Raw genomic sequence first — 49,822 nt, 5'->3', positions numbered from 1 at the left:
GCCCCTCGACCCGGACCAGGGCAAGCCCTGGACTCGGGGTGGAAGAACTGCGCGATGCGCAGTTCTTCCAACAGGCCGGTGCAAGACCAGGAAGGCGCGTTGCACGCTGGCGACGGGCACGTTGCCTGTTGAATCGTCAGCGCCGCGGTCTCGATGGGCGGGGTCGTCGCTGGTTTTGACCTGGCCTGTTCGATGAACTGCGCGTTGCGCAGTTCATCGACCCCGGGTCCAGCCCCTGGCTGGTCCGGGTGCAGGGGCGGACAGCCCCTGCTGGGGCCTGGGGCAAAGCCCCAGCGCGGCGGCGTCGACCCGACACAGCTCGGGAAGGTCGAGGGACCTTCGCGCACGGAGCGCAACATCGACCGGGAGGTCCCGGGACCTTCGCGAACGGAGCGCAACATCGATCCGGGAAGCCCCGGGACCTTCGCGAACGGAGCGCAACATCGATCCGGGAAGCCCCGGGACCTGCGTGAACGGGTTCCCACACCGATCGGGAAGCCCCGGCACCTGCGGGAACGGGGTCGAAGACCGATGACGGAGGTCGCGGGACCTGCCCGCGCGGCGGAGAAGGGGTGAAAGACGCTGCGATGAACTGCGCATCGCGCAGTTCATCGTCCCGGGTCCAGCCCCTGGCTGGTCCGGGTGCAGGGGCGGACAGCCCCTGCTGGGGCCTGGGGCAACGCCCCAGCGCGGCGGCGTCAACATGAGACCAATGCTCAGCGCCTGGCCGTGCAATACGCGTGAGCTTAGGAGCCACGAATGGCTTCACGCCCCGTGCATCTCGTATTCGACCGACCGCCGCCCGAGCACCCGCCCAGATCTGTCGACGACCTGCACCTGCCAGCGCAAGTGCACCGTCTCGTAAAGGGAGAGCAGCACGCCCCACACCGTGTGCTTTCGCACGACGCGTGGATCGGCCCGCACGCGGAACGAGGGCGCGGTGTCATCGTTCGCCCCGAGCTCGACCGAACTGCTGGCGAGGATCTCGTCGTCGGCGTCGACGAGGTCGAGCCAAACCTCCGCGGGCGCGACCTGCCGGATCTCCTCGAGTTGAACCTGTACGAGGACGCTGAGGCCTCTTCCCAGGCTCACCTCGATGACACTCGGGGTTGCCTCGTCCTGCTCCGCGTCCTCCGGCCACCGTGACGACCTAGAAACCTTGCTCCGGCTGTGCGCCTGAGCCTTCGTCGCGAAGTACGTCTTCGGATCGCGCATGATCATCCACCCGGCCCCGTCGGGCCTCGGAAGGACCGCCCAGCCCTGCGCTGGGTGCGGATCCCCCTCACTCGTCTCCATGTGTTGACGACCCGGCTTGTTTAAAAAAATCGAGCGGGTGCTGCGAGAAAGGTGGGATGGTGTGGGCACATGGGGCTGCGTGGGCACCCTGTTGCCGGGCGCGTCGATGGCATGTGCTTCCCGGATGATCAACCCATCGGGCTCGCGTCGGGCCAGAGAAAGGTGGCAAGGAACGCCCGAAGGTCCTCCGTCGGCAAGCTCGGATCGAGAGGGAGGGCGCCAATCCCGCCCCAGATCGGAATGTCCTTTCCCTCGGCGTAGGTCACGGTTCTGGAACCTGGGTACAGGACGAACGCCCCGACGGCTTCCCGAATGGCATCGCGGTACGTGTGCATCTTGTAGAGATCCTCGCGCGCCACGGTTCGATCCCAATCGGATGGATCCTGGTCCTCCAGTTCGTCCAGGCGGTCGCCCTCGAACTTGAGTTTTGCATCGAAGATCAGCGCCTCCCAACCGCTCGATCGCTCTACGCGCACCACGATGTCGGGTCGAAGTGTCACCGAATAGGAACCCGATCGCCGCCGATAACTCGGGTTGTAGACCAATTCGACCTGGCCGTCCTGATAGCGGAGCTTCGCCGACCACGGGACCCTCCGTCTTTCTTCCTCGGTCACCGCCAGGTTTGCGCTTCCGGGCTTGCCGAGGAGCACGTCGAGAACGCGCTTCACCTCGAAGAAACACCACAATTCGTACAGGAGCGCTCCATCCTTCAGGTCGAGCAATGCTTGCCAACGATGTCGATCCTCGGCGAGCGCCGAGGAGAGCGAGAGCCGCAGGAAGTGCCCGAGGAATTCACGGTAACCTTCCCGGCGCTGAAGAACCGAGGATTGCAGCGGGACCATCTGCAACGGGCCGACCTCGCGCAGGAAGTCGAAGGAAAGCATCCAGTCGAGCTCCTCTCGCATGACGCGCACGTCGGTCCGGAGGTCGGGGTTCATGGTCTCGCGCCCTTCGAAGGCTCTCACGAGCTCCGAGGCAAACTGGAGCACGTGCAGCACGAGTCGATTCTCGTGTGTATCGAAGCTCTCCATTCGCGCGGACACGAGAACCTCCGCGGGAAACGTCGACCCGGGCAGCCGACGCCCGAGTCCCGTGCGCGAAAGGCTCGACCCAGCCGGAATGGGGACGAGACGTTCCGGATGGCTGGCCACGCCGAGGAGGCCCGAAGGGCCAAGGCTCGACGCGCGTGCAACCGGAGACCATTTCGGCTCGGCCTCCATGCACCGATGCGGAACACGTGCGATCTGGAGAAAGTGCCCGAGGAGCCCGTCTCCACGGTCGACACGCCGCATGATGTGCCGGAGGTACGCAAGCGCGTGGTAACGCACATCCGCGGACGCCGCGAGGTCGTCACGCGCGAAGGGCAGCGCGGTTGGCGACCCGTAATCGAAAGCGAGATCGGCCACGTCGGCGACCACGCCATCGAGCATCCTGGAAAACGCCGTCTCCGTCAGCTTGGCGTGCTGGACGCGAAAACGTAGCCCGCCCATCTCGGCGAGACCGACGTAGTTCTGGAAGTAGAGCGTTCCGAGCCGTCCCTCGCTGAGAGGCTGCACTTGGAGCACCGGCTCGTGGGGGACCAGCGCCGTTTCGGACCGGATGACGTACCGCCGCTGATCGTGGATCGCGAACACACCGGAAGCGTCCTGCTCGACCGCCCGGCCGCTCTTCGCCTCGCAGATCCGAATGCTCGACGCGTCCAGGGCCATCGCCGTCATTCGATGAAGGAAACGAAGCCCTGGGATCGCAGCTTTCGCAACATGCGGGCGAGCTTCTTGGCCGAGCGGGGCATGACAGGCTTCTGCGCCTCGGCACCACCGGGCGGCGCGACGGCGCCATTTTGCCGAAGCGCCCGCTCGATCCTGTCGAATTCCAGGTCGCCGTAGGGAACGTCCGAATCTTTTCCGAAGAGCGTGAAGAGCAAGATGCGGAAGAGGGGCCCGAGCAGCTTCTGTTTCGAACCGTGGAGCTTCGGCAAGAGCTTCTGGAGCACCTGGAGATCGAGTGCGTCCTCCACCGCGCCGGGTCCGATGGCCGCCATCGCGTGTTCGATGTAGAGCGCCATTTCATTCGCGACCCGGTAGCCGAAGTGCAGGTTTTCCTCGGCGAGCATATGGTTCAGCGCCACCAGTGTGTCGCGAACCTTCTGTGGAGCCCTCAGGAAATGCTCTTGCCGAGCGACCGTGGTCGCGCCAAGGGGCACGCGTCCGTCGCGCAACACGAAGCCGGAAGAGGCGCCATCTTGACCGTAACCTGGCAGATCCACCTCGTTGAACTCGATCACGTTGGCACGGTCGAGGACCTTCGGCGAGAACATGTGTGTCGTCTCGTCGATGTTGACCGTGCCCGTGATGTACACGTTGGCCGGCACTTCGAGTTTCGGGGGCACCATCTGCACGCCGTCGAAGTGGAGCGAGCAGGCCGCGATTTCATCACGCGTCGCCTTGCACGAGGCGCAGCGTTCCGGCTGCTTTCCGGTCTCCGGTTTGGCCATCGGCAAGCATCGAGGCTGGTCGTGCAGGTGGAGCGCTTCCTGCCGAAGCTCGTTCTCCTGGAGGGTGCGGGATTCCATCGCGGAGAGCAGATCGGCGAAGTAGTGCTCGACGCGCGCCAGGTTCATCTCGTCGAGGATCACGAAGTGGGGCTCGGTCCGGTCGCGGTGCGCCCGGAGAAGGAGGCTCAGGAAAGGCCGCAAGGCGTACGCCTCGGTCAGCACGTTGTAAAAGCCGAGCACCTCTTTCCCGTCGAGCCAATCGGGGCGGACCGAAATGAACTCGTGGCGGCGGACCTCCTCGGATCCAGCCCATTCCGCGACCGCCTGAGCGAGCTTCGTTTTTCCGGTTCCACTGATGCCGGACAGGATGACGAAAGGCTTGGTTCTGAAGGAAAGGAGGTACGTCGTGACGAGCTCCGCGGGAAAGTGGAGCCCCCGGGAGCGAAGGTGGTCGTAGATGCTCGCGCGTGTTGCGTCGGGCTCCGGGGGGAACAGCGTCGCGTAGAGGGACGGAGAAATTTCGGCGACCGTCGTCACCCAGCTCTCTTGTCTGGGGATCTCACGCTCCTCGATATCGAACCAGCGCACGGCCAGACAATTGGCGAATTCGCCCCGGTCGGCTCGAAATTCGGCAGGCCCGAGCACCGTACCACGCCCCACGATCTTCGATTGCCCTCGATTGGCGACGATGATGTCGCCGGGCTTGATGTCACGCGTGAAGGCCCAGACTTGACGGACGTTCGCATGGGCTTCGCTTTCGGTGTAACCGAAAACCTTGGCGAGCTGCGCCGAGAGCTCCTCTTTTGATGCGTAGGCCCGAGGATCACCGGCCTCCCCCCACCCGATGGCGATGAGTCCGACGCCGAGGTTTTCGTTCCAGAACTGGGCATTCCGGCCCGGAGCAACCTTCCAGTAGCGGCGCGTCGTCGTCGATCCCTCGAAGACTCCGGCCTCGTCGTCGTCCTCCTCGGGATCGTCGATCCCCCGCATACTCGTGTCGTAGACCGGGTTCGGAAGGGAAGGGCGGTTCAGCGTCTCGCGCAAGTAAGCAAGGACTCCAGGAGAATGACTGGAGAAAAATGGCGTCTGCCCGGCTGTTCTGGCCGCCGCGTCGAGGAATCGCATGTACGCGTCCTCGATGCGAGGGCGCACTTCCCCGAGAAGGGACGCATGAAACTGGCATTTTACGACGCCAGGGAGCGCCTTGAAGGGGCCCAACCATTCCACCCGCGGGTCCAAAAACGCACGCAGCTCCAGCGTCAGATCCGCTTCGGGAAGACCGAGCCAGATTCGTCCTTGGTAGATGCCCAGGCCGAGGCAACGCCCGACGTTGAAGTGAATCTTCTTGGAGATTCGCAACGTCACGCCCCAGCGAGCTTCGCCGCGGTCGTGGGCCCGCTCGATGGCATCGGCGAGGAACGTCAAACACGCCGTTCGCACCGCGGGATCCGGCAGAAGCAGCTCGAATCGTTCACGCGCGAACGCGGCATCCTTTCGCTGCTCGACCCGCACATCGGCTGCCTTTCCGCGCTGACGTTCGTTTCCGATCCGTACGCGATCGCTCCCACCCCCTTCGAGAAGCGTTGTCTGGATGTCACGCGCCAAGCGGCGAACGACCCCGGGACTACCAGCCAGGGTATCCCAAATGGGCCGCCCGTCCCCCCCGACACCAGCGTCTTCCGATGAACCGTCTTCGAGGCTCCGGAAATCATCGAGCCGCCACTCGATCTCCTCGGTGGAGCGATCCAGCAGCCGAGCGAGCTTTCCGATCTCCGCAGCACGAGCCTGCGGGGCGGAAACTTTGTTCTCGAAGTAAAGACCAAGCGCGAGGATGGTTTCCTCTCGCTTCCATGCACTGCTCCGCCCCTGGACGAGTTGCAGGACGCGCGCCCACTGCTCGTCCGTGATCTTGAATATCGTCCCCGATGCTTGCCGGATGATGTGCATCTTCGACAGCACCGGATCCACCATGCATTGCGATCGCAGCAGCGGGTAGAGGTACATCCTCCGCGTGAACCGCAGGCGGAGTCGAGGCTTTTCCTGGGTATCGTCGTCCTTGCCGGCGCCCACCCAGTACGAAGCGAACCTCGGGTCCTCCGGCATTTTCGTGGGAGCGGACGTCACCTTGCCGAACGCATACCCTCCGCTCCTCGGCCCGGACAGCCACAGGAGGACCTCGTCTCCGACCTGCACCTGATCGGCATACTGGTTCGCGGTCCAGGTGATCTCGTCGAAATCGATCCCCGCCTGAAGGATATTGTAGCGTGACGGATTGGCTTGGAGCGCCCAGTAGGCCATGCGGAGCTCATCCTACCGATCCCGAAGGCGAACGTCACGTATGTGAACTAGCGGCCGACCCACGAAATCCTCTACCATCCCCCCTGCTTGCGCATCCTCTTCGATCCCGACTTCGATCACGGCACCTGGCCCGGTCCTCGCGGCGCCGCCGATGCCATCGCCGGAGCCGCCTGGCTCGGCCCCGAGGGGTTCCTCGCGCTTCTCGAAACCCACCTCGGTCTCGCCACGCCACACGCCTCCCTCGCCGATCGCGCGGCCGAGCTCGTTCCGCGCCTCTTTCGCGAAGACCACTTTTACGGAGCCTCGGCCAAGACCGACCCCTGGGCCACGGCCCACCGGCTGCTCGCGTGGCGGGATCATCTCTGGGAGCACGGCTGGCGTGGCGAGCGGCTCGGGCAGCGGCGCCTCGGAGAGCTCGCCGAGGTGACCCTGGGCCTCCCGCCGGGCCCCGCCGAGCGCATCGAACGCGTCTCCGGCTGGCTCGAGGGGCGATCCGTCGATGTCGAAGAGGTGCGGCTCCTCGTCCCCAAGGCGACACTCTCCGCTGCGTGGCAGCGGGTCCTCGCGCCGCTCGAAAGGGCAGGGGTACGTATCGTCTCGGAGCCCCTCTCCGACGCCCAGGCCGCCGGAAACCTCGCCGCGGTGCGGGGAGAAGGCGCCCAGATCACGCCCGGCGATCCGAGCCTCCAGCTCGTCCGCTGCCATGGGCCACGCGAGGGCGCACGGATGCTCGCCGCCGCGCTCGCCGCCGATCCGGGACTCGGGCAGACGCTTTTCATCGGGCCGGATGGAATCCTCGACGAAGCCCTGGCCGAGTTCGGCTTGCCCACGCTCGGCGCGAGCTCGGCGCACGACGCCGGCGCGCTCGCCGCCCTTCTCCCGCTGACGCTTCAGCTCGCCTGGGGCCCGGTCGATCCTCAGCTCGCGCTCGATTGGCTCACGCTGCCGGATCATCCCCTCGACCGGACCGTGGCGGCGCGCCTGGCCGCGACGCTCGAGGTCTGGCCCGCCGTGGGAAATCCCCTCTGGCGCGCAGTCTCGAACGAGGTGCCCGGCGGCGAATCCTTTCGGGCGATCCTCGACACCGTCTTCGTGCCCATTGCCGATCGCCACGCCCAGATCCGCGTCCACGACCTCTTGCCTCGCGTCGAGCTCCTCGAACGCTGGGCGAGCCTTCATGCCGCGACGAGCCCGGCGCACGCGCTCGTCGTGGCGCAGGCCGAAGCATTGCGTGGCCGGTTCGAGCTCGCCGAGCTGCGCCGGCTCTCGCCGCCGAGGCTCGACGCGGTGCTTGCGAGCGTCGTCGGCAACGGCGCGGCGATGCGCAGGCCCGCGCTGTCGGGGTATGCGGGCGTGGGCCTGCCCGGAGGCGTGGCCGGCCCGGCGCGGCGTATCGTCTGGTGGAACTTCCACGACGCCGGCTCGCGACGTTCCCACGTCTCCCTCCGGGCCTCGGAGCGACAGGCCCTCGCGTCGATCGGTGTGTTTTTGCCCTCGCTCGGCGACGAAACACGCGCCGCGGCGGCGCGGGCGCGGAGGCCTCTCCACCAGGCCGAAGAGACGTTGATCCTCGTTGCGCCGCACCAGGACGAGATCGGGGAGGCGAGGCCCCTGCACCCGCTCTGGGACGAGATCGCGGGCCGGCTCCACGACGGACGGTATCGAAGGCACCTGCATTTCGAGGCGCCAACGCTGGGCAAACCCGCCGCACGAACGACGGTCGTCGTGACCCGAGCCGAGCGTCCGTCCCGCGAGCATCACGCCTCGCGGCCCCCTTCGCCGCGGCCCGCGGAGTCGCCTTCGAGCCTCCAGAAGCTCCTCGGATGCTCGTTCTGCTACGCGCTCGACTACATGGGCCGGATCCGTCCCCGCACCTCGCCCCGCCTCGTGGTCGAGAGCCGCTTGCATGGCCTGCTCGCGCACGAGGTGCTGGCGGCGGCGTCTCGCGAGGGCGTTTTTCCGAGCGAATCGGAAGGCGACGCGCGGCAAGCCACGCTCGCGATCCTGGACCGCCTGCTCCCGACCCATGCGGCGTTGCTTCTCCTGCACGGCCACCAGCAGGAGCTCTTGCTCCTGCGAGACGCCGTCGGCGGCGCGGCCGCTCTTCTCGCCCGCGTGATGCATGCCGAGGGGCTGCGGATCCACACCGTGGAGCAGGAGATCCGCGCGGAGCTCGGCCCGGGGGTCCTTCGCGGCACGCCCGATCTCGTGCTCGAAGATCCTCGGAAACGCCTGGTGCTCCTGGATTTCAAGTGGTCGGGCGAGGCCTACCGCCGCGGAGAGTTACGCGGCGCCACGTCGCTCCAGCTCGCGGCGTATGCGATGCTCCTCGGCCGCGCGGGCCACGAGATCCGCTCGCTCGGTTATCTCATCCTGCGCAGCCAGCGGCTCCTCGTGCGCGGCGCCGCGATCGCGTTCGCCGAGCAGATCCGGCCCGAGCTGCTCGACGAAACCTGGACCGCGACGGAGCACGCCTGGGCCCGTCGCACTGCGGAGCTGTCCCGCGGCGAGATCCAGGCCGACGGCGTCGCGACCGAACGGCATACGCCGCTCCGCGAGGCACGTGTCGATCGCGGTCACCTCCTCCTGCCGGCCCCGTGCACGTACTGCAAGCTCGACCTGCTCTGCGGGCGGGAGAACCGCGCATGACGAAGGGGCGCATCGACATCGTCTCGGCGAGCGCCGGCAGCGGCAAGACCACGCGCCTCGCGCGCGAGCTCGAGCACGCGGTCACGGAGCTCGGCATCGCGCCCGATCGTATCGTCGCGACGACCTTCACGCGCAAGGCCGCCGCGGAGCTCGTGGGTCGAGGCCGCGACTTCCTGCTCCGCAAAGGACGCCCGGACGACGCCGAGCTCTTCCGCGCCGCGCGCATCGGCACGGTGAACGCCGTGGCCGGCATGCTGGTCTCCGAGTTCGCCTTCGAGGCCGGGGTCTCCCCCGAGCTCATCGTGCTCGACGAAACGCGCGCCGAGGAGACGTTCCGTCGCAGCTTCGGGGACGTCGTCTCGCGTGACGACCTGGCCGAGCTCGCGCGTTTGTCCGGGTGCTTCGACGAATTTCCGTGGCCATCGATCGTCCGGCAGATCGCCGACGATGCCCGAATGAACCGCATCTCGCTCGACGCCCTCGACGGCGACCGGGAGCGAAGTGTCCGCGGGTTCTTCGAGCTCTTCGACGAGCCCACGGAGCGGGGCGACGTCCTCGATGCTCGACTCGAGGCGGCCCTCGACACGGCCATCACGCGCCTGCGCGAGAAAATCACGCAGGGCGCCGATCCCACGAAAAAGTCCGCCGAGACGCTCGCCGCCTACGAGCGCGCCAAGGATCACCTCCGGGCGCAACGCTCCTTGCCGTGGCCCTCCTGGGTCGAGCTCGCCCACCTCGCCGCGGCGAGCAAGTCGGATGCGGCCTGCGAAGAGGTCCGCCGCGCGGCCGGCGTGCTCCTCCGGCATCCGACGTTCCGCGAGGACAACGAGCTCGCGATTCGCCTCTGCTTCGACCTCGCGCGGCGCTCGCTCGCCGCCTACCAGCGGTTCAAGTCGGCCCGCCGCGCGATCGATTTCATCGACCAGGAGACGATCGCGCTCGCGCTGCTCGATCGCGAGGACGTGAAGGAGGTCCTCGCCGAGGAGGTGTCCCTCGTCCTCGTCGACGAGTTCCAGGACAGTAGCCCCCTCGAACTCGCCCTGTTCCTCGCCCTCGCCCGCATCGCGCCGCGCAGCGTGTGGGTCGGCGATCAGAAGCAGGCCATTTACGGGTTTCGCGGCGCCGATCCCTCCCTCATGGAGGCCGTGATCGCCGAGGTCCTCCACGGAAAGGAGCCCGAGACGCTCTCCGTGGGCCGGAGAAGCCGGGCGCCGCTGGTGCACCTCACGAACGCGCTCTTCGTGCCGCCTTTCGGGGAGGCGGGCCTCTCGGCTGCGCGCGTCGCCCTCGAACCGGCGATCCCCGAGGATGCCGAGCGGCTCGGGCCTTGTGTCGAGCGGTGGCGGCTCGACCTCCCGAGCGGCTCGGGCGCAGCCGCCGAGCTGGCTCTCTCCATGCGCCACCTCCTCGACGACCCGTCGGTGTACGTGCGCGGCGAGGAGGGCGCTCCGCGGCGGGTTCGTCCGGGGGACATCGCCGTCCTCTGCCGGCGCCGCGAGACCTGCCTCGCGGTCGCGACCGCTCTCGGCAAGGTCGACATCGCTGCCGAGGTCGCGCTCGGTGGCCTGCTCGGCACGCCGGAGGGCCGCGCGGCCTCGGCAGGCCTCGGGCTCTGGGTTCATCCCGACGACATGCTCGCCCGGGCGGAGCTCGCGCGTTTGACCGAGCCCGGCGCCGCATCCATCGACATCCTTCTGCGAGGCGACGATCCGGATCGATGGCGCGACGTGGATCCCATCGCGCGCTTGCTCGGGGCGCGCGACGTTTCCCCGTTCGCGGGGGCGCTCGAGGCCTTCGACGCCGTCGCGCGTGCCCTTCGCCTCGACGACCTCGTGGCGCGCTGGGGCCGCGGCAAGCAGGGCCTTGCCAACCTCGACGCGCTTCGCGCCCATGCCGTCACGTTCGTGCGACTCGCGCGCCACCGCGGCGGCGCGGCTTCCCCGGCGGCGCTCGTCGCGTATCTCGAAGGACTCGCCGAGAGCCTGGAAGACGCCCAGGCCACGCCCGGTGGGGGCCATGCCGTCTCCATCACGACGTGGCATGCCGCGAAAGGCCTGGAATGGCCCATCGTCGTTCTTTACGAGCTCGACGGCACGTTCTCGCGCAGCGCGCTCGGCGTGCACGTCGACGATCGCCGCGGGCGCGGACCGCTCCTGCAAGCGCCCCTCGCGGGACGCACGATCCGATACTGGCCGTCTCCGCTTCGCTTCCAGCGCTCGCCGCTGACCGAGCGCCTCCGCGCCCATCCGATCGCAGCCGAGGCCTCCGAAAACGCCGTCCGCGAGGAGCTGCGCCTGCTCTACGTCGGCTTCACCCGGGCCCGGGATCGTCTGGTGCTCGCGAGCAGCCGGGATCTCTCGGAGGGCACGCTCCGCCTGTTCACCCGCGGCGGCGGCGCGCCCCTTGCCGAACCGATGCCCGCCCGTTCGCGGGAAGGCGTCTCCCTCGTCTCGGTCGATTGGGGTGGACGGCAAACGAGCGTCGCCGTGCGCCGTCCTGCGCCCCGTGCGTCGCTCGTCTCCTCGCAGGCCGACCCGGCCCACGCGGAGATCCTCGATCGCCCGTCGCCCCGCACGTATGCCCCCGCCTTGCTGGCCCCGTCGAACCTCGAAGGGCAGGGGAGTGTCCTCGACATCGAGCGGATCGGCCCACGCGTATCGGCCCGCGCGACCGTCGATCCCGCGGCGCTCGGGAGCGCGGTCCACGCGTTCCTCGCGTCCGATCGCCCCGGCCTCGACGAGGACGATCGCGCCGAGCTCGCGGCTCGCCTCCTCGACGCGTGGGGCGTCGCCGAGGCCCTCCCGGTCGAGGACGTGCTCGCCCTGGGTCGCCGGTTCTCCGATTGGCTCGGCACGCGCTGGCCCGGTGCGATCCTGCGCCGCGAGTGGCCCGTGGAGCACCGGCTCGCCGCGGGGACGCTCGTGCGGGGCAAGCTCGATTTGCTGGTGATGGCGGGCGAGACACTCGTCGTCATCGACCACAAGGTCGTGCTCGCGGGCGAGCTCGACGCCCTGGAGGAGATCCGAGGCGCCCACGGACAGCTCCGAGCCTACGCCGATGCGCTCCTCGCGGCCGGTGCAGCATCCGTGCAGGTGAGGGTGCACTTGCCGCTCGCCGGCCTCGTGGCGCGGCTCGGCTGATCACGGCACCTCGACCACCCGCCTCGCCAGAAATCGCAACTCGAGCTCCTCCGGCAAGCACGGCTGGAACTTCGACAGCGGCTCCCGCGCGCACGACGCCGCGAACCTCACGGCATCCGCCTCCGTCACCGCCCCCGGCGCCCGGAGCGCGCGGATCGCCTCCCGCACCGCCGCCCCCGATCGCGCCGCACCCCCGCGCACCTTGATCGCCATGTTCCCCGGCACCACCAGCGATCCCAACCGCTCCTCCAGGAGCTTCGCGAGCAGGTTGTTCGCTCGTCCCCCGAGGAACGTGTGCCACACGATCTCCCCGGCCGACTCCATCACCGGCATCGCCTCGTCCGCGAGAAACACATTCGCCGCCCGCTCAGCCCGCATCGCTTCCCGCGCGCGCTTCGTCCACCACGGATCCTCGGCCTCGTCGAGGAGCGTCCGCCGAAGCTCCTCGCAGATCCGCCGTGCGATGAGCCGCGGCGGCCCCATCCAGTTCAGGTGCCGCCCCTCCGGCGCCGGCGCCACCTCGCAGAGCCCCTTTTTCCAGTCGATATGCGTGATCTGCCAGGCCTTGCCTCCCAGCACGAACGAGCTCGCGGGCGGCAGCGATTGCACGAAAAACGCATCCACCGTCCCCACCTCGCGCGGCCCCCAGAAGACCTGGAGCAAGGCCTGTGCCTCGAAGATCGCATACAGCGCCTGGAAGTTTCGCCGCGCATACAGCGCCTCGCCCCTCGGCCCCAGGATCAGGCGCCCATCCGCGGCCACCACGATCCCCTCCGAGAGCATCCGCCCGAGGAGCATCTCCCGCTCCCGCTCCGTCACCTCCGAAAAACACACAGCCCCCGCGACCCACGCCCACCAATCCGCGATCGGCACGCCGCCTTCCTGCAGGCAAAGCGCCAGGATCTGCTGCGCCAGCACGTGAAACGCCGCCCGCTCCGGCCGCACGGGCTCCACGTATCCGCTCTTCCAGAGCCGCAAGAGCGCCGCCGACAGCGCGAGCTCGCTCTCCTTCGTACACAAGAACGTCGCCCGTTGCTTCGTCCCCGCTCGCCGCCCCGCGCGCCCGATCCTTTGCAGAAAACTGGCCACGCTCGGCGGCGCGTCCACCTGGTAGACCACGTCCAGATCGCCGACGTCGATGCCGAGCTCCATCGTCGACGTCGCCACGATCACGCAATCGCTCCCCGATTCGAACGCCTGCTCCGCCCGCCGCCGCTCGTCCGCCGAGAGCGACGAATGCATCAGGAACGTCGTCACGCCCGCCCCTTGCAGCGCCTCGCCGAGCTGCTCCACGCGCCGCCGGCTGTCCACGAACGCGAGCCGCTTCTTCCCAGGGTCGAGCCCCGCAATCACCTTCGCCGCATTGGGCACGCTCGCCACCCAGTCGAGATGGACCTCCGCCGCGGAGGGCGGCTTCGGCGGATCGACGAGCCGCCCCTTGCGACGGCTCGTACCGCCGAGCCACGCGAGGATCTCCAGCGGATTGCCCACCGTCGCCGAAAGACCGATGCGCTGGAGATCCCTCCCTGCATGCCTCTGCAATCGCTCGAGCAGCGAGACGAGGTGCGCGCCGCGGTCGTCCCCCGCGAACGCATGCACCTCGTCGATCACCACCGCCTGGAGCGCCCGAAAGAGCCGCTCGCTCGGCACCCGGCTCGATACGAGCATCACCTCCAGCGACTCGGGCGTCGTCATCAAGATGTCGGCCGGATCCTGCGTGAATCGCCCCCGCTCGTTTGCGCCGATGTCGCCGTGCCATTTGAACACGCGTCGCGACAGCATCCCGGCGAGCTTCGTGAGCCGCGGCTCCTGGTTGTTCAGAAGCGCCTTGATCGGGCTCAGGTAAAGCACGCTCGGCGCGCCCCAACCCTCGCCGTGCATCCGCGAGAGCAGCGGCAAGAACGCCGCCTCCGTCTTTCCGCCCGCCGTCGGCGCGAGCACCACGCAGTTGTCGCCGTCCAGGATCGCGTGCGCCGTCAGCTCCTGCACCGGCCGGAGCCCTGAAAAGCCGAGCGTGTGGACGATGTGGTAACGGACCGCCGCGCCGAGGCGCTCGAAGGCGCTCTCGTTCGCGTCAGCCATCGTCCTCGCCCCGCAGATTCAGCACGATGTCGTCCGGGCTCCGCGCGATCCCCGCGGCCGTGGCTTCCTCCGCCGTCATCTCGGCCGCCGCGATCCGCGGGTCGAGGTGCTCCCGCGGCTCGAAGTCCTCGAATTGATCCACCCGATCGAGCAATCGATCCACGAGCTTTTTCAAGAACAGCCGCGGCGCGATCCCCGTCCGCTGCCCGAGCTTGCCGGCCACGTTTCGCGCGAAGGCCCGGAGCACGTCGTCCGTCACCTTCGCCCGGATCCGCTCGGGGTGGTCGGCCGGGTAAAGCTCTCGCACGCGCTTGCCCACCTCCACGAGCCGCTCCTCGTTGAACGGCAAGAGACGCACCTGCACCGCGCGCGGGTTGTCGAAGCGGCTGTCTTCGTCGAAATCGGTATGCAGCCGCGCGGCGAGCGGCGGGAGGCGCTGCACGCCCTGCGGTCCATCGTAAAACGCGGGCGTCCCCGTGATCACGAGGTACAGCCCCGGATAATCGCCCCGCCCGATCGCGTCGAGGAGCTGCCGCAAGGCATTCAGGCTTTTCTCGCGGCTGTCGCCGCGCACCCGTTGAATGGTCTCCACCTCGTCGAGCACGAGCACGAGCCCCGGCCGCCCCGTCTGCTTCAGGAGCAGCAACAAGCCCCGCAAAAACGCGAGCGCTCCCGTGTGATCGAGGTCGGCCTTCAGGTTCGCCTTCCGCTTGACCGTCGCCGCCACGTGCGGCTGCCCCATCAGCCACGCGACGAGCCCCTCGAACGTCGCTTCGTCCTCTTCGAGCCGCGCTCGATGCGCCGCGCGCAGCGCCGACGAGAACGCCGGTTGATCCTCGGCCACCACGCGCAGTCGTTCTTCGAGAAGGAGCGCCACGCGCTCGTGCATCCGCGCCGGATCCGCGCCGAGGCCCGGCTCGGTGGCGAGCGCTTCCTCCTCTAGATCAAAAAACCAGCGCTCGACGAGCTGCCGGAATGCCCCGCGATCACGCTCCTTCGTCCGCAGGTGCTCGAGCGCGCGTCGGTACACCGTCTCCAGCCGGTAGAGCGGCGTATCCACCTCGCTCACCTGCACCTCGGTGACGGCCATGTCGAGCGCGAGCGCCCTCGCCGCGAAGTACCGCGAGAAGAACGTCTTTCCCGTCCCGTAATCGCCCCGCACCGCCTTCACGCGGCTCCGGCCTGCCGCGCACTCGGAGAGCTCCTCGCCGATGGTCTTCTCGAATCGATCGAGACCCACCGCGAGCCATTCGAGCCCCTTGTCCGGCACCGTGCCCGTTCGCAGCGCGTGGAGGATGTCCTTGCGGCGCGCCTTCGAAGGAAGCTCGAGCTCAGCCATGGCCGTCCTCCAGGAAGATCACGCGGAGCCGCTCGGCGTCGAGCGTGATGATCTGCCCCTTCGAATCCATCTCGACGACCGGCTCCTGATCCACGTTGAGCACCCGTTCGAGCTTCGACAGGAACCCCGGCACCCGCACGCCCTTGCCCGCCGTGTCGATACCGAGCGCCACCGCAAAGGGATCCCGCGCCATGCGGCCGCCTCGCCGCACGAGCAGCTCGATGGCCTTCTGGCAATGCGGCCGATCCGGCTCGGGGATCTGCTTGATCTGCTCCTTGTAGAGCGGCGATCGGAAAAGCGCGACGACGAGCTCCGGCGGCGCCTCCGGGGGTGGAGGCTCGAAGGGCAGGGAAACCTGCGCCGTCTTCTTCGTGGGGGCCGGCGGCGGCGTCGCGACCTCGCGCGGGGGCGGAGGCGGTGCCGGGGCTTTGACCTCGCGCTCGACGCGGCTCACCTCCCGGGTCCAGAACGCCGGCGGTTCGAGCGGGGAGACGTCGACGTCGAGCCCCTCCAGCGTGGGCAAGAGCCCCCGCGGCGCGAGCAGCACCGCCGGCGCGACGACCTCCCCGAGGCTCGCGCCCCCGTGCTCGCCCGCGTGCAGCACCGGCGTGTACCGGATCGCCTCGTGGACGGCGACGGCCACGCGATCCACCCCCTTCACCCCGGCGAGCGCCCCCACGGGCAGCTCGATCTCGTCCGGCGCCGCGGCCTCCTCGGCCCGCAGGAAGCGATGCCGTGCGCCGCGATCCATCCCCTCCGGATCCTTGCCGCCCGTGCGCACCGCGGCCCCGACGAAGCGCTGCCAGTTCACGTTCCCGTGATCACTCACGAGCAGCACCAGCCGTCCCGTATCCTCGGCCGCCTTGAGCAGCTCCTTGAGGGGCAGGATGTGCTCCACGGAGAGCGTCACCCGGAGCTGCACCGAGCCCTTGAGCTGGTCATCGATGGCGTTCACCACCACGGCCACGATTCGCTCGTCCCCCCGCACCCGCCGGTTCGCGTCATCGGAGAGCCCCCCGCCTTCGCCGAGCACGTCGCCTCGCAAGAGCACGACCGGGTTCTCGTTCATCTGCCGGATCGTCGCGTGCTTTGCCAGCCGCTCGCCGTCCCGCGTGGTGTCCAGCGGCTCGCCCGGCAAGAGGGCTCGACCGGCGAACAGCGCGCTCCGGGACAGGCGCGTGATCGTGGGCACGTGCGCGAGGACGGCCGCGCGTGGCCCGCGCGAAACAGGCACGAACGAGGTGCGGGCGATCGAACCCCAGAGCTCCGCCAGGTTCGCCCAGCTCATCCCGTCCATGCAGAGCACGAGCAGCTTGAGCTCCTCGCTTCGCGCGAGGACCACGAGCCCCATCCTCGCGAGGACCTCCTCGATGGGCAGGACCTGCTGATGGCGCCCCTCGACGCGCACCATCCCGGAGAGCGCCCCGCGATCGCCCCGCGGGCCGAGGACACGCGCATACGCCGCGGCGAACCGTGCATCGAGCGCGTCGCGAACGCGGTCCACCGCGGCGATGAGCCCGAAGAGACCTTTCCCGAGCGGGCCGGCCCCATCGTCGCGCGCCACTTGCCTCGCCCAATCCACCCAGCCGCCTGCCCCGGCCTGGAAGGTCGAAAGCCGGACGACCTCCGCGTGCGGCGCCTCGACGGGGCCGCTTTGCGCCACTGGCTCCCCCAGGAACGCGGCGAGCCGCGTGGCCATCTCGACCTGGTCCCTGAGCCGCGGTTCTCCCCGGGCCCCGTCGTGCGCGAGCAGATCGGCCGCGGTCCGGTCCACCACGTCCATCACGCCCGGCTTGTCGGGCGCGGCGACGGCCGCGTCGATGGCCTCGAGGAACACCTTGCACCGGTGCGCGAACACGAACGGCAGCCGATCCGATCCGAGCGCGAGGGGCCGCAAATGCTCCAGCGCGAGCAGCGTCTCCGCTTCCCCGACGATCGCGCGCCGCAGCGGATCGTGCGCCTGCCCCTCCAGCTTCGGCCAGAAAAGCGGCACCAGGTACCCGAGATCTACGAGCGCCTTCGCGAGCCCCGGCGCCCCCTCCTTGGCCTGTTGCAGCGGCAGAAGCGGGTGCCCCGCGACCTGCCGCACGCGCATCTCGAGGACCGTCATGAGCAGCGCGAACGACTGGCTCGTCCGATCTCCCAGCGCCGCGCGCGCGGCTTCCCCCACGACGGCCATCGCCGCGAGCTCCACGGCCGCATCGTCGAGCCAGGCCGCGACGATCCACCGCGCGCTCGCCCCGAGCCGCCGGTCGAGCACCTGCCCGAGCTCCTCGCGCGCCCCCTTGACCTCCGCGAGCACCGCCGCGAGGGATTTTCCGCGCCTTTCCCGGTCGAGCAGCACCGCCGCGAACGCTTGCGCTTCCGTCGGGACGGCCTCGAGCCCCAATCGGTTCCGCAAGAGGACGAGCCAGGCGTCGTCGAGATCGATGCTCGGCGCCTCGCCCTGCGCGTACGTCCGTGTGCCCTCCCGCTGCGCCACGAGCCGGAGCTTGCTCCCGCGCATGCGCGGCGTGCAGCTCTTGGCCCCGAAGCGCCGCGGCAGAAGCGACTCGATCTGCGGCCAGAACAGCCGCCCTCCGGCCAGGCTCGCCTCGATGTCCCGCGGCAGCCGCCGCGAGAACGAGACCACGTACGCCGTCGGCTCCTCCTCTTTGGCCAGCTTCTGCCGCAGATCGAGCTCGCCTGACGTCGCCACGATCCGGAAGCGCGTGGATTCTCCGCCCACCACGACGTCGACCGTCGCCCCGTCGTCCGCCTTGTCCGCGAGCCGCGCGAAGAGCGCCGATCGCCGCGCCCGACGCGGCTTCTGGTGCAGGAGATCGAGCTCTTTTTTGATGTGCTCGCGCGTGAGCGCGGGCGCCTCGGGCACCTCGCTCGCCGTCACGGAGTCTCGTCTCCGTCGACGATTTCGATGGTGACGCGCAGGCGTTTTCCGGCGGACAGGCGCTCGCGCAACACGAGGAGGAGTTGATCGGCGTCGGCCGGAGTTTTCAGGAGGACGGGGGCGTCGATTGTCGTGGGACGATCCTCACCCCCAACGCCTCTCCTTGAAGGGAGAGAGGCGACGGGCGCCGTTTCGTTGCGGGGAGGGTTGAACATCTGCGGCGGCGGTTGCGGCGGCTGGGGTTGCACCGGAGGAGCGGCGAACAGAAGCCGCGTGATCCGCGCCCCCTCCTGCTCCAGCGCCGGCCGCAGCGCCACCACGTTCTCGTTCTGCACGAGCGCCATGAGCACCTTGTCCATCGCGGCCGCGACGTCGCTCCGACGTGCCGGATCCACCGAAAGGTTCTGCCCCCCGGCGATCGGCGCCTTCAGGCTCTCGTTCCGCAGCGTCTCCAGGAGCGCCTCGATTCGCCGCGACCCCGTCATGTGCGTGATCGCCGTCGTCCGCGCCGCGTCCCAGGGCAGCCGCCCGAGCGCCTCGACGACCCGCGCCGACTCGTCCCCGGCCGAAAGCACCGCCGTCACGAGATCCCGGATCGCCCCGAGCGTCGCGCCCCGCGGCGTCGACTCCACCGGCTCCTTGCAGCCCGCAAGCCTCTGCCACTCCTCCAGGAACACGAGCGCTTCCGCCACCCGGCTCGTCTCGATCTCGGCCGCTGCCTTCCTTGCCTTCGCCGCGAGATCGTCCACCCGCTGCGGCGTCAGCGCCTTGCCCAGGGTCACCCCCAAAAGCTCCGCCGCCCGCAGCGCCGCTTGCCACGTCTCCTGTCCCGGCAGCTCCACCGGCACGAGCGCGAGATCATTGGCGAGCTTGCCAATCAGCCCCTCCACCACGTGCCCGTGCGCCATGAGCCGCAGCGGCTTCGCGGCGGCCTTCGCGTAGGCGAGGACCAGAAAATCCTCCACCTCCCGCGCGAGGTCCATCAATCCCTCTGGATCGATTGCCGCGCGCACGGCCCCCACGGAAAGCGTCCCCTTGTTCTGGGCGAGGTTCTTCGCCATCGCATCGAGGATCCCGCCTGCGTACGTCGCCTCCTCCTCGATGACCCGCACGACGCTCAGGTGCTCGGCCGCCGCAATGGCGCGCAGATCGTCGATCTGCGCCCGGTCGAAGCGCGCCCTCCGTTCGGGCGTGTCGAGCAGCCGGCCCACGAGATCGAGCACCCCCTCGATCCGTGCTCGCGTGGGCACCTTCGTGAAGACCGGATGCCGCGGTGCCCGCGCTTCGAGCGCCTGCTTCACGATGGCCTCGAGGGATTGCTCGAAAAGTCCGTCCGCCGGCACCGACAGCCGCGTCTCGTGCCGCAGCAGATACGCCCGATGCTCCGGGGCGAGCCCCGGTGCGAGATGCGCATCGAACGTGTGCGTCACGCCATATGCGCTGGCCAGCGCATTCTCGATCTGCGCCCGCTTGTGCGCCTGCTGCTGCTCCAGCGTCCCGCGCACACGCCCGAGCTCGTCCAGGCTGATCCATGGCACACGCGCGGCGAGATCCTTGTCCTGGAGCGGCAAGAGCCCGTCGAGAATGCAGAGGTCCGCGAGCACCTGCCGCGTGTCCTCGTCGATGAACGCCGGCAGCCAGACCACCGTCGGCAATCCGCGCTCCGCATCCTGCCCCGAAAGGCCGTCGAGGAAATCACGAAGACGCTCCTCGTCATGCCGCGGGCTGTGACCGACCTCGTCGAAGGGGTAATCGACGAGCACCCGAAGATCCTCGCCCTCCGCGGGCTGGAACGCATGCTCGTTCACGAGCCGGATGTTGTCGTAGACGAACCCGATGCGCCATTTTCGCCCGCGCCACTCGATCACCCGGCTGCCCGTCTGATCCTCCAGTTTCACGCCCATGCGCTCGAAGAGGATCTGCCGTACGCGGATGCGCCTGCGCTGCTCGTTGTCGAGATCGCGGCAATAGTCGAGGATGCGGCGCACGTCGATGACGTCGAGGATGCAGCGCACGGCGGGGTTCGCCGCCCCCTCGACGTGCACGGCAGGCGTCACGCCCGAGAGCTCGCGCACGAGGTTCGCGGCCATGGCCGGCTCCTGGTTCGGCACCTTCGACTTGAGCGTGCCGCTGTTCAGGTACACCAGGCTCTGCGCCGTCAGGTTCTTGAGGACGGGCGTATTGGGCACGAGCCCCTGGAGCAGCACCGTCTTTGCAATCCGCGTCTGCGTGCGGCATACCGCCTCGGGGCACCCCGAGCAGCCGAGGCGGGCATCGAATTCCTCACGGAGGAGCTGGCACTTCTCGGGGCTCGCCGTCTTGTTCTTCTTGCGGATGTGCGGGAGCAGGTCGTTCTCGTAAATGCGCCGGGCCTGCTCGTAGAGCTTCTGGATCGCCGGGAGATCACTCGCCTGACCGTGCGCCACGACGTCGAAGAGGTCGCCGACGGGCACGACCTTGCCGAGCTCGAAATCGGGCAGGTATCGCACGAGCAGATTGGTGAGCTCGCGGAGCGCCGTCCGGTCCCGCTGGAGCGTCGCCGAGAGGGCCACCATGACCTCGACGAGCGCGGGGGAGAACGGATAGACGCGCCGAAAATCGTCCACGTCGCCCTGGTTGCCATTGAGCTGCCGGAAGTCGGACGAAAAGGCGCGCTTGTACGCCTCGAAGGCCCGGTCGATCTCCGCCTTCGCCTCGGGCCCCGCGCTCCGGAGGACGCGCTTTTCGATGATGCGCGGCAGATCCTTGTCTTCGAGCGAGATCGTCTCGAAGCGGTCCTTCCAGAACGAGAGCTGATCGCGGAAGATCACCTCGTCCCGGCCGACCGTCAATTTGCCGACCATCTCCGAGAGATCCCGCTGCCGGGCCGCGAACGTCAAGAAGGGCAGGGCCGGCGGGTAATCGCCATGCTCGACGAGCGTGGAGACCTTGGGCGTTTCGAGGGCGAGTTTTTTCGGGTCCTGGAAGGTCGAAAGCCAGAGGACGAGCTCGTCGAGGAACAGGATCACGCCCTCGTAGCCGAGCCGCGCGAGGTGCTCGGCGAGGATCTGCAGGCCCGGCCCGAGCTTCACGAGGTCGGCGCCCGCCGCCATTCCTTCGAGCCACGGCGTCTTCGCGAGCTCGCCGGCGAGCGCGCGCGCCTCCGCCGATCCGGGCAGCTCCATGGCCGCCTCGAACCGCGCGCGGTCCCAGCCCCCGAGCTCGCCCCAGTCGTCGCCGCCACTCTTGTTCGAGGGGAACGCCGCGAAGAACTTCTCGTCGCCGAGGTCTTCGAGCAGGCGTTTGGCGCTCGCGAAGAGCTTCTGCACCTCGAAGAGGGCCGGCGCCGGGGCGTCGGGGTGCAGTCGGGCGAGCTCCTCGACGGCCGCGCCGAGGACGATCTCCTCCAGGGTGCGGGCCTGGCGGCTGATGCACTGGACGTGGAGGCGGAAGAGCTTCTTGCCGATGACGCCGGGGGAGAACTGCTTTCGCTGGGCCTCGAGCTCGGGGTGGAGCGCGTAGACGGCCTTCTCGTCGGCGACGAGCAGGCTGAGCACGTTCATGAAATGGGACTTGCCGCAACCGAAGCTGCCGTGAATCCAGGTGAAGACGCTGCGCCGGTCCTCGATGCCGCGGCGGACGTTGTCGAGGGCGCGGTCGAGGTTCCGCGCGATGGAAGGGGTGACCTGGTAGTCGACGAGGGTGCGCTGGATACGTTCGGCCGTGGCAGCGCGGTCGATCTGGTGGACGAAGTCGACGGTCTTGACGTCGTCGGGGAGCTGGAAATAGCGGCGAAGCGGGGTGGGAGGCATGGTCGGGCAAAACGCTGGGCGTTCGGGGGCGGGAGTGTACGCGGGGGGACAGGGCAGGGGGAAGAAGTTTGTTGGGGTCGGGTCGCGTGGAGGCTGGGTGCCGCTTGGCCCGGGGAAGCGGTCGATGGTAGCGTGCCCACGTGACGCCCGAAGACCGCCAGTTTCTCAAGGCAGCTTTCCAGGCCGTGGTGGATGCTCCGCTTTACGTGAACGACACGCGGTACGTCGCGCTCGGTGAGGCGGCGCGGGGCGAGGATCCGGTCGAGCGGCTCGCGCGCGAAATAGAGTTTTCCGCCGGGGAAAGCCTGCAATTCGTCACTGGCTTTCGGGGGACGGGGAAGACCACGGAGCTGAAGCGGCTCGGGCTGAGGCTCCACGACGAGGGCTACGACGTCGCTTACGTGGACATGGACGCGACCCTCCGCGTCGGAAACAACCAATTTCTGACCCGCGACCAGTTCTTCGACGCGCTCCTCCTTGGCTTCAACCAGCCCATTCGTCACAACAGGCTCGAATATGATTGGGCCGGGATTCGACTCGCTGACGACCCCGGCTTCTCCACACAGGAGACCGTCCTCATCGTCGATTCGCTGGAGCACGTACGCACCACGTCCACGAAGGAACTCGCGCACGCCGCGATCGCCGACCTCTTGGTCCAGTACGCGAGTGAGCTCCGCATCCGGGGTTTGCATGTGGTGTGCACCGTCCCGCCGGATCTCAAGCTCGATGCGAAGATGGCGGCAGCCATCCGCCTCGCCGGGATCATCCAGTCGGTTCCCGCCGTCCGTGTGCGCAGCGAGCGAGGATTCCCGTCGTGGCCGGGGATCGAGGCGCTGGAGGCCCTCCTCGGCGCTCGATTCGATACGATGCGCCTCCTTGGCTCCCGTGATCTCGTCCTCAAAGTCATCACGCACTCCGGAGGCAATCCACGCGATCTGCTCCGCCTCGTCGGAGAGATCATCCGCCGCGCCCGGACGCTGCCTGTCAGCGCGGAGGTCGTGGAGAACGCGATCGGTTTTTTCCAAAGCGAATTCATGGTCTCCGCCGGGAGCTCGATCGTGCCCCTCGCTCGGATCGCGGAGACCCACGAGCTCGCGCTCGCAGGGCCCGAGAGCATCGCCGATGTCGCGCGCTGGTCCGACGCGCACCTCGTCCTCGAGTATCGCGACGGACGCGAATGGTACGACGTCCATCCGCTCGTCAGGAACACGGTCCTCGAGAGGGCTCGCGCCCTGGCCAAGGCGGCCGACTCCGTGCCGCCGCCCGATCCGGCGAGCTCCCGGCCTTCCCATGCCATTGCCGCCCACGCAGCCTCGGTCGTTCTCACACCCGAGATGTGCCTCACGATCATCGTCGAGAACTACCGTGCCCTCAGTCACGTCCGCTGGACCTTGCCGCGCGGCGTCTCCGCGCTCGTCGGGCCCAATGGCTCGGGCAAGACGACACTCCTCGACATCCCCGAGCTCCTCAGGCACGCCCTTCAGTATGACGTGACCCGGGCCATCGACGCGCGCGGAGGCCCTGGCAATCTTCGGAATGCCCGCGCCGACCGCAATGCCCCCGTCATCCTCGGCGCAGCGCTCGACGATCTCGTATGGCGGCTCGACCTTTCCCCGAAAGGGGCCTTCACGACCCCTCTCCACGGGGAACGAGCGACCGTGGGCGAGGCGACTGTCTTCGACCGAACCGCGCCGATTCCCGGGCTTGCCCTGCGCCCCGACGACGCCCGGCCCCTGCTCGCACGGTTCGCCGAGCTGCCCGAAGGAGGTGGCCTGCAGCCGCTCGTCAACCTCCTCGCGGGCTACCGGCTCTATCAAACGTATGATCTGGCGAATATCCGGGTGAACGGCTCGCAGGTATCCTCCGACGAGCACCTGCACCCCGACGGCCGCAACGTGTTCTCCGTCCTCCGCAACTGGCGCGACCGCATGGAGACACGTCCTCGCTGGGAGTTCGTCATCGAGAGCTTGAAGGCCGCTTTTCCCGACACGTTCGACGACCTGGATTTCGAGATGGCCGGTCAGACGGTCTCGGGGCGCATCGTGGCGCCACAACCCGACCTCCGCATATCGACCTATTTCGCGGCGACCGGCTGGCTCGTTGCATTGCTTCACCTCACCGCCGTCGCCTCCACCGATCCCGCCGGCGCCGTCGCGATCGACGAGGTCGAAAACGGCCTGCACCCGTACGCCATCCGGCAAATCATCGAGGCGATGCGGAGCTGGGCTGCACAGACCGGCATTTCCATCGTCCTCGCCACGCACTCTCCTGTGGTGATCGATCAATTCAAGGACGAGCCCAGTCACCTCTTCGTGATGGAGCCAGGCCGCCCGGAAGCGCCGCTCCAGCTCGACAAGCTCCACGATCCGGAGTGGCTCGCCCACTTCTCCCTCGGCGATCTCTACGCCCACGACGAGTTCGGCGCACAGAACAAGGACGGCGAGCAACGCGAATGAAGCGGGTCGTCTTGATCGTCACCGGCAAGACCGAAGTGGCCCTCGACCAGTCCTTGGCGCAGCTCTTCCCGAAGGAGAAGGTGACGTTCGTCGTGCGTCCGCCGAAGGACAGCTTCACCTCGAATGCGCTCCTCGAAACGCCGCTTCGAGGCACGGAGGAGAAACCCACGGCGGCGGAGAAGCTCGCGCAAGCGCTGGTGGCCGAAGTCGACCCTGGCCGTCGCGACGAGCCTCCCCCCGATTACGTGGTGCTCGTCGATGACCTCGAGCTCGACAACCTACCGTGGCCCGAGCGGGCCATCCAATACGTGCGGACCGCCCTCGAGACCCACCTCGAGCGTCGTTATCCCGCCCAGGACGCGCGGGAGAGGGCCCTCGGGCGTGTGCGCGACCGCTGCTCGTTCCACCTCCTCAGCCCCATGGTCGAGGCCTATTTCCTCGCCGAACCTGCCGCCCTCACGCGCGCTGGCGCGACGCGCGCTTCGACGTTCGATGCGACGACGAACAACACGGAGTCGTCGTTCCAGGTCAGCGACCCCGCGTTCCTCGCCCCCCCGAACCGCGTCAACAAGCATGCGTTACCTCCCTGGGCGTCGGCGGATCGGGCGCGGCACCCGAAGCGGTACGTCCAGTTTCTCTGCGATCCCACGGGGACCAAGGCGCAGGCCTACAAGGAAACGGGAGGCGGACGAAACGCGCTCTCGAAGCTCGACTGGCCCGCCGTTCTGGCGACGTCCACGCATGCCCAGTTCGTACGCTCCCTGATCCACGACCTCGCCGATGCCCTCGAGGAGCCCGCCGTCGCCCAGCGGTTCGCCGGCGCCACGCACCCGTTGACGTGGCCTCCCCGCAAGGGGCACCTGCTGCGGAACGTGTAACGGCCTCCTGGCCCACCCTTTGCTCCCGCTCCCGTCCGAGGCGCTCGTCGCCCCCCAGAAAGGGAGGTTCTCATGGGTGAGGTCATTCGCAAGCGTGCCCCGGTAAAGGACATTTTCGCGGACACCCGCACGACGTACGACCGCGCTGTCGTGCGGGGCGGGACGTTTCAGGCGCTCGCCGAGCAGCGGCTCGGGCCTGTGCTCGCCGTGGTGAGCAACGTGGAGGCCCAGATCGCCGAGGTCGAGGCCAAGGCGGGACCGGCGCTCGCGGCGCTTTCGGCGGAGAACGGCAAGGCCGACAAGTTGCTCGGCAAGGTGTCGGACGACATCTGGAACGCGCTCGGGCGGCCGGCGGTGGATCCGCACCTGAGCCTGCTTTTCCCCGGGGGAATCGCGCTCTACACGGACGGGGACGTCGCCACGCAGCCGCGGCGGATGGAGCTTCTGGTTTCGCTGCTCCGGAGGCAGGTGCATCCGCGTCTGCCCGGGGACGTGCGGGAGGCGGCCGCAAACACCGTCGAGGAAGCGGCAGCATTGCTGCGGGCGAAGGTGGAGCCGGCCATGGCCGCAAAGACGCAGCTCGAGATGCTCGGGCGGGTGCGGACCGCGCTCGGGCGGGCCGCGCAGATGGAGCTCGCGAATTTGAAGCGGCTTTACAAGGGTCACGGGCTGCGCGAGGTCGACATCCACGAGGTGATTCCGACGCGGAGCCGGGCGTCGGGCAAGAAGGGGGCGGAGCCGGCGGAGCCGGTGGGGTGAAGTCGAGCTGAGACGTACGCTTTCGCGGGGGTGAGACCTTCTCACCCCCGAAACCCCCTCTCGCTGGAGAGGGGGTTTTTTGTTTCCATTGCCGATTTCCTGCTCGTTTTGGGGGTTCCACACGTGTCAGGTGGTGGTCCTGTGCCGGCACGGTGCCTGGCACGTGTGTCCGTCGCGGGGGCTGTTCGGGTCGGGCAGATGATACGTGTGGCAGCGGGCGAATTCGTGCTCGTCGTTGCATGGATACACGTGGCAGGCCGTCCCGGCGCTCGGAAAGGGCGGGTGACACGCGTCACCGGTGCCACGCGGGTGTGGCTCGCGGAGGTGACACGTGTGGAAGTTGGTGATCCCGCTCCGCGGGAGCGGGTGACACGCAGGACAGGCGCGCGGGGAGGGCGGGGAGGGCGGGTGATGGGTGGGGAGGGCGAACGCACGCCTCTCCTTCGCTTCGTTACCCTGCATCCCCCGCGACGGACACCATCCTCGGCCGCTTCTTCCGCTCGACGAGTTTTCCCTCCTCGACGAGCGCATCCACGGCCTTCTTGATTGCCGCCGCGCTCATCGACAGCGACTCCGCGAGCCCGGCCACGGCCACGCCGGCCCCGCCATCCGCCGCCCGAACGGCCTCCAGAATCGCGGAGGCGGACGCGGGGGCGGAAGCGGACGCGGACGCGGAAGCGGAGGCGGAGGCGGACGCGGACGCAGGCTTGCGGCCACGCGTCTGCGTGCGCGCGGGCCTGCGGTAGGTTCTCGCTTCGTCGAGGGACATCTCGATCTTGCGCGCCTCTTCGGACACGTAGGCCTCGAATTGGCTCGCGGTCTCGCCGTCCTCGTCGTGCCATTGGCGGACCCAGGGGAGCAGGTCGACCATGGTTTGCAGGAGGGGGGCGAGCTTGTGACGGGCCGCGGCATCGCGGGCGAGGGCGTCGTCGGTCGCGGCGGCGGGGCCGAGGGATTCTTCGCGGTCCTTGCGGGTGGCGCGGGGGAGGACGTCGCCGCCGTGGAGGCCCATTTCCTCCTGCCAGAGCTCGATTGAGGCCTGGAGCTTTTGCAGGTGGTCCCAGCCGGCCCAGCCGAACACGAGGCCGGCCTTTCCGGAGGCGCCGGCGGGCGGGGTGGCGGTGGGGTAGGCGATGAATCGTTCCTTGGGGACGTCGAGCTTGCCGCGGTGGCGCCAGACGGTGGCGGCGTTTTCGAAGTCTTTCTGGTCGTACTTGGGGGGAGGTTCGATGGAAACGGTTTCGCCGGCGTCCTCGCGCCGTTGAAGGTCCCAGACGCGCTCCCACGCGCGGCGGGTTTCGATGCCCTCGTCGGTGTAGACCTGGCAGGTGGCGGAGGAGACGGATTCCTTTTGGAGGAGGTCGGCCAGGAGGGATTCGAGGTCGAAGGTGCTGGAATGGGTGAGGACTTCGGCGACGGCGCGGACTTTGGGATCGTGGTTCAGCTCGGCGGCGAGGGTGCGGATGGGGAGGGGGCGGGGGTCGCGGGAGCGGAAGAAGGATTCGGTGCGGTCGAGGAGCCAGGACTCACATGCCTCGCAGACGGCACCGTCCCAATCGAAGGGTTCCCAGCGACGCTTGTATTCGAGGCGCTCAAGTAATTGGAGCTCCTTGTGTTGACGAATGCACCGTACGCGTTCCCTGATCAACTCTGCTCGTGCCGGATAACGTGTGACCGCGTCTTCGAGGGTGCTTGGCGTTCGCCCAAAGCGTTCGAACCATTCGGTATTCTCGCCTTGCTTCAGCCGCTCCGCGACGAGGATCTCTACTGGCCTACATGCCGGCAAAAGTTCCTCGATATCATCAACTCCGATGTTACTCGGCGGGACGGGAAAACTTAAAATTCGGTAGACAACCCAATCCAGCTCCTCTTGAAGAGCGCAAGCGATATTGCGACATAGCTCATGTGCGCGTTGCATTGAGGCAAGACGGCTACGCAGCGCGCTTGCGGTCGGCTCACTTGATAAAAGCGACGCAAGTGCTCGCTGCGGTGCCAACTCGGCCGCCTTGTTGGCTTGTTCGATGAGTGCCTTGGCCCAGGGCAGAGGGGCCGTTCCGGGAGGCACTGGCATATTGAGGAGCGCAGTTCCGCTAAATTCGAAGTTATTCTTCCACTCCTCGGTACCCATGATTGAAAATCCGCCGGCAACACGCGCACCACCACCCTCGCCCTTTTTAGTACAGGCTTGCTTCATCCAGAAGCATGCTGTCGAGCTGTTAAGATAACCCAGGAGCACCAGATGCTCTGCCTCGGTTGCGCCTTCAGGCAGCTTGATGATGGGGGCCGTCTGCTTGAATACCTTGCCGCCGCGGTCGAGGACGAAGTGGTTGTGGGTGGACACGAAGGCGAAGCTAATGGAGAGCGGGGTCCGCAGCTTGTCGGCATAAAGCTCCTGCAGCTCATACCATGTCAACCCGCGTTGCACCATAGGCACGCCGAAACGCTTTCGCTTGTTGATGATATGCTTGTAAGGCCAAAGATGCGCGAGCCCGCCGGGCACAGCCTCCAAGGGCAGGCGGTTCAAGTCCCCATCATAGGGAAAGAGCACGTAGTCTGATTCCGCGATTGCCCAGTCTCGAACCAGATCCCCCTCGATGAGCTGCCGGGTAAACTGCTCCGGAATTCGCAAGTATGCACGTCTCGCCCGGAGATAAACGTCATCCTCCCCCGTGACAGCACTGATGCCGATGCTCTGGACAAGGTCTCCGAGCTTCTTTTCCGCCCGCTCCTCCAGGAGATCCTTCAAATCCGCCGCCCCACCCCCTCCAATACTCCACGGATGTTTCGCGAGCTTCTCCCGCTCTACCTCCGCCACGGTGATGAACTCGTTCTCGAACCTCACCTCCCGATGATGGTCCGCAATCGCCGACCAAACTTTCCCCTCCGCGGGCACATCCGGCGTCGTTGGCTCCCCGCGGCTGCCCATCACCACGCGCACCTTCGCATCAATCGGCCGCTGCATCCGCCCGAATAGGATCACAGTCGGCGTCCCATGGCCCGGAATATAAGCATTCGAGGTATCGATGACCTCCGTCAAATCGAGTTCCTTCAGCACCTGCTCGACGAGCGCGCTGCCAAACTCCCGCTTCATGAACGAGTTCGCCGTGATCTGCCCCGTCCAAGCCCCCTCGTTCCCCAACTGAAAGATCCGCTCCGCAAACGGAGCCGAAAGCGCATACTTCCCCGACGCCGCCTTGTACCGCTTCCGAATCAACTCCCGCTTCTGCGCATCCTTTTCCGTGATGTACGGCGGATTCGCCACCACCACATCGAACCGCGTCTTCTTCAGCAGCACATCCGCCGCCGTATCGAACAGCGAAAACACCGGCCCCCGCTCGAACCCCGCGACCTCCTGCCCCTGCCGCGCAAACAGATCCCCAAACCCCACCTGCATCTCGGACAGGCCCGCCAGCAGCGAATCCCCCACGTAGACCTGCAAGGGTAGGCGCTCGGGCACCTCCTCCAGCCTCGTGATGCCGGCCTTGTCGAGGTAACTCAAGAGCAACCGGAACCGTGACATCGCCGAGGCGTACGGATTCAGATCGACCCCATACACCTGCGACAGCGCCTTCCGCGCCGTCTCCGCCACCGGCTTCCCAGGCTCCGCCCGCAGCCGCGCCTCGAACAGACGATCGTACGCACCCAGCAGCAAGTGCCCCGATCCACACGCCGGATCCAGCACCGTCACCGCCACCCCGCGCTCACGGATCGCCGGATCGAGCGTGTTGTCGAGCAGGAACCGCTCCACGAAATCGGGCGTCTGCAGCAGCGCATACCGCTTCCGCACCCCCTCGTTCAGGTCCTGATACAGATCCCCGAGGTACCGCGTCGACGCCCCCTCGTGCTCCGCTTCCCCCGAAGGACGCCCGAACGAATACCGCAGCGCACCCTTCTCCTCCGCACGAAGCTCGTCCAGAAGCTCGCCAATCGCCCGCGACGTCGGACCGAGCCGCCACAGCGGCGCATACCCCGGCCCGAACACCTCACGCCCGCCCGGCAAAAGGGAAATCGCGTCGAAGACGTGCAGCAGGTAATCACGATCGCCCAGGTACTTGAACGACGCGCGGAACATCGCCTGCCGCTCCGTCGCGCCGGGGCCGGCCAGCCGATGCGGCAGATACCCGCGATCCTCCAGCGTGCGCGCAAAGACCGCGCAAAGGACCCAGCTCGCCGCGACCTGATCACAAAAGGCCTCGCGGTACGTCTCGAAGGGTTCGCCCGTGCGACCTTGCTTGCGATCGGCGGCGTGCGCTTCGCGAAGCGAAGGGTCGACCCGAGGGTCGGCGGCGCGCTGGCGGAGATCCTCGGCGAGACGGCGGTGGAGCTTGGCCATCGCGCGGACGAAGGATTCGGGCTCGGTGAGGGGCGGGAGGGAGGAAAGTTTGTGCATGGCGGACGAACGGCGGGGAGCCTAACCGAAGGGCGGGCAGCGAGGCAAGAGGGGGATGGAGGCGCGGGCGCTCGCTCCCGCAATGTGTGATTGCGGCGAATACGAAGTGCATCCGGTAGCGTGAAGGCCCGTGGGCAAAGCTACGGGCGCGCCTTCCCGCGGCGGCATGAATTATTTTTAGGTTGCTTCAAAAGATTGGCGTCCATTATGAAGGTGCGCGTCGTCCATGAGGCGGGGCCGATCTTCGGGGACGACGCGAGAGCGAACAGAGAGCATGAAGGGTCTCGATTCTTCCGGAGATTCCGGGAATGAGAGGACGTCGCGCCCATCCCGCGAGCCCGTGGACCGCGAATCGCTGGAGGTGAAGCTCGACGCGCTGATCGAGGAGATGCGCGTGGAGCTGGCCGCCGAGCTCGCCCAAGCCGCGGAATCGAAGGGGCCTTCGGTGCACGTGAAGGGGATCCTGCCCCCCACGAGCCAAGCAACGGAAGAAGTCGCGCCGCCGAGGGTCATCGTGGGGAGCGGCGTGGACCCACGCGCCGAGCCGACGCTCGTGGGCCGGCGCTCGGCCGACGGGGCCGAATGGATCTTCGACGGGGTGGAGGAAGAAGCTCCGCTGCCCGGGATCCACGCGCCGCTGACGAGGAGTGACGCGCCGGTCGAGCGTGTCGTGGTGGTCGAGGCGAAACCGCGGCGGTGGGCGCCGGTGGTCGCCCTCGCGGGGGCCGTGGTGGGAGTGGCATTGACGTGGATGCTGCTGGGGAAGGGAGCGGCGCCGCTCGTGCTCTTGCATGTACCACGGCCCGTGATCCCCGCGGCGGCGCCATCGCCGGAGGGGATGGCGAAAGCCGCGGAGACAGGGGAAACGAGCACAAAGGCGGACAAGCCCGTGACATGGGAGAAGCAGGGCCCGCCGGCGGCGGCTTCGCAGTCCAAGCGGCCGTCGTGGAAACCGACACGCCCGAGGGGCGAACCGAAGCCTCGCGCGACGGGGCTGGAGACGGGAATCGAGTTTTGACCATGCGACGAACGTTCGTGATGGGCCTCTTCGGGTTCGCCCTTTTGATGCCCTGCCAAAGCTTCGCCGACCCGGCGCTGCCGTCACCGCCCGACGTGGCCACGGACCGCGCGCGAAAGCTGTCCGAGGAGGGGATCGCGCTTTATGGCGCCGAGCAATTCGCCGAGGCGCACGCGGCGTTCGTCGCGGCGTGGAGCTTGAAGAAGCATCACCAGATCGCCGGGATGCTCGGCGATTGCGAGATGCGTCTCGGGAAGTACAGGGACGCGGCCGAGCACCTCACGTATTACGTGCGGGAATACCCCAAGGACCGGCCGGCCGAGAAGCTTACGCGGGCGCGGGTGATGCTGGAGGAGGCGAAGAGCCATGTCGGCACGTTGACCATTCGGGTGGACGAGCCGGGCGCGGACGTTTTCGTGGATGGCAAGCCGGTCGGGCCGTCACCACTCGTGGACCCGGTGTTCGTCGATCCCGGGACACGGCTCATCGAAGTGCAGCGAAGCCGGGGCAAGAGGATGCAAACGGTGGAGGTGAGCGCGGGGAGCACCCATACCGTGCGGCTTTTGCTGGCGCCGGCGAGGGGGGCGGTTCCGCCGCCGGGGCCTACGTCGAAGGGGTTGCCCTGGGCGGCGATCACGACCGGGGCGGGCGCGGCGGTGAGCCTCGGGGTGGGAATCGGGCTCCTGGCGAAGGCGGGCTCGGTGGATGCGGAGGCGGCTGCGTATCGGCGCGAGCATGGCATCGAGAGCGAGACGTACTGCGCGGAGAGGCCGGGGCTCGACGCGTGCAAAGAGCTCCATGGGATCGCGGTGCAGCAAATCCCGTACTTCTGGAGTGGCGTCGGCGCGCTCGCGCTGGCCGGCGCCGGGGTCGGGGTCACGACGTACTTGCTCTGGCGGTCTCCGGGGAAGGCGACGGCGCCACGGGTGGGGCTCCGCATGACTCCCGGACCGTATCTACAGGTTCAGGGCTCTTTCTGAAGGTCGAGAGAAAACCATGAAGTGGATCAAGTGGAGCGCTTCGATGGTCCTGCCGGCTTTCGTGCTGGTGTTTCATCCGCTCGGATGCGGCGTTCTCTACACCTGCGAAGACGACGGCACGTGCATCGAGGTGCCGGAGGGCTTCACGGGGTATCACTTCCTGCGCGAGATCCAGGACGCGAGGACGACGGCGGACAGATGCGGCGACGGAGCGGAACCGACGCCATATTACATGAATCCGCCTTCGAATGAACCGCAGAAGTGTCGCGAATGCGCCTGCGATTTGCAAAACGTCGTACGTGGCTGTTCGCTGCCGGAGCTCGAATGCCGGGATGGATCGAGCTGCGATGCGGGGATCAAGCTCAAGACCCATGTATCCGTGGGGGAGTGCGCGGTATCGATGTGGAACCGGGACAGCGATGACAGAAAGATCAGCTTTCCCAGCGGGGTCGCTCATTGCAGCGTCGTCGGGGAGGTGGGAGCCCCTGAGGTCGGCGTCATCGAGCAGGCCATCGACTTGCCGACATGGGGAGCGAGGTTCGACATCTGCAAGGTTCCCCCCCAGGAGGCGACGGGCATGATCTGCATCCAAGCCTCGGGACATGGCCTCACGTGCCCGACGGGCTGGGATCACGGCATCGAGGCCTATACGACGGGTGTCGACGGTCGGAGTTGCTCGGCTTGTAGCTGCAAAGCTCAGTGCCAGTGGGATGGGTACACGATTTCCGACATTTGCTACAACGGAGAATCGGATGGCGAACAGCTCGTCATCGACGGCGCCCAGCGCTGCGTTGGCATCGAATACATTTCGTATGCCTACGGCATCAAAACGATGGCCCCCCAATTGATGACCGAACCAACCGGCGGAGAATCGAGCGGGGAGTTCCTCCCCAAGGGCCCCGTGACCTTCTGCTGCAAGCCCGCCGAATGATCATGAACCTATCAGCTCGTGACGTACAGCCCGGCGACATCCTCGCCGACAAGTATCGCGTCGAGCGGATCCTCGGCAAAGGCGGCATGGGCGTCGTCGTCGCCGCCTTGCACCTCGATCTGCACGAGAAACGCGCGATCAAGCTGATGCTCCCCAATCAGCTCGGCAATGCCGTCGCCGTCGAGCGGTTCCTCCGCGAGGCGAGGGCCACGGTGCGTCTGCGGAGCGAGCACATCACGCAGGTCTACGACGTCGGACGTCTCGACTCCGGCGCGCCGTTCATCGTCATGGAGCTGCTCCGCGGTCTCGACCTCGCGCAGCTCCTCCGCAAAACCGGGCCGCTGCCGACCGACCTCGCCGCGCTCTACGTCTTCCAGGCGTGCAAGGCCCTCGCCGAGGCCCACGCCGCGGGCATCGTGCACCGGGACATCAAGCCCTCGAACCTGTTCTTGACGACCCGCCCGGATGGTTCGCCATGCATCAAGGTGGTCGATTTCGGCATTTCGAAGCAGCTCCCCCTTCCAGGCGTCGAGGCGGTGGACGTGACCGGCGCCAACGACATCATGGGCTCGCTGCTCTACATGTCCCCCGAGCAGATGCGCTCGTCGAAAAACGTCGACGGACGCACCGATGTCTGGGCCCTCGGCGCCGTCCTCTACAAGCTCGTCACGAACCAGGTGCCCTTCGAGGCCTCGAATCACGTGGAGATCTTCGCCACGGTCCTCGACGGGACTCCCTGCGAGCCGCCGGGAAAGTACAGGCTCGACCTCGAGCCCGGCCTCGAAGAGGTGATCCTCCGCTGCCTCGAGCACGACATGACCACGCGTATGCCGAGCATGGTCGAGCTCATGAGCGAGCTCGCGCCGTATTTGCCCGGCAACGCCAAGGTCGCCGAGGACCCGGACGACGACGCGCCCACGCTGCACAGGGCGTTCCTGCCCAAACGAGAGAGCCCCACGGCACGAGCAGAGGTCCCATCGCAGCCATGGGGGCGTCCGACGGATCTCCGCAACCTGAAACACACGATTCCGATCGTGAGCGCGCAAGCCGTTCGCGCGGCGCTGCCGGCGCTCCCGCCAGGGTCCGACGATATCGACGAGTTTCCTTATCTGCCAAAGCCCCTCGTGGCGCAGAAGGTCCCCTCGATCACGACGCCGCTGCCGATCGCGCCGTCGTGGCCCTGGCCGCCGGCCGCGTCGCCGCGAGCCAAGATGGATTCGCCTCCCGGAAGCGAGCTCGTCCGCGTCCCGTCCTCCATGCCGCCGCCAACCGCGTGGGAAAAGTTCCCTTCGTCCTTTCCGCCGCCGTCGCCAGCCGAGCCCGATTCGCGGCTCTGCGCCCCCACGATGACGTCGGAGCGGGACAGCCCGGGCCCGATGCCTCTGTTTCATCCCGCGACGAAGCCCGCGGACAACGAACGATCGCGGCTGCGCGTGGCAGGTGTGATGGCAGCTTCCGGCGCCGTCATGCTGATCGGAGCAACGGCGCTCGTCGGAGCGCTCTGGGTATGGCTGGGCAAAGTCGCGTCGCCGCAAGAGCCCACGGGCCCTGCGACGACCGCATCGCCGGTCCCGCCAAAAGCGCCCACCTCGGCCGCCCCTCCGAACCCGACCCCAGCCCCAGTTTCGACAGCATCGGCGTCCGCGCCGGAGGCATCGACGTCGCCCTCCGCGACGCCTCCCTCGATTGCATCCACGACCCGACCGCCGTCGTCGCCCGGAAAAACGTCCGCGCCCGCGCCGAGGTCCGCGCCCACGCCTGTCGCCACGGGCGTGATCTCCAAACCCCCGAAGAACCGCAAAGGCAGTGTCAACGACCCGTTTGGCGGGGTCCCCTTTTAGGAGAGCTCCCATGCATCGCGCGCGTGCCCTGACGCTCGTCCTGCCCTTCTACCTGGCGACGACATCGCAGGCCTTTGCCACACCGCCTCTGGCGAAGCCGGTCGTCCGGCATCCGGATCGCGACGGAACGCAGGGGGGATTGCCTCTGGCCAAAGAGCTGCTCCTGCGAGGACGCCAGCACATGTCGAAGAAGCAATATCGTTCGGCATGTCCCCTCCTGGAGGAGAGTCTCCGGCTCGATCCCGCCACTTCGTCGAAGTTCGTGCTCGCGAAGTGTCATTATCGGATGGACCGGCACGCGCGTGCCTTCGAGCTGCTCGAGGACATCCAGAGGACGGCGAAAGACCCGGCCGAGGTGAAGCTCGCGCGAGACATCGCAGCCGGCATCACGCCGACCATCGGCAAGCTGATCGTGTCGTTGCCCCCGCCGAGCATGCGCCCCGAGGGGCTCGAGCTCCACCTCGACGGCGCTCGGCTGGACACGCCCTCGGGGCAAGGTTCGGAGCCGGTGACGAAGGCGCTGGACATCGGGGAGCACATCGTGCTCGCGACAGCACCCCGCAAGGTGCCCTGGCGGCAATCGTTTCTCGTGACCTCCCACGACAAACCCATCACGATTCACGTGCCGGAGCTCGTGGATGAATTGCCTCCGCCACCCGCGCCCATGAAGGAAATCGTCGCCAGGACGAGCCCCTGGGTTCTTCCGCTCGCGACCCTGGGGGTGCTCGGCCTCGCGGCGGGCGCCGGCGTGGGCCTCGTGGGCCTGGAGAACGAGCCGCAGCGCCCAGATCTGTTCGTTCCGATGGGGGGGTTTCTTTTCCTCGGCGGCGCGGCCATGGCAGGGGCGCTCGTGTTGTGGCACGGCACGTCGAAATCGACGAACACATCCACCGCGGCGACAATCCCCCTTCAGTTCGTCCCGATCGTGGGCCCCGGCAGCACGTTTGGGGCCCTTCGAGGGCGTTTTTGAACGGGAACGTGGGCGCCGAAATTCACACGCCCGGCGCCGGCGGCTGACTGCCCGATCGCCGCTCCGCCTTCTGCACGACCCACGAAGCCGGGACCTCCAGGATCTCGTGCGGCAAGAGCCCCGGCACCGGCACGAGCGTCGTGCCCGCCGCCGCCCCGACCCGCTCGGCCACGTCCGCTCCGACCTCGACGACCGCACCCTCGCCCGCGAAGACCGGAAGCACGACGAGTGTCGCCGCACGGCCCTCGGGAGGCGCCGGCTCGCGGTGAACCTGGGCAAGGTCGGAGATCGCCGAGAGGAGCTCGTACCGGCCGAGGAGGCCGAGGCGCGTGAGAATGCGAGGACGCGGGGAGGCGAGGAGGCCCGCGACCAGGTGCGCGGAAGCGAGGCGCATGAGCTCGACGAGCCGCGCCCACGCCGGTCCCTCCGGGCCCCGCGCATCCGCTTCGAGCGCAGGCGCGAGGCCGCCGCGGAGTTTTTTCTGGGCCGCAACGACCTCCGCGGCAGAGATGAGCAAGCTGTCGAGCGGATGGACCACGCCGCCGACACGCCGCGCGACCGCGGACGTGACGCGTTCGGCATTGGGCGCGCCACGGTGGCCAGCGTCCAGGGCCTCGCCCCGCCAAAGGAGGACACGGAATGCACCGTCGCGCGAGGCGCGCTCGAGCTCCTCGTCGAAGACCCGCGTGGCCGTCGCGCCCACGACGTCGCCCTTCGGTCGCTCGCCGCGCGGCGGGCGCCGAGAAGGCGCGGAGGCGGCGGGAGAAGCGGGCGCGGCAGCGGGTGTCGCGCCGGAGGCCGAGCCGGATCCGCCGGAGCTCGAGCTGCCGAGCTCGGTCGACCCGACGCCGAGCGTACGCTCGTTCGGCACGAAGGCGTCGCCGACGAAGCGAAGACCAATGGAGGCGGCAAGACGCTCGCGGGCGGCGGGATCGTCGGGGAGGCGCGCGCCGTCGGGGTACCGGGCGCGGACGCGGCGCTCGAGCTCGGCCATCGGGACACGACCCGCAAGGGCCGCGGCGCTGAGGACGATCGCGCGCTCCGCAGGCAGGCCGGCCGGGTAGAGCTCGCCACGGGCGGAGATCCTGGCGCGGGTGGCAGTCGCCGCGGCGAGGCCGACGAGCGCACGATCGGGGAGCGCCGCAGCTTGCTCGGCGGAGCGAGGGCCGAGGCCTTCCGCGCGGATCATCTCGCGCAGGCGGGCCGCAGCGGCGGCCTCGGCGACGACGCTGCCTCCTTCGACGAGGGCGTCGGCCTCGCGGCCGAGGCGGTCGGCGAGGTCGAAGCCTGAGCGGTCCCTGGCCACGAGCATCGGAGCCGGTGCGCCCTGGGACGCGCGGCGGAGTTTTAGGCGCGCGCCCTCGGGGCCGCCGAGGAGGTGGGCGTCGAGCTCGGTGACGGCACGGACGAGGGCCTCGGCCGCGTGCCGAGTGGCCTCCAGCGAGAGATCCGGCTCGGGGGGGAGGACCTCCAGGACGGCGGCCGCGGCGCGGTCGAGGGGCACGACGGAGGCGCTCGCCGCGAGGGTCGCATCGACGGCGGAGAAGACACGTTCGAGGACGGCGAGCTCGCGGGGCTTGGGCGCGGTCGTCGACGCTCGGGGGCTCCGCTCGGACGAGCCGAGCTCTGCCCCCGAACCCCCGGGGCCGGTCCAGCGTTCTCGCGCCTTGCCGATGTCGATGGAGACGGCCGCGCGTGTGATGCCCGAGGCGCGCGCGAGGTCGACCATGCTGCCGTGCCTCGGAAACCCTTCGAGCTCCTCGAGCCCGAGGTACTGCCGGACGCGCCTGCGCGAGACGCCGCCCTTGGCCCCGCCGCTCGGCGCCACGAGCTCCACGGCCGCGCCCAGCGTCGAGGGCGGGCGCGCCGCATCGAGCAGCTCTTCGAGCCACGTCGTGAGGTCCTTGAGCCCCTCGCGCGCCCCCTCCTTGCGCGCCCCCGTGACGAGGTTCTTCACCTGCGCCTGGGGCGCCGAGGCGACCGCGATGGAGTCCGCAAGCCCCGCCTCGACGAGGCGCCGCGCGAGCGGACGGCTCAAGCGCCCCGCCTCGGCCACCTCGTCGACGCTGCGGCGCGCGCCGCCAAACCCCCGGAAGAACGGGGGCGGCGCGTCGGTCGCGCTGATTTCGAGGTGCTTGCGGACGATGTCGGCCAGCTCGACGAGCGAACGCGCCGTCCTCGCGCCCACGCCACGGACGCCGCCGATGCGGTTGCTCGAGAGCTGGGCGAGCTCGTGGAGCGTGTAGATCCCCATCCGATCGAGCGCGTTGCGTTGCCGGGTGGAGAGGGGCAGATCCCCGACGCGCGCCTCCGGGCCGAGGCCCTTGAGCTCGGCAAGGCCGATCCGGGGCTCGTCGACGGCGTGGCCTTCCTGCTCCGGGACCTTGTGGAGCGCGCGAATGAAGGCGTCGCGCATGTCGTCGGCCGTGGGGAAGCGCTCGCGTGCCGAGAAGCGAAAGGCCCGTTCGAGGAACGGGAGGAGGCCGTCGCGCACGTCGGCGTCGATGCGGTCGGATTCGATCCGCACGGCGACGGCGCCGGGGTCGGACGCGGGCGCGGGGGCCGGGCGAACGCCGGTGAACATCTCGTGGAGGGTGATGGCCGCGGCCCAGCGATCCGCGGCGTCGTCCCAGCGGCCCCGCGCGGCGAGCTCGGGGTCCTTGTAGGCCGGGGTGCCGACGCCGAGGTCCTCGGCGGGACGCGAGGAGAGCGAGAAATCGAAGAGCAGGAGGCGCTTTTTGCCCTTCTCGAAGCCGGTGGTGAGGCCGATGTTGGCGGGCTTGATGTCGCGGTGCTGGACGCCGGCCTCTTCGAGACTGCGGAGCGCGGTGAGCAGGTCGTCACCCCAGCGGCGCGCGTAATCGAGCGAGAGGGCGCCCTCGGCGCGGAGCTCGTCGGCAAGCGTGCGGTCGCCGGCGAGCTGCACGAGGAGGCAGGTGCGACCGGCGAGGGTGCGCCGATCGATGAAGTGCGCGATGCGATCGACGCCGGCCATGCGGCGGAGTTTTTCGAGGACCTCGGCCTCGTGCGCGATGCGCTCGTCGTGTGCGTCCGAGAGCGGCACCTTGAGCGCGACCTCGCCCTCGCGCGGGTGGTCGATCTTGAAGACGCGCGCCGTGGCGCCGCTGCCGAGCTCGCCGAGCACACGCAAATCGCCGCCGAGGGTGTCGCCCTTGACGGCGTCGAGCGGGTCGATCTCGCGCTCGGTGTGCTCGGGGGCGGGCGCGGAGACGACGGGCGCCTCGGGCGTGGTCAGGGCCTCTTCGAGGCGATCGATGAAGTCGAGCGGCGTCGGGAGGCCACGGACACGCTCGGTCGGCTCGATGGACGTGGCTTCCCAGAGAACGGCATCGACGCTGTCGCGGACGCCGGGCGGGAAGAGATCGTCGCGCACGGCGGAGATCAAGAGCCCCGCGTCCCGCGCGAGCCGTTGCGTGAGCTCGACCGTCGTGGCGGCGGGTTTTGCCTCGGCGAGCAGGAAGTACGCGAGCGCGCCGAGGGAAAACATGTCGCTCGCGGGCGTGGGCCGCACGCCGCGCGCGACTTCGGGCGCCTCGTACAGGCTCGCGGAGGCGCCCGCGAGGCGGGTGAAGAGGCGTGTGCCCTCGCTCGTGGGTTCGCCGGACGCGGCGAGCGCAAAGCGGGTGAGCTTGACTTCGAGGGGGCCATGCTCGCCCGCGCGATGCGGCGCCGCGCGATGAACGAGCACGGCTTCGGGCGAGAGCGCACCGTGAACGACGTCGGCGCGGTGGCAGAAAGCGAGCGCGTCGGCGACACGACGGAGGATCGCGAGCTTGTCGTTGATGTCGAGGTTCGAGCGGCCCTCGTCGCCGCGGTGCTGCTTGAGGAAGACGTCGAGCGTCTTGCCGGGGAAGCCGCGGAAGACGATCGCCGGGCCGAGAGGTCCCTTGGGATCGAGCTGTTCGAGCGCGAGGATGTCGGGGTGATCGCCGAGGTGCAGGAGCACGTCGGCCTCACGCTTCACGCGGCGTTCGAGGGCGTCGACGAAGGCACGATCGCTCTTCGGCGTGAGATAGGAGCGGACGCGGCAGCGCGGGCCGACGCCGTGGGGGACGGCCCAGTGATCCTGGTAATTGTCGCCCTCCTCGACGAGCTCGGCGAGGTCGAAACGACCGTCAAGGACAGTGAGGGATTTGTCGATCTTGCCAAGGCCGAACTCGCTCGCACCGAGGACGCGGCGAAGGAGCTTCAAGGTGTCCCGCGGGATGCTGCGGCCGCGGAGATCGTCGCGCGCGCCGGGAAACGAAGCCTGGCGGATGGCGTCGCCAATCTCGGACCGGCCGACGACGAGGTGTGAACGCGCGGCATCGTGAGAGCCGAGGTCCGTTCCGTCGGCGTGGGTGAGCCACACGAGCGGCTCGGCCCAGAGCCGATCCATGGCGTCGACGAGGTCACGGGGACCGAGGCGGCGCGCGACGCGACGCACACGATCCATGAAGGCCTTGGTCTTCGTTTCCAGCAGCGGCAGCGGGTGATCGACGACCTCGCGACCGCGCTCGCGGGAGTGCGTGACGAGGTGGCGCGCATCGCCCTCGATGACCTTGCCGCGCCAGGACTTGAGCTCGACGACGTAGAGGCAATGCGAGGTGAGCGCGACGGCGTCGACCTCGTAGCGTCTGCCATCGTCGGTCTGGAAGGAGAACAGCGCGACGGCGCCGTGGGGATCGTACGTGGGCAGCGCCGCGCGGAGCCATTCGAGCCCCTCGCGCTCGTGCCGGTGGGGGGTCGTGCCGATGACGTCGAAGCGCTGGAACGTGCTCATGGCCGATCCTCGCTAGTCGGCGGCGATGTCGATCACGTCCGCCGCGCCGAGCACCGCCGCGAGCGCCTGCGCGGACGCGCGCTCGCTCGTGCTCGCATCCGGCGAGAGGACGAGGAGATCCGCGCGCGCCACGTTCAGCCGTCGTTTCTCGCGGGTCGCCCAGGCGGAAGGCGTCTCCTCGGGCTCACGTCGCAGATCGGCGAGGAGCGGCACGCCCGCCTCGCGGCCAAGCGCGCACGTGACGCCGAGCACCTGTCGCGCCGCAGGATCCGCGCTCACGAGGATGCCCTGCGACCGCATGGAGAGGCGCTCGCCACGCAGGAACACGCGGGCCACCGCCGCAGCGGCGCGGCCTCCGGACACGAGGACATGGGTCGAAGGGGAGATCCGCGCGCGCAGGGCCTCCTCGGCGGCCCGCGTGTCCACCGCGAGTCCCCACGAATGCAGGACCTGCTCGAGGGCGTCCGCTGGGCTTTCGGGCGTGTTGCGGCCCGCGAAGAGGCCCTCGACGATCTTGTGCGGCGGCCGCTCGAAGCCGGTGCCCCAGGGGTCGTCATCGTACCAACCCGAGAGCCCGAACACGGGCCCCGGCGCAAACGCAGCCGGGTAGAGCATGGCGAAGTTGCGCAGGACGAGGTCGCAACGAACGACCGCGGGCAAGTCGTCGCCATACGCCTGCCAGGCCGCATCGGCGTCGGCATCGAGGACACGTGCGTCACTGTCGTGATCGAGCATCCGAGCCGTGGTGAGCGCAGCTCGGTAGAAGCACAGGGCCTGATCCTGGGAAGGTGCAACGTGCGGCATGCCGAGGGCGGGGAGGATAGGGCGGATCGGAGCGGCAGGGAAGAACCCGGTGGCGCGTCTCCCGCGCGCATCCACCCAGGTGTCGAGCGGCGCATTGGTGTCATCTGGGAGGCGCTGCGCTGGGGCGTTGCCCCAGGCCCCACCAGGGGTTGTCCACCCCTGGACCCGGACCAGCCAGGGGCTGGACCCGGGGTCGATGAACTGCGCGATGCGCAGTTCATCGAACAGGCCGAGGAACGACCCCTGCCAACCAAGACAGCCGCGCTGCCCTTTCGATCAGCAACGCTGTCTCTGGTCTTGCCACCGGCCTGTGGAAGAACTGCGCATCGCGCAGTTCTTCCCAAATGGTCCAGGGCTTGCCCTGGTTCGGGTCGAGGGGCGAACAGCCCCCGCGGGGTCCGGGGCGGCGCCCCGGCGCGGCGTCCACACGTGTCAGGTGGTGGTCCTGTGCCGGCACGGAGCCTGGCACGTGTGTCGGTCGTGATGGCTGTTCGGGTCGTGCAGATGACACATGTGGCAGCGGGTGGAGCCGTGCTCGTCGCTGCATGGACGCACGTGGCAGGCGCGTCCCGGCGCTCGGAGAGGACGACGGACACGTGTCACAGGTGCCGCGCGGGTAGGGCTCGGGGAGGTGACACCTGTGGAAGGTGGCGATCCCGGTCCGCGGCAGCGGACGCCACGCAGGACGGGCGCGCGGGGAGGGCGGGGAGGGCGGGTGACCGGTGTGGGGGCGGTGTTACGACACCTCTCCCTCGATGTAGCGTCTCAGCCCCTCCGCCACCGCCTCGAAGGCGACGCGGCAACGCGGACTGTCCCGCAGGTCCACGTGCATCGCCACCCAGGTGTCGAGCGGCAACGAGAGGTCCTTGGGCAGCACACGGATCAGGCGCGCGTCACGCCGGGCGAGCCCGACCTGGCAGATGCCGATGCCGTAGCCGGCGCGGATCGCGGCGAGCTGAGCAAGGTCGCTGTCGGCCCTCAGCGCGAAGGCGTCGCGCCGCAGCGGACCGAGCTCTTTTCGCAGGCCGCGGAGGAACGCCGTCTCGCGGTCGAACCCGATGATCGCGTGGCCGTTCATCAGCTCGCGAAGGCTACGCGGCGTACCGTGGCGGCCGAGGTAGTCCTCGTGCGCGTGCAACCCGAGCTCGATGGTGCCCACGCGGCGGGCCAAGAGCACGTCCTGGCTCGGACGCACCATGCGCACGGCGATGTCGGCCTCGCGCTTGAGCAGGTCTTCCACTCGGCTCGTGAGCGCGAGCTCGACCATCAGCCCGGGATGCTGCTCGCGCAGCGCTGCCAGGATCGGCGGTAGCACCTCGACGCCGACGACCTCGCTGGCCGTGATGCGCACGGTGCCGCGCACCCCGTCGCCTTGGCTTTGCGCCACGCGCAGCAGGGCCGCCGCGGTCGCGGCCAGGGTCTCGGCGTAGGGCTCGAGCGCGAGCGCTGCCTCGGTCGGCGCGAGGCCGAGCTGCGAGCGCGTGAACAAGGCCAGGCCGAGCGCCTGCTCCAGCGCTTCCACGTGCCGGCCCACCGTCGGCTGGGTCAGCCCGAGCGAGCGCGCCGCGCCGGACAAGCTGCCTTCCTTCAAGACGCCGAGAAACGAGCGATAGAGCTCCCAGCCGGGTTCCGCATCCGTCATACGAAAACGTATAGCTGATGCAATATCTTGTGCAATTTCAATTGCAGCAGTTCCGGCCCACACTGCCGTCACCGAAACCAAGGAGCAACGTGATGGCGAGCAAGAAGACGGTCCTCGTTCTGGGCGCAACCGGCGGCATCGGCGGCGAGGTGGCGCGGCAACTGCGCGACGCGGGGTGGACAGTGCGGGCGCTACATCGGGATTCGGCCCGCGTGGCGGCGCGGGCCGATGGTCTTTCATGGATGCAAGGCGACGCGATGTGCCGCGACGACGTGCGGAGGGCGGCGGAGGGCGCGTCGATCCTCGTGCACGCGGTCAACCCACCGGGCTACCGGAACTGGAGCGAGCTCGTGCTGCCGATGCTGGAGAGCAGCATCGCAGCCGCCCGCGCCGCCGGCGCGCGTATCGTGCTGCCAGGGACCATTTACAACTACGGGCCCGATGCCTTCCCGGTGCTCCACGAGGATTCGCCCCAGCACCCGCGCACGCGCAAGGGAGCGATTCGCGTCGAACTGGAGCGCCGCCTGCGCGCCGCCGCCGCCTCCGGCGTGCGCAGCCTGATCGTGCGCGCCGGCGACTTCTTCGGCCCGCGAGCAGGCAACAACTGGTTCTCGCAAGGCCTGATCAAGCCCGGTCAGCCTGTCAAAACGGTCAGCGATCCCGGCCGCCCCGGCGTCGGCCATCAATGGTCCTACCTGCCCGACGTGGCGAAGACGATGGTAGAACTCGTCGAGCGCGAGGAGGGGCTCGAGGATTTCGCGACGTTCCACATGGCCGGCCATTGGGACGAGGACGGCAGCCGCATGGTGAATACGATCCGCCGCGTGGTGGCCGGTGCGACGGGCGGCGCGGAGCCCAAGGTCCGCGCTTTCCCGTGGTGGGCGCTCGGGATCGCCGCGCCGTTCGTGCCGCTGTTCCGCGAGATGAAGGAGATGCGTTATCTGTGGCAGGAGCCGATCCGCATGGATAACCGGCGGCTCGTCGGGGTGCTCGGCAGCGAGCCGCACACGCCGCTGGAGGAGGCCGTGAGGACGACGCTGTCGGGGCTCGGTTGCATCGAGCCTTTGGAATGAATTGCGTCATGACCTTGACGAACGCTCCAGAGAGAATTGCGCCAACGGTGCACGACGTGACGTGAACCACTGCTCCACGGCGCCGAACACGGCGCGGACGCCGCTTTCGTTCTTGACGACGCGCGGAGGCGCGCTTCTGATCCGAGCTTCGCAGGTACCGCGAGCAGAGGAGCAATGGGAAGCACGCCGAATACACTCATGCTCGATTCGACCTTCGAGGCCATCGAGGAAATCACGTCGGACAACGATCACGTTTGGGTCCGGGCCCGGCGAAAGGACGACGGGACGCCCTGGATCCTCGAAATGACGGGCCGCGAGCTGCCGAGCTCGCGCGAGATTGCGCTCCTCCGTCACGAGCACGAGATCCTCGAAGAGCTCGCAGCGGTCCCCGGCGTCCTGCACAGCCAAGGCCTCGTGCGGGTCGGGCGACGCTGGGCGCTCGCATTCCCGTCTGTCGCGGGTCATCCGCTGCGTGACGCCCTCCGTCGAGGCCGGTTGTCTCTGAAAACGGCGATCCGGGTGGTCGTATCGGTGTGCGAGATCCTCGCCGCCGTCCACGAAAAAGGCGTCGTCCACAAGGACATCCATCCGGATCACATCCTCTACGATCCGACGACGGGCTCTGTGCATCTCTTCCATTTCGGGCTCGCGGGGCGCATCGGGGCGAAGCTCGCCGACGGGGTCGCGGCACAGTCGCTCGAAGGCACACTCGCCTATGTCTCGCCCGAGCAGACGGGGCGCACCGGGCGTCCCATCGGCCGCACGAGTGATCTGTATTCGCTCGGGGTCACGATGTACGAGCTCCTGACCGGAACGCTGCCGTTCACGAGCGCCGATCCCCTCCACCTCGTGCATAGCCATATCGCGCGGACCCCGACGCCGCCGCACGAGCTCGACACCGATATCCCCAAGGTGGTCTCGGCCATCGTTTCGAAGCTGCTCGCAAAGGAGGCCGACGCCCGTTACCAGAGCGCGTCCGGGCTCGCGGCCGACCTCGTCGAATGCTTGCTGGAGCTCGACGAGCGGGGCGAGATCCAGCCGTTCCCGCTCGGCCAGCACGATCGGCGCCGCACCTGGACCGGGGCCCAGCGGCTCTACGGGCGCGCGCGCGAGATCGAGGCCTTGCGCGAGGCGTTCGGGCGGGCGAGCCGCAAAGGCGCCGAGCTCGTGCTCGTGGCGGGATATGCGGGCATCGGCAAATCGGCGCTCGTGCAGGAGCTCTACCCGGAGGTCGCCCTCGCGCACGGCTATTTCGTCGCGGGAAAGTGCGACCAGTACAACCGCAATCAACCGTTCAGCGCGGTATCGCAGGCGCTCCGGGATCTCTTGCGCCAGGTGATGGCCGAGCGGCCCGCGGAGGTCGAAGCGCTCGGGCAGTCGCTCGCCGCCGTGCTCGGCGCGAATGCGGCCCTCGTGGTCCCGCTTTTGCCCGAGCTCGAGGGCATCCTCGGGCCGCAGCCGGCGGTCCTCGAGCTCGGGCCGTCCGAGTCGCAGAACCGCTTCGATCAGGTGCTGCAGGCGCTCCTCTCCGTCTTCTGCCGGCCCGAGCACCCGGTCTCCATCTTCCTCGACGATCTGCAATGGGCCGACGCGGCCTCCATTCGGCTGCTTCGGCTCTGGCTCACGGATCCGGGGCGCTCGCATCTGCTCCTCATGGGCGCGTATCGGGAGCAAGAGGTCGACGCGGCGCATCCGCTCAGGCAAACCCTCGACGCGCTCCGGCGCGACGGCGCCCGCGTGACCGAGATCCACCTCGGGTCGCTCTCCTCTGCGGACGTGACGTCGCTGCTCGCCGACGGGCTCGAATGCTCGCCCGACGCCGTTTCGAGACTCGCCGAGCACGTCACGCAAAAGACGCTCGGAAACCCGTTTTTCGTGAATCAGCTCGTGGTCGCCATGATCCACGACCAAGACCTCGCCTGGAACGAGGCCGCGGGGGCATGGCAATGGGACCTCGAGAAGATCAGCGCGCGGGGCGTGAGCGACGACGTGGCCGTGCTCGTGGCGGCCGAGCTCGGGCGCTTGCCGCGCGAGACCTTGCGCGTGCTCCGACTCGCGGCCTGCATCGGCCACCAGTTCGACCTCGGCGCGCTCTCGCTCGTGGCCGAGCTTTCGCCGGCCGAGCTCGCCGTCGCCCTCCGGAGCGCGGTGCAGGCGGGGTTCGTCCAGACGCTCGATTCCAGGGACACGAGCGCCCACGAGGAATCGCGGTACCGCTTCCTGCACGACCGCATTCAGCAGGGCGCATACCTGCTGATCCCCGCGTCGGACCGGCCGCGCACACATCTCGATATCGGCCGAGCGCTCCGCGGGCGCGGGGGGCTCGACGCGAAAGGAGCGCTCTTTTCGGTGGTCGGCCATCTGAACCGAGCGGCGACGCTCCTCGAATCGGCCGAGGAGAAGGTCGACCTCGCGCGGCTCGACCTCGCGGCCGGGCGGAATGCAAAAGCGTCGACGGCATATGCGTACGCCGTCGAGCTTCTGCGCGCGGGGCTCGGCCTTTTGCCGGAGGACGCGTGGGGGACGGAGTACACACTCACGCGAGATCTGCACGCGGAGTGCGCCGAGAGTGAGTACCTCGCGGGGCATTTCGACGCGGCCGAGGCGCTCTTCGCCGAATGCCTGCGGCGCGCGCAGGACGACGTCGAGCGCGCGGGCCTCGAGAGCGTCCGCCTCAAGCTGTATCAGGTCGCGGGGCGGTATGCGGAGGGCGTGACGCTCGCGACGGCAGCGCTGCGCAGGTTCGGCGTCGATTTGCCCGAGACGGCCGAGGACGCGAACGCGCAGATCGCGGGGGAGATCGAGCAAATCCATACTGGAATGGCGGGCCGCAGCATCGAGGATCTCCTCTCGGCGCCGCGCATGGTCGATCCGAGGGATCGCGCGGTGCTCACGTTGCTCGCCGATTGCGCGCCTTGTGCTTACATCGGCCGCCCGGCGCTTTTCCCGCTCGTCACGCTGCGCATGCTGAATTTCTCGCTCCGGCATGGCAACGCGGAGCCGTCCTGCTTCGCCTACAGCGTCTACGGCCTCATGCTCGTCGCGGTGTTCGGCGACACCCCGTCCGGCGTCCGTTTCTCGGAGATGTCGCTGCGCCTGAACGAGAAGATGGGCGACAAGAGGCTCCGCGGGACGCTCCTTCATCTGCACGGCGATCACATCCAGTTCTGGCAGCGCCACATGCGCGAGGACCTGCCCGTGCTGGAGAGCGCGTTCACGGCGTGCCAGGAGGTCGGCGACGCGGTGTATGCAGGGTTCCTCGCATTCGAGGCCCCCTGGCAGCATTACGAGATTGGTACGCCGCTGCCCGACCTCTTCCGCATTTGCGAGGGGTTCGTCACGTTCGCGAAGCGGACCAACAACCGGCCCATCGAGCTGACGATCAAGCTGGAAGAGCAATATTTCCGTGCGCTCATCGGATCCGACGTGACGTCGATGAGCCCCGCATTCGACGAGGCGAACGCCCTCGCACAGATCCACGCGGCGAGCTTCGGCTGCGGCATCGCATTCCACCACATCCTGCGGCTCTTTCAGCTCTACACGTTCGGCCGTCCCGCCGAGGCGCTCGCCGAGCTCGAGCACATCCGGCCCGTCCTCGGCGCGGTCATGGCCATGCCGATCGAGGCGACGCTCGCGCTTTACGTGGCGCTCGCGCACCTCGCGCTGGGAGGGGAAGAGCACCTCGAAGCCGCGCGCAAGGAGGAGGAGCGGCTCGCCGCATGGGCGACGCACGGCCGCGATAATTTCCGGCACAAATGGCTGCTCGTCCGCGCCGAGCGCGCGCGCGTCGAGGGGCGCCGAGAGGACGCGATCGCCCTTTTCGACGAGGCGATCGACGAGGCGCAGCGCGGCGCGTTCTTGCAATACGAGGCGCTCGGGCACGAGCTCGCGGCGGGTTGTCTCACGCAGCTCGGCTCGGGCCGCGCGGCGTCCGTGTACGTGGCCGAAGCCATCGACGCCTACGAGCGATGGGGGGCCAACGCCAAAGTCGCGGAGCTTCGGGCCCGGTTTGGCGAGGTCGCACGGTGGCAAAGGAGCTCGCAGCCCGCCGGCAGCCTGCGTTTCCCGAGCGACACAGGCGGGCTCGACATCCAGGCGCTCCTGCGCGCCTCCAGCGCCATTTCGAGTGAGCTCCACCTCGAACACGCCCTCGATCGCGTGATGCGCACGATCCTCGCCTGCGCGGGGGCGCAACGCGGCGCGCTGGTGCTCGAACGAGAGGGCGCGTTACGCCTCGAAGCCCTGGCGTCCCTCGAGCCCGACGAGGTCCGCGTCAAGCTCGAGGCCCCGCTCGAAACGCGTAACGATTTGCCGCAATCCATCATCCGGTACACGGTGCGCCTCGGCGAGCTCTTGTTGCTCACGGATCCGGCAATCGATCCACGGTTTTGCGACGACCCCTACCTCCGCCGCCGCGCGCCTCGTTCGCTTCTTTGTCTCGTGCTGAAGCAACGCGGCCGCCGGTTCGGCGTGCTCGTGCTCGAACATTTCGAGGCCCGCGACGCATTCCCCGCGGAGCGCGCGGAGCTCGTCCAGATCCTGAGCGCGCAGGCAGCCGGCGCCCTCGAAAATGCGTTGCTTTACGCAACGCTGGAGGACAAGACGCGTGAGCTCGCCGCGCACGGAAAACTGCTCGCGCGCGAGGTCGAGGAGCGTACCGCAGAGCTCCGCGCAGCCAATGCGCGCACGGTGGAGCAGGCGGAGGTCTTGCGCGCGCAAAGCGAGCGGCTCGAACGCGAGCTCGCAGAGCGCGCCGAGGCCGAGCGGGCCCGCGAGGCGCTGCATCTGAAGATCCTGCGCGCCCAGGAAGACCGGCTCGCGGAGCTGTCAACGCCGCTCATTCCGCTGACGAAAGGTGTGCTCGTCATGCCAATCATCGGGAGCGTGGATGCGGCGCGCGCCCAGCAGATCCTGGAAGCCGCGCTGGCCGGCGCGCACGCGTCCTCCGCGCGCCTGGTGCTCCTCGATCTGACGGGGCTGCGCTGCGTCGACGCGTCTGTGGTGAGCACGGTCGTGGAGACGGCGCGCGCGCTCGCATTGCTCGGCACCGAGACAGTGCTCACGGGGATCCGCGGCGAGGTCGCCAAGGTGCTCGTCGGACTCGACGCAGATTTCCGCGGCATCACGACGCGCTCGTCGCTCGAAAGCGGCATCGAGCACGCATTGCGACGCACGGGCGCGACGTTCGGGCGCTGAATCCCCGAGCGGAGAGCGCGAGGAAACCGCCGCGCCGGGGCGCTGCCCCGGACCCCGCGGGGGCTGTTCGCCCCTCGACCCGAACCAGGGCAAGCCCTGGACCATTTGTGGAAGAACTGCGCGAT

At 68.5% G+C, this 49,822-nt stretch carries 23 protein-coding genes; 12 read left to right on the top strand and 11 right to left on the bottom strand.

Annotation, left to right across the window (positions count from 1 at the left end; translation table 11 throughout):
• Window positions 1-765: 765 nt before the first annotated feature.
• From KEG57_RS48990 to KEG57_RS48980, 3 genes are all read right to left on the bottom strand, one after another.
• Window positions 766-1,215 (bottom strand): hypothetical protein, encoded by a 450-nt coding sequence (locus tag KEG57_RS48990; protein ID WP_272424513.1) that lies wholly within the window; start codon window positions 1,213-1,215, stop codon window positions 766-768.
• A gap of 209 nt (window positions 1,216-1,424) precedes the next feature.
• The gene (locus KEG57_RS48985; RefSeq protein WP_272459827.1) at window positions 1,425-3,014 is read right to left on the bottom strand and encodes a DUF2357 domain-containing protein; all 1,590 of its coding nucleotides are present in this window, start codon (window positions 3,012-3,014) and stop codon (window positions 1,425-1,427) included.
• Window positions 3,011-6,088: a DUF8727 domain-containing protein gene (locus tag KEG57_RS48980; RefSeq protein ID WP_272424510.1), complete on the bottom strand. Its 3,078-nt coding sequence runs from the start codon at window positions 6,086-6,088 to the stop codon at window positions 3,011-3,013. The genes KEG57_RS48985 and KEG57_RS48980 overlap by 4 nt, the downstream gene beginning before the upstream one ends.
• A gap of 87 nt (window positions 6,089-6,175) precedes the next feature.
• On the opposite strand from KEG57_RS48980, the gene KEG57_RS48975 reads away from it, so the two are divergent.
• Window positions 6,176-8,737: a PD-(D/E)XK nuclease family protein gene (locus KEG57_RS48975; RefSeq protein WP_272459826.1), complete on the top strand. Its 2,562-nt coding sequence runs from the start codon at window positions 6,176-6,178 to the stop codon at window positions 8,735-8,737.
• Window positions 8,734-11,877 carry a UvrD-helicase domain-containing protein gene (locus KEG57_RS48970; protein ID WP_272424507.1) on the top strand — a complete coding sequence of 1,048 codons (3,144 nt, stop codon included), beginning with the start codon at window positions 8,734-8,736 and terminating at the stop codon, window positions 11,875-11,877. Before KEG57_RS48975 ends, KEG57_RS48970 begins: the two co-directional genes overlap by 4 nt.
• On the opposite strand, the gene KEG57_RS48965 is transcribed toward KEG57_RS48970, so the two are convergent.
• From KEG57_RS48965 to KEG57_RS48950, 4 genes are read right to left on the bottom strand one after another with little or no spacing between them, the layout of a single operon-like run.
• On the bottom strand, window positions 11,878-13,959 hold the full coding sequence (locus tag KEG57_RS48965) for a DEAD/DEAH box helicase (protein WP_272424506.1): 2,082 nt from the start codon (window positions 13,957-13,959) through the stop codon (window positions 11,878-11,880). It lies immediately after the preceding gene.
• Window positions 13,952-15,298: a BREX system ATP-binding protein BrxD gene (gene brxD, locus KEG57_RS48960; RefSeq protein WP_272459825.1), complete on the bottom strand. Its 1,347-nt coding sequence runs from the start codon at window positions 15,296-15,298 to the stop codon at window positions 13,952-13,954. The genes KEG57_RS48965 and brxD overlap by 8 nt, the downstream gene beginning before the upstream one ends.
• Entirely contained in the window at window positions 15,291-18,185 is a 2,895-nt protein-coding gene (gene pglZ / locus KEG57_RS48955) for a BREX-2 system phosphatase PglZ (RefSeq protein WP_272459824.1), read from the bottom strand. Before pglZ ends, brxD begins: the two co-directional genes overlap by 8 nt.
• Window positions 18,182-21,976, bottom strand: coding sequence for a DUF6079 family protein (locus tag KEG57_RS48950; protein ID WP_272459823.1), 3,795 nt, complete (start codon window positions 21,974-21,976; stop codon window positions 18,182-18,184). Before KEG57_RS48950 ends, pglZ begins: the two co-directional genes overlap by 4 nt.
• A 140-nt stretch (window positions 21,977-22,116) precedes the next feature.
• On the opposite strand from KEG57_RS48950, the gene KEG57_RS55985 reads away from it, so the two are divergent.
• The 3 genes from KEG57_RS55985 (at window position 22,117) to KEG57_RS48935 (ending at window position 26,069) form a co-directional block, all read left to right on the top strand.
• Window positions 22,117-24,432 (top strand): AAA family ATPase, encoded by a 2,316-nt coding sequence (locus KEG57_RS55985; RefSeq protein WP_272459822.1) that lies wholly within the window; start codon window positions 22,117-22,119, stop codon window positions 24,430-24,432.
• Window positions 24,429-25,310 carry a hypothetical protein gene (locus tag KEG57_RS48940; protein ID WP_272459821.1) on the top strand — a complete coding sequence of 294 codons (882 nt, stop codon included), beginning with the start codon at window positions 24,429-24,431 and terminating at the stop codon, window positions 25,308-25,310. Before KEG57_RS55985 ends, KEG57_RS48940 begins: the two co-directional genes overlap by 4 nt.
• 72 nt (window positions 25,311-25,382) lie before the next feature.
• Window positions 25,383-26,069, top strand: coding sequence for a hypothetical protein (locus KEG57_RS48935; RefSeq protein ID WP_272459820.1), 687 nt, complete (start codon window positions 25,383-25,385; stop codon window positions 26,067-26,069).
• 451 nt (window positions 26,070-26,520) lie between these two features.
• Here the strand turns inward: KEG57_RS48935 and pglX are convergent, their stop codons facing one another.
• On the bottom strand, window positions 26,521-30,459 hold the full coding sequence (gene pglX, locus KEG57_RS48930; protein ID WP_272459819.1) for a BREX-2 system adenine-specific DNA-methyltransferase PglX: 3,939 nt from the start codon (window positions 30,457-30,459) through the stop codon (window positions 26,521-26,523).
• A 340-nt stretch (window positions 30,460-30,799) separates the two neighbouring features.
• Between pglX and KEG57_RS48925 the strand changes: the two genes are divergently transcribed.
• The 5 genes from KEG57_RS48925 to KEG57_RS48905 are packed head-to-tail and all read left to right on the top strand — an operon-like array spanning window position 30,800 to window position 36,199.
• Window positions 30,800-31,477 (top strand): hypothetical protein, encoded by a 678-nt coding sequence (locus KEG57_RS48925; RefSeq protein WP_272459818.1) that lies wholly within the window; start codon window positions 30,800-30,802, stop codon window positions 31,475-31,477.
• A 2-nt stretch (window positions 31,478-31,479) separates the two neighbouring features.
• Window positions 31,480-32,457: a peptidase associated/transthyretin-like domain-containing protein gene (locus KEG57_RS48920; RefSeq protein WP_272459817.1), complete on the top strand. Its 978-nt coding sequence runs from the start codon at window positions 31,480-31,482 to the stop codon at window positions 32,455-32,457.
• Window positions 32,458-32,473: 16 nt separating this feature from the next.
• Window positions 32,474-33,388: a hypothetical protein gene (locus tag KEG57_RS48915; RefSeq protein ID WP_272424490.1), complete on the top strand. Its 915-nt coding sequence runs from the start codon at window positions 32,474-32,476 to the stop codon at window positions 33,386-33,388.
• 2 nt (window positions 33,389-33,390) lie between these two features.
• Window positions 33,391-35,229 carry a serine/threonine-protein kinase gene (locus KEG57_RS48910; RefSeq protein ID WP_272424488.1) on the top strand — a complete coding sequence of 613 codons (1,839 nt, stop codon included), beginning with the start codon at window positions 33,391-33,393 and terminating at the stop codon, window positions 35,227-35,229.
• Between the two features lie 10 nt (window positions 35,230-35,239).
• Entirely contained in the window at window positions 35,240-36,199 is a 960-nt protein-coding gene (locus KEG57_RS48905) for a tetratricopeptide repeat protein (protein WP_272424486.1), read from the top strand.
• 22 nt (window positions 36,200-36,221) lie between these two features.
• Here the strand turns inward: KEG57_RS48905 and KEG57_RS48900 are convergent, their stop codons facing one another.
• The 3 genes from KEG57_RS48900 to KEG57_RS48890 form a co-directional block, all read right to left on the bottom strand.
• Window positions 36,222-40,982 (bottom strand): protein kinase domain-containing protein, encoded by a 4,761-nt coding sequence (locus tag KEG57_RS48900; protein WP_272424484.1) that lies wholly within the window; start codon window positions 40,980-40,982, stop codon window positions 36,222-36,224.
• Between the two features lie 12 nt (window positions 40,983-40,994).
• Entirely contained in the window at window positions 40,995-41,786 is a 792-nt protein-coding gene (locus KEG57_RS48895; protein WP_272424482.1) for a hypothetical protein, read from the bottom strand.
• Window positions 41,787-42,522: 736 nt separating this feature from the next.
• Window positions 42,523-43,428 (bottom strand): LysR family transcriptional regulator, encoded by a 906-nt coding sequence (locus KEG57_RS48890; RefSeq protein ID WP_272424539.1) that lies wholly within the window; start codon window positions 43,426-43,428, stop codon window positions 42,523-42,525.
• Window positions 43,429-43,520: 92 nt separating this feature from the next.
• Here KEG57_RS48890 and KEG57_RS48885 point away from each other — a divergent pair, with 92 nt between their 5' ends.
• Both KEG57_RS48885 and KEG57_RS48880 read left to right on the top strand, forming a co-directional pair.
• Window positions 43,521-44,501, top strand: a complete 981-nt coding sequence (locus KEG57_RS48885; protein WP_272424481.1) for an SDR family oxidoreductase — start codon at window positions 43,521-43,523, stop codon at window positions 44,499-44,501.
• A gap of 174 nt (window positions 44,502-44,675) precedes the next feature.
• Window positions 44,676-49,697 (top strand): AAA family ATPase, encoded by a 5,022-nt coding sequence (locus tag KEG57_RS48880; protein WP_272424480.1) that lies wholly within the window; start codon window positions 44,676-44,678, stop codon window positions 49,695-49,697.
• The last annotated feature ends 125 nt before the right edge of the window (window positions 49,698-49,822 follow it).

The sequence above is a fragment of the Polyangium jinanense genome (genome assembly GCF_028435365.1).
This window is presented reverse-complemented; position numbering and strand designations above follow the sequence as displayed.

Coding starts and splice junctions, on each gene's coding strand:
- KEG57_RS48990 (WP_272424513.1), bottom strand. CDS start 1,215: ATGCGCGATCCGAAGACGTACTTCGCGACGAAGGCTCAGGCGCACAGC.
- KEG57_RS48985 (WP_272459827.1), bottom strand. CDS start 3,014: ATGACGGCGATGGCCCTGGACGCGTCGAGCATTCGGATCTGCGAGGCG.
- KEG57_RS48980 (WP_272424510.1), bottom strand. CDS start 6,088: ATGGCCTACTGGGCGCTCCAAGCCAATCCGTCACGCTACAATATCCTT.
- KEG57_RS48970 (WP_272424507.1), top strand. CDS start 8,734: ATGACGAAGGGGCGCATCGACATCGTCTCGGCGAGCGCCGGCAGCGGC.
- KEG57_RS48965 (WP_272424506.1), bottom strand. CDS start 13,959: ATGGCTGACGCGAACGAGAGCGCCTTCGAGCGCCTCGGCGCGGCGGTC.
- brxD (WP_272459825.1), bottom strand. CDS start 15,298: ATGGCTGAGCTCGAGCTTCCTTCGAAGGCGCGCCGCAAGGACATCCTC.
- KEG57_RS48950 (WP_272459823.1), bottom strand. CDS start 21,976: ATGCCTCCCACCCCGCTTCGCCGCTATTTCCAGCTCCCCGACGACGTC.
- KEG57_RS48940 (WP_272459821.1), top strand. CDS start 24,429: ATGAAGCGGGTCGTCTTGATCGTCACCGGCAAGACCGAAGTGGCCCTC.
- KEG57_RS48935 (WP_272459820.1), top strand. CDS start 25,383: ATGGGTGAGGTCATTCGCAAGCGTGCCCCGGTAAAGGACATTTTCGCG.
- pglX (WP_272459819.1), bottom strand. CDS start 30,459: ATGCACAAACTTTCCTCCCTCCCGCCCCTCACCGAGCCCGAATCCTTC.
- KEG57_RS48920 (WP_272459817.1), top strand. CDS start 31,480: ATGCGACGAACGTTCGTGATGGGCCTCTTCGGGTTCGCCCTTTTGATG.
- KEG57_RS48915 (WP_272424490.1), top strand. CDS start 32,474: ATGAAGTGGATCAAGTGGAGCGCTTCGATGGTCCTGCCGGCTTTCGTG.
- KEG57_RS48910 (WP_272424488.1), top strand. CDS start 33,391: ATGAACCTATCAGCTCGTGACGTACAGCCCGGCGACATCCTCGCCGAC.
- KEG57_RS48905 (WP_272424486.1), top strand. CDS start 35,240: ATGCATCGCGCGCGTGCCCTGACGCTCGTCCTGCCCTTCTACCTGGCG.
- KEG57_RS48900 (WP_272424484.1), bottom strand. CDS start 40,982: ATGAGCACGTTCCAGCGCTTCGACGTCATCGGCACGACCCCCCACCGG.
- KEG57_RS48895 (WP_272424482.1), bottom strand. CDS start 41,786: ATGCCGCACGTTGCACCTTCCCAGGATCAGGCCCTGTGCTTCTACCGA.
- KEG57_RS48890 (WP_272424539.1), bottom strand. CDS start 43,428: ATGACGGATGCGGAACCCGGCTGGGAGCTCTATCGCTCGTTTCTCGGC.
- KEG57_RS48885 (WP_272424481.1), top strand. CDS start 43,521: ATGGCGAGCAAGAAGACGGTCCTCGTTCTGGGCGCAACCGGCGGCATC.
- KEG57_RS48880 (WP_272424480.1), top strand. CDS start 44,676: ATGGGAAGCACGCCGAATACACTCATGCTCGATTCGACCTTCGAGGCC.